Genomic DNA, 56,949 nt, shown 5'->3' on the forward strand with positions numbered 1-56,949 from the left:
TCGGAGATGTGTATAAAGAGACAGCTGTAGCTATATGAAGTTGGGTCGTTCGGGTTGTATCCACCATTGTATTCTGCAGCGTCTGCATCTTGACCGTGTGCTAAAGTGAAAGCAGCGACACCTGCTGTAGCGATTGTAGTCGTAGCGATTAATTTTTTCATGTTAAAAAATCCTCCTGAAAAATGTTTAAGATTATAAGTTAAATTCACTAAGTGTGAAGTGTAAGTTTAATAATTTGTAAATCCCATTGGCGTTTGCTTAACAACGATATTTACTGTAACAGAAAATAAAACGCTTGTGTAGCGCTTATTTAATTTGTAATGTTTAAGAAAACATGAGAATCTGATTGTAATAAAGACAAACGCCAAGAACCTTGTCACTAAAGGGTTTTGGACACCCTTAACAAATACTTAACAAATTTCATAAATGTTCTGTCATAAAACTGTAATATGATTACAAAAGTATTGCGATATAAACGTTTTTTAAGTAGTGAACAAGGATAATATTTAGTAAAAATCTACACATTTGAAATTTGAGCCTATATTTAGATCGATGAATTAAAAAAAGGAACGCTAATGACAGTGTAAATATCATTTTAAAAAGTGCACACATAAAAATTGAAAATAAGCAGTTAGAAAACCGACATAAAAAAAATTGAATTTAAAAATTTAACAAAATATCCAAAAACTTCCTATTATATTGTTTGTATTAAAATGAATTGTTAACTTATTACTCATTTATCTCATTATCACGTTAGCGAGGTACACACCAACCGAAATAATTGCCTCTGTAAGTTCCTATATAGATAGTGAATTAATCAGCATACGTTATTTAACTTTTGTGCTTATTTTGAGACCTTTGATAAGGTTTAAAGGAAGAGAAAATCATAGTTGTTGACAATAATAAAAGACTAAGCTATGATACTAGTATAAATTTTATACTTGAAAGGTGGTGCCTGTATTGAAAATAGAATTAGGATTAACGTCATTTGCTGATAACCAAGAAATGCATACAGAAAATGGTGTCATTCCGGCAATTTCAAATGCAGAGCGTATACGAAATATTGTCGAAGAAATCAAATTGGCAGATGAGGTAGGCTTGGATGTATATGGTCTAGGAGAACATCATCGACCTGATTATGCGGTATCAAGTCCAACAACAGTTTTGGCTGCCGCTGCACCGCTTACGAAAAAAATCAAACTAGCTTCCGCTGTGACAGTCTTATCGTCAGATGATCCTGTAAGAGTATATCAACAATTTGCGACACTTGATGGATTATCTAATGGACGTGCTGAAATCATGGCCGGTCGAGGTTCATTTATTGAATCTTTCCCATTATTTGGTTACGACCTTAAAGACTATGAAGCATTGTTTGATGAAAAATTAGATTTATTGCTCAACATTAATCGTAATGAAATTGTGCATTGGGAAGGCCATCTAAGACCAAGTATTGAAGGTTTAGGCGTCTATCCACGTGCGGTTCAAAAAGAATTACCTATTTGGTTAGCAACAGGAGGCACACCTGAATCATCACTTAAAGCGGGTGCTTTAGGTTTACCTATTACGTATGCGATAATTGGTGGTAGTCCGAGACGATTCAGACGTAATATTGTGATGTATAAAGCCATCGCTGAATCAAAAGGTTTTCCAGCATATCAACTTCAAATCTCAACACACTCATGGGGTTATGTTGCTGATACGGATGAACAGGCACAACGTGAATTTTATCCTGCTGTAGAAGCACATCATAATGTGTTAGCGAAAGAGCGGGGTTGGCCAGCATTTTCAAATGAACACTTTTTATCTGAAATTGGTCCGGATGGTGCGATGTATGTTGGAAGCCCAGAAACTGTCGCACAAAAAATTATTGATACTGTAGAGTCATTAGAATTAACAAGATTCATGTTGCATCTGCCTATAGGTTCTATGCCACATGAAAGAACGATGCATGCAATTCGACTTTTTGGGGAAAAGGTAAAACCTATCGTCGATGCATATTTTGAAAACAAATAAGGAGGAATTTGAAATGATCTTAAGATATGTTACAAATTTAAAAGCTGCGAAATCTTTATTCGATGCGGCACAACCCAAATTAAAAGGTGACGAAGGTATGAAAGAGGCGTTCAAAACGTTCAAATTACCTGAAGGAATGGTAAAAGTAATCGGAACTATAGAACTAATAGCTTCTGGTTTATTCGTCGCAAGTCTTTTCCATAAACGTATTTCACAAGCTGCGTCTTTATTATCAATCGGTGTTTTAGTAGGTGCTATTTATAAACACTTTGAAGCAGGTCAAGGAAAAGAAGGCGCGCAACATGCGATTGATGTAGCTACATTAGCTGGCTTGAGTCTTGTTGATACATTGACTTCTAAAAAGTAAGCATTTATGTATCTGATAGTAAAGTATTATTAAAAAATAATGTTATAAATCATTTCTGATTAGTTAATAACGTATTGTCTCAAATATTTATTTACTATTTATTTAACCTACAAAGTATTTTACTTTGTAGGTTATTATTTTTCTTATATTTACGTTTATTTATTTTTGACGAGTAATAAGACATTTGCACAAAACTCAAATGCTAATTATTTAAACTAGATCATTAAAAATAATTTTTTGGGAATCTATAAATCGGTCGCAATAGGCTTTTTATATCTACTTTTATTTGGTAAAGAAAATATATCAAAATTTTTTTCAGAAAGCTAACTCATAAAGTAATTGAAAAATTTACTGATTCAGTTTAAAATATAAATGTTAAAATATTAAATTTCCAAGTTAATATAGTTGTGAGTAGAATTAGACATTGTACCTATACATCTTGGATTGCATCTATAGGGGGTAAGCGAATGGAAAAATACCGTATCAAAAATATGAAAGAACTTATGGCAATTAGTTTTACGACCAAAGGAATCTATGCACAAATTAAAAAGAAGTATGCGCTAACATACGAAGAATTATTTATTCTGACGTTTATATTAGAAAATAAGCATTCTATTTATAATGTAAAAGACATCATTAAAGCTTCAAAGTTCAAACCATACTACATTACAAAGGCTATGCAAAAATTGAAAGATTATGGTTTTCTAACTAAGAAACGTAATGAGCATGATGAACGTACTGTGATCATTGAAGTGTCTGAAGAGCAGTATACAAAAATTGAAGCATTATTTAATGAAATTGAAGCATTGTTGTAAATGTAAGTTCTTTATAAATGAATCATTTTGAATGGAAGCAAAAACTTGTGGAAGTGAAAGAGAGATATTAACTTGAGATTTGAATATTTTAAACCATTTAAAATACGAAATTTCAGAGCAATATTCACGGCATCTTACTTTTAAGAGATGACGTTTGAGATGGGCGCTTCAAACTTTTTAGTAATATGTATGATTTGTGTGGATTAACATGAAAGGGACTGGAACCATAGTCAACGACAGGAAGCAAATTTAAATATTTGTTTCCTGTCGTTTTTTATATTTATACGATGTGCGATACAGAGGGATAGGCAACGAACTGGATTTATACTATAATGTTGAGTGAGTAGCTAAGAAATAAAAAGATTGAGAGGTTTTGGTTATGAAATCTGTGTTAATTCAGTCTGAAATTCAAAAAGAATGGGTAGCTAAATTAGAAGCACATCGAGAGCAATTAGAAAAGAATGCACATCGTAATGATATCGAAAGCCGCTTTCCATATGAAAATGTTCAATGGCTCGTTGATGAAGGTTATAGTCAATTGACTTTACCAGTCGCTTATGGCGGTAGAGGGGCAACATTAGAGGATATGACCGTCATTCAAACTGTTTTGGGTTCAATTGATGGCGCTACAGCTTTATCAATCGGATGGCATGTCGGCTTAATCGGAGAACTGTATGAAGGACGTCTATGGGACGATGCGATACTCGAACTTTTGGCAGAAGCGGTCAAACAAGGTGCGCTCGTTAACCGTGCAGTCAGCGAAGCAGAAACAGGGAGTCCTACTAGAGGGGGCCGTCCTGCAACATTTGCACAATTTGATGGGACCCACTATGTTTTAAATGGTGTGAAGACATTCACGTCTATGAGTCGAGCACTCAGTCATGTCGTCGTTGCCGCTTATATACCTGACCGAGAAAAAGTTGGATTTTTCTTAATAAAAAAAGATGCAGAAGGACTAGAAGTTGCAGATAATTGGAATATGGTCGGCATGCGCGCAACTGAAAGCCATGATTTAATCTTAAACGATGTAAAAGTAGAATCTAAATTTTTAGTTGAGATTAAAGGAGAAGGCCCTAAATTTCAAAACGGATGGTTGCTCCATATTCCAGCTACATATCTTGGGATTGCGCAAGCAGCGCGTGATGAAGCATTAAAATTTGCTTTAACCCACCAGCCTAATAGTATCGAAACGCCAATTTCTGAATTGCCTGTCGTTCAACAAAATATTGGGAAAATGGAAACAAAATTGTTGAGTGCGAGACACTTGTTATGGAGTACAGCAAAAGCATACACAGACTTAAGTGAGAAAGATGAAATCAGTAACGAAACCGCTGCGAGCAAAGTTGTAGTGATGAATAAAGGTTTAGAGGTCGTTGATCTTGCTATGCGGATTATAGGTGCTAAAAGTTTGGAGATGGATCGTCCGATTCAACGTTATTATCGCGATATGCGTGCAGGTTTACACAACCCGCCAATGGAAGATCTTGCTTACACTCAAATTGCTAAAAAAGCATTAAGCTTATTTCAAAGCGACTGACACTTCACATTGAATTCTAAAATATTTGAAGTTCTAGTTTTGTCGCGTTATGCCTAGAGTAATAGCTAAAAATGAATGCAGCGTGCAGACAGCGTGATACAGAGTTTAGAGACTCAGATGTTTGATGATTGAACATTCAAAGTTATGGAATGCAATTTTGATTAAACTTTAAAAAATTATGTTATAGTTTATGTTGTAATTTATTCAAACAACTACAACGGAGGTTTACAAAATGGCAGATGAAAGTAAATTTGATCAAGCAAAAGGAAACATCAAAGAAACAGTAGGAAATATCTCTGGCAATAAAGAATTAGAACAAGAAGGTAAAGAAGATAAAGCGGCTGGAAAAATTAAAGAAGTCGCTGAAAATGCGAAAGATAAAGTGAACGATCTTGTAGATAAATTTAAAAAATAAGCCACTTAGTGATAAGTCAATTGAGCCATTTCAATGAAGTTGGCTAAAATATGAATGAAAAATATATTTTTTTTGAGAGTAAGATGGATCATCTATCGTTTTTAGATGACGTCTTACTCTTTTTAAATAGTTTTAAAAGGATATGTGACATCTGAAAGTAGCATCAAAATTTAAAAGTTAGTGTATCACACTTTAATTGTCTATTGATACTTTTGCGAATACTTTATATAATATGAGGACATCAAATGGACAGAGGAGAATGCTAATATGCGATATCTTTTAGTGGGCATAGGGGGTATCTTTACATTACTTGGGTTTGCAGGGGCCGTGTTACCATTGTTACCTACAACACCTTTTTTATTAGTTGCTGTACTCTGTTTCGCAAAGAGCTCGGACCGTTTTCATGATTGGCTCATCCAAACGACCATTTATAAAGCGTATATCGAGGATTTTCGTCGCTATCGTGGCTACACAATGAAAAAGAAAATTCAATTGTTAGTGAGTTTATATATTGTTGTCGGTTTTTCAATATGGACGATGGATATGCCAATGATTCGGTTGGGGTTAATGGTGATGGTCATTCTTCAAACAATCGTACTTTTTACTTTTGTTAAGACATTGCCAAAGCAGCATGAAGTAGAGCGTAATCGTACGCTTAACGTAAATGAGATAGATTAATATGAATATGTCAAAAATAGAGTGAGTTAGAAATCTTGTGAGGCAAAGTGAGATTTTTAGCTTACTCTTTTTATTGATGTGGTTATTATATAGTGCGCACGCTTTTTAGAAACTTTACATTTTAAAATCGGTAATTTTTATTAAGTTAAAAAATATTTTAAAAAAAGATTGCCTTAAAAATGTATCCACTATATAATAATGATAATCGTTATCAATTGGAGGGCGAATAAATGAAAAAATTATGGTTACCATTATTGGCAATCTTGCTTGTTTTATCTGCTTGTGGCCAAAATGGAGGACAAAATAGCAAAAATGATACAAAATCTTTTGCATTAAAAACAGCAAAAGGTGAAGATAAAGTGGATATTCCTAAAAATCCAAAACGCATCGTTGTACTTGCGCCGACTTATGCAGGCGGTTTGAAGTATTTGGGAGGAAAGATTGTAGGGGTTTCTGATCAAATAACACAAAGTCCTGTGCTGTCAAAAGAATTCAAAGATGTGGACAAAGTAGGCGCGGAAGATGTGGAAAAAGTTGCGACTTTGAAACCTGATTTAATCATCACATACAACACTGATAAAAATACAGACAAATTGAAAAAGATTGCACCAACACTTGCTTTTGATTACGGGCAATACGATTATTTAGAGCAACAAAAAGCAATGGGTGAAATTTTAGGTAAATCAGCTGAAGCGGAAAAATGGATTAAAGATTGGAAAGCTCAAACTGAAAAAGATGGTAAAGAAATTAAAAAACAATTAGGTGACAACACATCAGTTTCTATTGTCGAAGATTTTGATAAAAAACTTTATGCATATGGTAAAAACTGGGGAAGAGGCAGTGAAGTAATTTATCAAGCATTTGGTTTGAAAATGCCTGAGGCTTTAGAAAAAGCAACTGAAAAAGAAGGTTGGAAAGAGATTTCTAAAGAAGAAATTGACAAATACGCCGGTGACTATGTGATTACTGCAAAAGTAAAAGATGCTGCAAAACCAGAATTCCAAAATACGTCAATTTGGAATAACTTGCCAGCAGTTAAACAACATCATGCATTCGATGTAGATTCACAAGTCTATTGGTATAATGATCCTTATTCATTAGATGTAATTCGAAAAGACTTAAAGAAACAATTATTAGCACATCAATAGAGCGAAGTTAAACTTAGAGCGTTAAAAGACGATGAAATTCATCATAAAATAATAAGCACTAAGATGATTGGAAGAACAATAATCATCTTAGTGCTTTTTCATATTTTGAGCATTTATCACCGTATTAAATCATTATTTTACTTTTCTTTCGTATGTGATTGCACCATTTTTATCGAAAATCGTAAGACCAGAAATGTCTTTATTTGGCGCAGGAATTATAAGACTGGCGATATAAGCAGTCACAAAGGCTGTAATAAAAGCAATAATCGATACATAAAATGGGGAACCTGCACCGCCAACACCTTGTAAGAAGTAGCTGACAATGACAGCGATGATGATGCCAATAATTACACCAACGCCATGTGTACGTTTAGTGAAAATACCTACGGCAAAAATACCAGCAATTGGTACCCCGAAGAGACCAGTAATCAATAAGAATAAATCCCATACATCATTAGAGTTTGCGGCAATAAGGTATAAAGAAATCAACATGCCAAGCAGACCGACTACAATAGTGGCAAGTCGTGCAAAACGTACTTCTGCTTCCTCGCTTTTTTTACCAAAGAACCGTTGTTTAATATCGACTGATAAACAAGCAGCCATAGAATTTAAGCTCGATGAAATCGTTGATTGTGCAGCAGCGAAGATAGCAGCAATCATTAATCCAGCTACAAAAGGTGGCATTTCAGTTAAGATAAAATAAGGCACGATAGAAGAGGTATTAAAATCTTTTGGGAGCGTCGTATGATGCGTATAAAAAACAAATAAGACAGTCCCCATGCCATAAAATAACGGTGCTGAGATCATAGCTAGAAGGCCATTTGTCCATAAAGAATGTGAAGTTTCTTTAAGTGATTCAGAGGCCTGATAACGTTGTACCACGTCTTGACTTGCTGTATATTGTTGTAAATTATTAAAAATACTTCCTAAAAAGATGATTGGAATGGCTGCTGATGCGGCGGTGAATTTCCAATTGTCTGCGCTGATGAGTTTTTGTTTGTCAACAGCCTCATTGACTACAGTGCCCCAGCCACCATCGATATGAACGATACCAATAATGATAATGACCAGTGCACCGCCTAGTAAAATTACACCTTGAATAAAGTCACTCCAAACGACGCCTTCAAAACCACCTAAAAATGTATAAACAATACAAAGCACGCCGACTAAACTCGCAACGAGATATGGATTAATATCGGATACAGCTGTAATTGCGAGTGTTGGCAAATAGATAACGATTGCGACACGTCCTAAATGGAAAAGTACAAATAATAAAGAACCTAAAACACGAACCGCTGGATTAAAACGTGCTTCTAAATATTCATAAGCAGATGTAATCTTTAACTTTTTGAAAAAAGGAATATAAAAATAGATTAACAATGGAATAATTGCAACGATTGCAACATTACCTGCAATATAAGACCAATCAGTTAAATAAGATTTTTCGGGTGTAGACATAAAAGTAATGGCACTTAGTGTTGTCGCATAAATAGAGACCCCTACGACCCAAGAAGGCAGTCGACCACTTGCGGTAAAAAAGCTATTTGTATCTTTACCCGCTCGCTTAGTAAAGAATGCTCCAATACCTAACATTAACAATAAATAACAAAGTAATGCTACCCAATTCCAAAATCCAAATCCGATTGTATGCATATTAATGACACCTCTCATTTTGTTTTAAAATAAATTAAATAATTAGTAAGCGCTTACAAATAACTGTAAAAAAGAGAGTGAGTATGTAACATACATAGAGACACGACATGACTCACTCCGGTTTTTCATACATAGGGTACATTACCTATGAATTAAAGTTGATAACGTTGAATCAATTGTTGTAGTGTTTCACGATTTGTTTCATTAAATGGATGGAAAGGTGCTTTAGGTACACCCGTATCCAAGCCTTTCTCAGCTAAAATGGCTTTAAGTGTTGGATAAAGACCTAATTTTAATACAGTTTCGATAATGTCATTCGTTTCATGTTGAATTCGATAGGCACTTTCGATCCGTCCTTGTTGTGCATTTTCAAAAATTTGACGTGTACGTATGCCATTGACATTGAAAGTCGAACCAATTGCCCCATCTACCCCTGAAATAGCCGCTTGGACCAGCATTTCATCAAAACCAGAATAGATCAATTTATCTGGAAATGCTTTTCTTAAACGTTCAAGTAAGAAAAAGTCAGGTGCAGTATATTTCACGCCAATGATATGGTCGTTTTGGAATAATTCTTCAAATTGTTGTATTGAGATATTGACACCAGTAAGTCCTGGAATAGAGTAAACAATCATTTTGTTGCCTGTTGCTTCAATGATTTTGAAGTAATAATCTCGAATTTCTTCGAATGTAAAAGGGTAGTAAAAAGGCGTAACTGCGGATAATGCATCATAACCAAGTTCTGTCGCATATTGCCCTAATTCAATGGCTTCGTTTAAATCAAGTGCACCGACTTGTGCGATTAGCCGAATGGCATCTTTTGCTTCATCTTTAGCAATACGAAAAACTTCTTTCTTTTGAGCTGTGTTCATCAAGAAATTTTCTCCTGAGCTACCATTGACATACAAACCATCAAGTTTTTGCGTATCAATCGCATTTCGTACAATCTGACGTAAACCCGCTTCTTTGATTTCGCCTTTTTCATTAAATGGAACAAGTAAAGCTGCGTATAAGCCTTTGAGATGATCCTCCATCTTTTTAAAACCTCCCAAAATAGATTTGTAATATTGGTCAGACCAATTTATAATTCAATTGTAAGCGTTATTATAAATGGGGTCAATATTAATTTTTATTTGAGAATGTTCAGATTGTGGTAAAATATAACAAATTAATAACAAGGAGATTGCTGTTGGATGGGCAAAGAAGTAGGACAATCAGGCACCAATTTAAAACAAATTGTAGTAAAAAAAATAAAAGATTATATTTTAGCTGAATCACTTCAAGCGGGAGATAAACTTCCGACAGAACGCAAGCTCGCTGAAACGTATCAAGTGAGTCGTTCTGTTGTACGTGAAGCATTGAGTTATTTGGAAAATACAGGGGTGACTGAGAGTGTTCAAGGTCGTGGGACTTTAGTGAAAGCACAAGATATTACCCCATTAATAGAGGGGTTTTTATTTAGTTTTCAAGTTTCACAAGGGAATTTAAAAGACTTGATGATGTTGAGACTGACATTTGAACTCGCTGCGATTGATATCATTGAACGAAAAAATGTGCCACTCACGGCAATCAAGGAAGCATTAGTTGATAATGTAGAGGATTTCAATGTTGAGGCAGACCAAGCTTTTCATGAAAGTTTATTAGCTGCTGTAGATTCATCATTATTTAAGCAAATGAGTGCAGTCGTACAGGCGTATTTTTATCAAATGGCGATTGAAACAACACAAACTGAAAATGAACGGAGTTTGTCGGAACATCGAAAAATATACGAAGCTTTAATGAATGAAAATTATGTATTGGCAAAAGAACTTTTGACGCAACATCTGATGAGAGGGGCGGAGTTTTATGAATAAATTTGCTTTTGATATTGGGGGCACCTATATCAAATCAGCTGTTATCACTGAAGAGAATCAATTGATAGATTATGAAAAAGTTAAAACACCCATCAATGAAAATGAAGCGATTCTAAATGTTGTGGCGCAACGCCTAAAACAATATATTGAACGTTATCGTACTTCAAAAGTATTGGTAGGGATTTCTACAGCAGGGGCGGTCAATCGTGAAACAGCGTCTATTGCTTATGCAAATCCTAATATTAAAGATTACACAGGCACACAATTTGGGAAAAGGCTGGCACCATTTGTAAATGATCTGTGTATTTATAACGATGTTGATGCCGCTTTGTTAGGGGAGCTGAGTTTTAGAAATGAGACTTATCACAGCGCATTTTGCCTAACGTTAGGGACAGGAATAGGCGGTAGTTATTATCATCATGATATGGGGTTACTGACTGGACAACGGCATCGTCCAAATCAAATCGGTCACCTGCTTTATGATCCAGTCACACAAACCAATTATGAACAACGCGGTTCAACTCAAGCACTAAAAAAACAAATTCAAGCCACATACCCTGAGTGTAATGTTCGACAATTATTTGAAGATGCTCAAGGTGGCGATGTCATAGCAAGACAATATCTTCAAAAATGGGCTTATGAAATCGCACGAGGGATAGCTGAAATCCAAGTGATTTATGATCCAGAAATTATCATTATCGGTGGCGGTGTGTCAGCGCAAGGTGAACAGCTGTTGCAATATATACAACCGCAGATCACGCAATTTCTTCCTGAAGGCTATGGGCATGCACGAATTGAAGTTGCCGTGTTGCAAAATAATGCCGCGCTTATCGGGGCGGTTTCTGAATTGTAAACTGATATAGAATTTTCGTTTACATTAATGCTATAATACTGTAATGAAGTGGTCATACTTCGAGTGACTTCAGTATTGAGGAGGAAATGAAGTGAATACAAAATTTCTAGTTTATACAGCGTTAATGACAGCGATTATCGCGATTATGGGATTTGTTCCTGCGATTCCATTACCGTTTTTCCCGGTGCCGATTGTTTTACAAAATGTAGGTATCTTTTTAGCAGGAATCTTGTTAGGACGTAAATATGGTGCATTAAGTGTCATCGTGTTTTTATTACTCGTATTACTAGGTGCGCCATTATTATCTGGCGGACGTGGGGGATATGGTGTTTTCTTTGGACCGAGCGCAGGATTTCTTATTATGTATCCGGTAGTTGCCTTTTTAATCGGTTGGGCAAGAGACCGTCAATTTGAGCAACTCGACTTTAAACGTATTTTTCTTATATTATTGTTGATTGGTGTTATTTTATTAGATGTTGTCGGTGCGATTGTAATGGGCTTGATTATACATATGCCTATTCCTAAAGCATTATGGTTGTCACTATCATTTGTACCGGGTGATTTGATAAAAGCGATTGTTGCTACACTCATTGCGGTAGCATTGTTAAAAAATCCAATCGTTTCCCGTGTGATGCGCCAAATGGCACGTTAAAAATTTGTCCAAGGGGTTGAGGAAGACGATGGAAATTCAAATGAAAAGTATTTATACAGAAGGTGAAATCATTGAATCAAATGAGCGATATACGATTTATGCTAAGCCTTCGCGTCCGCTCGCTTATGACGCAAATAAATGGGTTTACCATCAAATGCCTGATCAACTTACATTGAAAGGGGATATGTTGCAACAGCAAGTGATGCATCAAAAAATAGGGGCGGCTCACTTACAGTTTGAGTTTCCTGAGAATGTAAAACCAAAGCCTTCAATGATGCAGTTTCTTCGTGCGCAAGGTTTTCAATTAGGATGTTTGGAACTCTATGTGATTGAAGCAAATATGTTGCGACAATTAAAAGAGAAACCAATTCGAATGATACGTGTTACAACGAATCATGTGGAAGATTTTCTGCAAGTGGCTACACCGTTAAACCTTCCTTATGGAGATGATTATGCTGCAGAGTTTAGTGATGCTGTAAGAAAGCATGTTGAATTAGGAGAGCGCACATTGGATTATTACGTTGCTTATTTGGATGACCGACCCGTTGGTATTTTGAACCTGATTGAGAAAGAAAGTACGGTTGAAATTGATGGGTTTGCTATTGTAGAGAAGTATCGCGGTCAAGGGATAGGTTCGAGTATGCAAGCTAAAGTAGGTAAAATTGCAGGAAAACGACCTGTTATTTTAGTTGCGGACGCAGAGGATACAGCGAAAGAGATGTATATCAAGCAAGGATACACTTATGTAAGTTTTCAATACAGTGCGCTCAAAGAACACATTGACACGCATCCATCCGAATCTGCCAGTCTACATATTTAGTCTAAAGATAGCGTTAAATTATTTGATCAAGCTATTTTGGAAAGTGGTATGGAGTAAAGATTGAAGGTTGTATACCTATAAAAAAGCAATTGCATATCAAATGAATCGAGCGCTAAGCTGATAGTTATTAAACATCAACTTAGCGCTTTTTATTATGGTTTTTCATTTAAAGATTTTGAATGCGTTCTGGATGACTGTATATGTTAAAGTGACCGTCTCGAACAAAGCCAATGGCCGTGATATTCAAGTCTTCAGCGAGTTGAACCGCAAGTGTCGTAGGGGCAGATTTAGAAATAATCATACCTACACCTATTTTAGCTGCTTTAATTAAGATTTCGGATGAGATACGACCGCTAAAAATAAGAATTTTATCTCGCACACTAATATGGCGTTCGATACAATAACCATAAAGCTTGTCCAATGCATTATGCCGTCCGATATCCTGACGGTGAATGTAAAATTGAGCGCCATCGCTAATAGCAGCATTATGTAGCCCACCAGTAGCGTGGAAGACTTCACTTTGTTCTTGTAGCTCAGCCATCATCGTTAACACTTGTTCGGGTGTGACTTGGATGGTTGTCATTGCTGTTTTAGCAATAGCAGCATCGTTTTGAAAATAAAATTCGCGACTTTTACCACAACACGAAGCGACTAAACGTTTGGTTGATAGTTGGATTCGGTAATGAAGCGGGACTGTCGTTTCGACATGTGCATAACCCCTTTGATCATCAATGTCTATAGATTTAAGTTCATCTCTTTTAAGTATCACGCCTTCAGATGCAAGAAAGCCTAATACCAATTCTTCAATATAGTTTGGACTACATATGACGGTCGCAAACTCTTCTTGATTCACCATTATCGTGAGTGGGAATTCCGTGACGTAATCATCTGTCGTTGCATATAATTTCCCATTCTCATAACGTATAATGGACTGATTTAAACGAATATCTGAGTCCAATCGTCTGTCGCCCCTTTCAATGTGAAAATTGTTAAATTTGTTTGACACAGAATTGACAGATTATATAGTTTTTATTTTAAGTGTTAATGCTGTCTTTTAAAAGTAATATTACTAGTATGGTGATTGAAAACAGTATTTAAAATTAGTAAAATGTAGTAAACAAACTAAGGAAGTGTGAATTACGATGGCAAGTATAAGAGAAATAGCGAAAGAGGCGGGCGTAAGTCCGGGAACGGTTTCTCGTGTTTTGAACGAAGACCCTTCATTATCCGTTGCAACCGCAACGAGGGAACGCATTGTTGAAATTGCAAATAGATTACGTTACACAAAGCAAAAACGGTTGACACGGCAAATCCAAATTGTGACACATGCATCAAAAGAAAAGGAAATGATCGATCCTTATTATAGAGAGCTTCGTTTGGCAATCGAAAAGGAAGTTCAACATTTAAACCTTACTTTGAAAAAGACGATACGCACACATGAAATAACGCATCATAAAATGCTTGAGCGTATTCAAAAGGCAGGTTCAGTCATCGTCATCGGTCCTTTTAAGCAATCTTTTATCGAACAGCTTTATCAATATAATGAGCGGCTCATTTTAATCAATCAGCTTGATGCTCCAGGTGATATTGATGCCATTTCTTCTGATTTGTATCAAAGTATGAAAGTGTTGTTAAGTGATATCCAAAAACGTCAAATGGAATCGATTGTTTATGTGGGCGGCGAAACTAAGATACGAGGCATAGGTTCAGATTATAGCCTTCAATTGGATGCAAGACAACGTGCCTATTTGGATTGGTGCGACTTAAATCAGAAGGCGCCTGTTGTTTACCCGTCTGGCTGGGATCGGGAAAGTGGCTTAGAAATAGGACAGAAAATAGCGCAACAGTCGACATTACCTGAATTGATTATTACTGGCAATGATATGCTTGCGGTGGGTGTCATCCAAGGATTACAACAGTATGGCGTTCATATTCCAAAGGATACACAAATTGTGAGTTTTAATGATTCAGAAATTAGCCAATATACCGTACCTATGATATCAAGTGTTCATATTCCGATAGAGGAATTTGGGCGTCAGGCTGTGCGTTTGGCTCAAGATTTAATGAAAGGACAACGTGAAGTCGCCATTCATATGCAGCTTAATACAGAATTGCAATACCGAAGTAGTTTTCCTAAGCACTAACCTCTATTGACAGCCCTTTCACTAAACAGTAAAATGTAGTTGATGTTTACTATAAATTTAACTTTGAGGTGTGACCTATGCAAAAACTAACGCAAAAATTTACTGATATTTTTCATGAAGCACCCACATTGACAGCTTTTGCACCAGGACGGATTAATTTAATTGGTGAGCATACGGATTATAATGGGGGATTTGTTTTCCCAGCCGCAATTGAATTAGGCACGTATGGTGCGATTTCTAAGAGATCCGACAGACTAATTCAACTATACTCTACAAATTTTGAAGAAGTAGGTGTGATTTCATTTGATTTAGACCATTTGCAATACAAGCCTTCAGACCAATGGGGCAATTACCCTAAAGGCATCATTCACTTTCTTGTTGAACGATATCCTCAAATTGAAACAGGCTTCAATATCATTTATGAAGGTAATATTCCGAACGGAGCGAGTTTATCTTCATCTGCTTCAATTGAGTTGCTTACTGGCCATTTAATTACATCTTTATTTCACATTAACATGGATCGACTAGAGCTCGTTAAAATGGGGCAGCGCGTTGAAAATGATTTTATTGGTGTGAATTCTGGAATTATGGATCAATTTATTATTGGGTTTGGTAAAAAGGATCATGCAATATTGTTAGATACAAATACTTTGGAATACCATTATGTCCCTACGGAATTTGGCACGTACAAAATTTCAATTATGAATACAAATAAGCGACGCGAATTGGCAGAGTCTAAATATAATGAGCGTCGCGCTGAATGTGAACAAGCGCTAGCACAATTGCAGCAACATCTTGATGTACAGTCGCTTGGAGAAATAACGATGGCGCAATTTGAAGATTATGCACATGTCATTAGAGATGAAAAATTGCGTCGCCGCGCCAAACATGCCATTTCTGAAAATGAGCGTACGAAGCAAGCCTATGAAGCATTAAAGGCACATGACTTTGATACGTTTGGACAGTTATTAAATGCTTCTCATGCTTCATTGAAAGATGATTATGAAGTGACAGGGATTGAGTTGGATACATTAGCGGAATGCGCACAAAAAGTAGAGGGTGTGTTAGGTGCGCGAATGACGGGGGCTGGCTTTGCAGGTTGTGCCATTGCGCTTGTTCACCAAGATAAGATTAAAGATTTAGAGCGCATTGTGACAGAAGAATATACACGCACAGTCGGTTATGCACCTTCGTTTTATCATGTTGATATTGCCAATGGCGTACGTACTTTAGAGGAAGATTAAAGGAGTGGATAAAACATGTCATTACTTGTCTTAGGAGGCGCCGGTTATATAGGAAGTCACTGTGTTAATCAGTTAGTGGAAGCGGGACATGAAGTTGTCGTTGTTGATAATTTAGTGAAAGGGCATCGCCAAGCTGTACATGAAACAGCAAAATTTTATGAAGGAGACATACGTGACGCAGCTTTTCTCAATCAAGTATTTGAGCAAGAACAAATAGAGGGCGTTTTTCACTTTTGTGCCTTTTCGTTAGTTGGGGAATCTGTAACCATGCCGCTCGAATACTTTAATAACAATGTGTACGGCTTACAAGTGCTACTCGAAGTGATGCGTGCACACGATGTACAATATATTATCTTTAGTTCGACAGCAGCGGTATACGGTGAACCAGAAGTTATTCCAATCGAAGAAACTGCTAAAAAAGTGCCTACGAGTCCTTATGGTGAAAGTAAGTTAATGATGGAGAAAATGATGCGATGGTGTCACGAGGCGTACGGTATTCGTTATGCTGCTTTACGTTACTTTAATGTGGCAGGTGCAAAAGCGGATGGTTCCATTGGCGAAGACCATCATCCAGAAACGCATTTGATTCCTGTTGTTCTTCAAGTGGCTTTAGGTCAACGAGATGCTTTAAAGATGTTTGGCGATGATTATGATACACCAGATGGAACACCGATTAGAGACTATTTACATGTGACGGATTTGATTGCTGCACACATACTTGCTTTCAATTATTTAAAAGAAGGTGGGGAGAGTGGTGCGTTTAACTTAGGAACAAACCACGGCTACTCTGTTAAAGAAATTTTAAATGCTGCACGTGAAGTGACAGGTTGTGAAATTCCAGCAGTTGTTGCACCGAGACGCGCAGGTGATCCGAGTAAACTGGTTGCTTCTAGTGAGAAAGCAATGCAGCGATTAGGTTGGACACCTCAACATGACGATATTCATGAAATTATCGCAACGGCATGGCAGTGGCATCAAAGTCATCCGAATGGTTATGAAAACGTTTAGAGGAGGCGCATTATGGCAAATGCATCACATGTTTATCAATTCGCGGATGCTGTTATTAAACAAGGCGATTTTGAAATAGAAGACCGAATTTATGTTGTGAACCAAATTTTAGCGCGTCTGAAAGCAAACGATGTTGCGCTACTGGATAATCAATTTGATGTGCAACCTCAGACACCGATTGACATTGTAAATGTTCTTATTGAAGATGCGATTCAGCGTGGTGTATGCGATGATATTTTGGCTGAACGCGAACAGTTAGAAGCGAGTTTAATGGATTTGCTTACCCCAAAACCCTCTACTGTGAATCGAATGTTTTACCAAAAATACCAACAATCACCCCAAGCGGCTACAGATTACTTTTATGAATTAAGCCATCTTAATCACTACATTAAGCAAGAAGCAGTCGCCAAAAACATTGTGTATGATGTATCGACTGAATATGGCAAACTCGAGATTACAATTAATTTATCGAAACCTGAAAAAGATGCACGTCAGATTGAGAAAGAAAAGCTTGCACCTGCGTCAAAATATCCGCAGTGCGCGATTTGTATAGAGAACGAAGGGTTCTATGGCAGTATGACCCAAGCCGCGCGTTCAAATCACAGAATAGTCCGGTTGAACATTAATGGGGAAACTTGGGGGTTCCAATACTCGCCTTATGTTTATTTTAATGAACACAGCATTTTATTATCTGAAGCCCATACACCAATGATAATTAACCAACGCACATTTGAAAACTTGCTCGATTTTGTAAGGCAGTTTCCACATTATACAATTGGTTCTAATGCGGACATTCCAGTCGTAGGGGGCTCCATATTATCCCACAACCATTATCAAGCAGGACGACATGAATTTCCAATGGCGCTCGCTAAAGTAGAACGGACCTTTACTTTACAGTCATATCCAGAAGTGACAGCAGGTGTCGTTCAATGGCCAATGAGTGTGATTCGTCTCATTTCAAAAGATACCAAACAACTGATTGCAGCAAGTGAATGGATCAGAAAAAGATGGGAAGACTATAGTGATCCTACAGTGCAAATTAAGGCTAGAAGTAACTCTGGAGAACGGCATCATACGGTAACACCGATTGCGAGGTATCGAAATCAATGTTATGAAATGGACTTGGTCTTACGTGATAATCAACGGACCGAAGCCTATCCAGATGGCCTATTTCATCCACATCAAGATGTCCAACATATCAAAAAGGAAAATATAGGTTTAATCGAAGTCATGGGCACCGCCATTTTACCCGGACGGTTAAAAGATGAGCTCCAAAATGTGATTGCCTATTTAGAAGGCGACAAAAATGTTTCATTAGGTGTACACGAAAAATGGGCACATGAGATGAAACGTCAATATGATTTTCAGCAATTAGATGCTTCTAAAATTGTCCGAAAAGAAGTAGGTTATAAATTTGAAAGAGTGTTACATGATGCAGGCGTGTTTAAAAGAAACCCAAAAGGTCAAACTGCTTTTAATCGCTTTATCATCACATTAAATGAATCGTGACACATCAAAACGTTCGAAATTTGATATACTGATTTCGAACGTTTTTTATTATAGATAGCATTGACAAAAAGGAGTGGTTTAGGTGAAAAAGTTATTTGGATTACTTGTATTAAGTTGCTTATTGTTAATGTCAGCCTGCGGACAGTCTTCATCCAATTCAAAAGAAGACCAGTCGAAAACGTTAACTGTGTCAGCGGCTGCAAGTTTGACAGATGTGACAAAAGATTTGGAGCAAGCTTTTCATAAAGAACATCCTAATGTTAAGGTGAACTTCAACTACGGAGGATCAGGCGCTTTACGTCAACAAATTGATAAAGGGGCACCTGCAGATGTATTGATGTCGGCAAATACGAAAGATGTAGATTTACTCAATCAAAAAGGAAAAGTTAAAGAGACGTATGATTATGCACGCAATACACTCGTATTAATTCACAAAAAAGGAAGCCCTATCAAAAGCGTGAATCAATTAGTCGATGAAGATCATCTTGCAATGGGTGAAGTTGAATCTGTACCGGCTGGAAAATATGCGAAAACTTATCTCGAAAGCCAAAAATTGTGGTCAAAAGTAGAACCTCAAGTCGTTTATGCAAAAGATGTGCGTGAAGTATTAAATTATGTTGATAAAGGGAACGCGCAATTAGGATTTGTTTATAACACAGATTTATACGTCGGAAAGCAACAACGTAACGGTGTCGAAAAAGTAGCTGAAGCGCCACTTAAAAAGCCTATTGTTTATCGTATGGGTAGAGTTACAGATACAAAAGAAGCAAAAGCTTGGTACAACTTTATGAAGAGTCACAAAGCACAACGAATTATGAAAGATTATCATTTTAAGAATTAGGTGAGTTGATATGCACGATTTAACGCCGCTTTGGATTTCAATACGTGTAGCAGTGGTAAGCACCATCATCGTTTTTATTTTGAGTATTTTACTCGCAAAGTCGATGTATCATCGAAAACAAAAGTGGACGCATATGATCGAAAGCATTGTATTACTTCCTATTGTTTTACCTCCAACAGTTCTTGGTTTTTTGTTACTGATGCTCTTTTCAGTGAATGGAGGTTTCGGTCATTTTTTAACGGATGTACTTGGTGTTAAAGTAGTTTTTACATGGATAGGGGCAACGGTTGCTTCAGTGATTGTGAGCTTTCCGTTAATGTATCAACACGTCGTCCAAGGATTTAGAAATATTAATCCTAAAATGTTAAATACCGCACGTACGATGGGGGCATCTGAGCTGAAAATCTTTTTTAAAATTATTTTGCCGTTATCTAAGCGGGCGTTAATCACCGGAACGATGTTAGCTTTTGCACGTGCCATTGGTGAATTTGGCGCAACATTGATGGTGGCAGGCTATATTCCGGGGAAAACGAATACATTGCCTTTAGAGATTTACTTTTTAGTCCAACAAGGTCGAGAGAGCCAAGCTTGGCTATGGGTACTTGTACTCGTCGCTTTTGCCATATCGGTCATCGGTACAATGAACATGTTAAACCGTGATCGTTATCAGGAGGTGGAGTAATTGTTCGAGATAAATATTCAAACAGAGATTAACCATCGCATGATTCATATTCATATTCAAAATGATCAGCCATGTATCTATGCGATACAAGGTAATTCTGGTATTGGTAAAACGACATTACTAAATATGATTGCTGGCATTCGTATACCAGATAAAGGATTTATTCGCATACATCATCGGACATTGACTGATACGTCACAACGTGTACATATACCCATTCACCATAGACGTATAGGCTATCTGTTTCAAGATTATCAGTTATTTCCACACATGACAGTATTTAAAAATATTACCTTTATGGCACAAAATAATGCGCACATTGAACGTTTAATTGACCAATTAAACATAAAGCACTTATTAACGTCATATCCAGAGCGTTGTTCTGGTGGAGAAAAACAGCGTATTGCGTTAGCGCGTGCATTAAGTATGAAACCAGATTTAATACTGTTAGATGAACCATTTTCAAGTTTAGACGATGAGACAAAGCAACAAGGGATTGATTTAATCAAAGAAATATATCAACAATGGCAAATACCTATTATTTTTGTTACGCACTCGAAATGGGAAGCCAATGCATTAGCGGATGAAACTATCGTGCTTCAATGAAGACATCTATGAGTTTTAAAGTACCTATTCATCTTAATAGTGTAATGAGTGAGGCTATTATTGAGCTTCAAACGTGTCATTAAAATGTAGGGAATCTACTGAGAGAATAATACGGTTTTACCTAATTGTGAAAAAATTAGAATTAAGTTTTAATCAATTGAGTAGATAAAATAGAGGCCGTATAATAAATAAAAAGAATCAATGGAAAGGCGTTTTAATATGGCAAAGGATCGCTATTCTAGACAAATACGATATAAAGGCATCGGTGAAAGTGGCCAAGAAAAAATAAATCAAAAGACAGTGTTGATTGTAGGAATGGGTGCGCTTGGGACCCACGTTGCTGAGGGCTTAGTGCGTGCAGGTATCCGAAAACTAATGATTGTCGACCGAGATTATATTGAACATTCAAATTTGCAAAGACAAACATTGTTTACAGAGCAAGATGCTGATGAAAGTGTACCTAAAGTGATTGCAGCGCAACAAATGTTGCATGCGATACGACGTGATGTAGAAATCGAAACGTTTATCGAACATGTCGACAGTCCTTTTTTAGAACGAATTGTACCAGAAGTAGACTTAATTATGGATGCAACAGATAACTTTGAAACACGTCTACTGATTAACGATGCCGCTTATTTATATCACACACCATGGATTTATGGGGGTGTGGTACAAAGTACTTATGTGGAAGCGCCATTTATTCCGGGTGAAACGCCTTGCTTTCAATGTCTCGTGCCACAAATTCCATCAATGAATTTGACGTGTGACACAGTGGGGGTGATTCAGCCTGCTGTGACGATGACCACAAGTCTACAATTAGCTGATGCTTTGAAAATTTTGACTGAAACGCCAGTAGAAGCAAAACTCACATACGGTGACATTTGGGAGGGGACACATTATCGATTTGGCATGCAACGCCTATATCGTTCAGATTGTCCAACATGTGGGACGGCACCGACTTACCCTTATATGAATGCACATGCAACACACTTTGCGGCATTGTGCGGAAGGGATACTGTACAATATCAACATCCTTCGTTGACACATGAAGCGCTCATTATATTTTTACAAGAACGTCATATCCCTTATCAATCGAATGGTTATTTAATTCGCTTCAACTTTGAAACTTATCGTATTGTGGCTTTTCAAGATGGCCGCTTACTCATACATGGGTTAAAAGATTTACATCAAGCACAAGTTTTAGTACATAAATTGTTTGGTTAGTCATAAAAGGAGGTTATTCAATGCATACGAATGTAAAGCTCAATCGTGAAATACGTTGTGCTGTACTTACAGTTTCTGATACAAGAACTGTTGATACAGATAAAGGGGGGCAACTCGTTCAAACGTTGTTACAAACAACGAATTGTGTGGTTCAGCCCGAACACTATCAAATTGTTAAAGATGACCGCTCTGCAATTGAATCACAACTTAAGCGATGGTTAACAGAGCCGCTCGATGTCATTATAACGACAGGTGGGACAGGAATTGCACCTAGGGATGTCACTATCGAAGCGGTACGACCGTTACTGACGAAAGAAATCGAAGGCTTTGGTGAACTCTTCCGTTATTTAAGCTTTGTAGAAGACGTCGGTACACGGGCTTTATTATCAAGAGCTATAGGCGGTACGGCAGGTCAAACATTAATTTTTAGTTTGCCGGGTTCGACAGGCGCAGTTAAGTTGGGAATGAATCGATTGATCTTACCTGAAATCAATCATCTCGTTCATGAAATGAATCGTTAGCATTAACGGAGAGTAAAAAGAAGAGTGTTTTGAAGAGAAAATGTGGTTTTCAGACAGTTTAGTGATTTACTGTGCACATATTGCAATTTAATCAAGCGGGCAACGCATAAAGTAAGAAATAGGAATGACTTGAGTGGCCCACTTGATTGAATAAGACCATTATCTACATTTGGTAATAGAGCTAGTGACGACTAAAATCTGATTTTCCGCCTGTTTTTTTGATTAAGTAAGTTTCGCCAATAATCATCCCTTTGTCGACAGCTTTACACATGTCGTAAATCGTTAGTGCTGCGACAGAGGCGGCAGTCAGTGCTTCCATTTCAACACCTGTTTTTCCAGTCGTTGAAACAGTGGCGTCGATATGAAGTCGGTATTCAGCGTCCTTCATTTCCCAGTCAAAAGCAATATCAATACCAGTCAGTGCGAGTGGATGACACATAGGAATAATGTTTGACGTGTTTTTAGCTGCCATGATTCCTGCAATTTGTGCAGTATTCAAGACATTTCCTTTTTTATTAGAATTATGAATGATTTGTTCATAAATTGTCGCATTTACTTGGATGCTTGCGTGAGCAATGGCAGTACGTTGGGTCGTATTTTTATCAGAAACATCGACCATTTTGGCGTTACCTTGTTCGTTTAGATGTGTAAATTCAGACATGCTATTCCTCCTTAATGATGCAAGGTTAGTATAGCATGAATCTTTTAATTTGTTAGGAGTGTATGCGGAATGCCAATAGAAAAGAGACACCCCATTCCAGTGATGGAGGCTATTGAACGTGTTGTGAAACAAAATATTTTGTTGTCTGCCAAAAAGGTCAACATATATGAAAGTGAAGGCTATATTTTAGCAGAAGATATTGTTGCCACTTATGCAATTCCACGCTTTGATAAATCGCCCTATGATGGATTTGCATTGCGCAGTGAAGATACACAAGGTGCGAGTCATGACCATCGCAAAGCATTTAAAGTGGTTGATCATATCGGCGCAGGTGCGGTCTCAACTCAAAAATTACAAAAAGGGGAAGCTGTCCGTATTATGACTGGTGCAGAAATTCCACAAGGTGCCGATGCGGTCGTTATGCTAGAACAAACTGTTGAAAGCGAATCAGGTTTTACTATTCGCAAACCTTTCAATAAAAATGAGAATATCTCCATGATGGGTGAAGAGACACGTGAAGGGGATGTTGTACTGACAAAAGGTCAACGCATTAATGCTGGTGTGGTGGCCGTATTAGCTACATTCGGTTATGTCGACGTTCCTGTCTTTCAAAAGCCAAGTGTCGCTATCATCGCCACTGGCAGTGAGCTGCTCGATATTGACGCACCGTTAGAGCCTGGAAAGATTAGAAATTCGAATGGACCTATGATTCATGCACTGTTGCGTAAAGAAGGAATTGAAGGCACGTTATATGGGATTCAAGAAGATGATTTTGACAGCAGTTTAGCTGTTGTCAAAGAAGCGCATCAGAAACATGACATCGTGATAACTACTGGGGGCGTCTCGGTCGGTGATTATGATTATTTACCTGACATCTATCGCGCTTTAAACGCAGAGGTCCTGTTTAATAAGGTTGCAATGAGACCTGGAAGTGTAACAACTGTCGCTGTTGCGAACGAAAAATATTTGTTCGGCTTATCGGGCAATCCATCTGCATGTTATTCAGGGTTTGAGCTTTTCGTTAAACCAGCCATTTATCATATGATGCATGCACAACGCTATTATCCAGCAGTCATCCGTGCTACATTAATGGAAGACTTTAAAAAGGCCAACCCATTTACAAGATTTGTACGTGCCAATGTTGTTTTGACAGGGCGTGAAGCCACTGTTTCACCATCAGGTTTTAACAAATCTGGTGCCGTAGTATCTATTGCGCATAGTAATGCGATGATGGTATTGCCTGGCGGAACAAGAGGGTTCCAGAAGGGGCATCAAGTAAGTGTCGTGCTCACATCATCTGAAGCCTATCAACAGGAACTGTTTTTATGATTTTACAAGTGGTCGGCTATAAAGATGTAGGTAAAACAACAATTGTATCTCGAATCGTAAAACATTTTAAAAGATTAGGCTATCCTGTCGTTACGATTAAGCATCATGGCCATGCACATGAAGAGATTACACTACCACATGAGCATGTAGATCACATGCGACATTTTAATGCGGGCGCAGATCAAAGTATTGTTCAAGGTCATCAATATATAGAATCAATACAACGCTATGATGAAATGAGTTTACAGACTTTGATCGGTGAATGTGTTACCATTGATGACAGTATTATTCTAGTTGAAGGGTATAAGGATGCTGATTATGATAAAGTGGTTTTATATCGTAATCAAGCGGAATTTGAACAGTTAAATAGATTGAGTAATGTAAAATATGCACTGCATAGAGATAAAGTTGTCGATGAATTTGGTCAATTTGAAAGATGGCTTGATACGTGGGTGCAAAATAATAAAGGATGAAGAGATTGAAACAGTTTGAAGTTACAACGGAACCACTCAATCCTGAACAATATCGCATGTACACTTTGAATGAAAAGCAAGGGGCGATTGTTGTCTTTACAGGACATGTACGTGAGTGGACCAAAGGCATACGGACACAATATCTTGAATACGAAGCTTATGTTCCGATGGCTGAAAATAAATTGAAGCAAATTGGTGATGAGATTGCTGAGCGTTGGCCAGGCACAATAACTGCAATTGGTCACCGTATTGGTGCGTTAGAAATCTCGGACATTGCGGTTTGTATTAGTGTGTCATCGCCGCATCGAAAAGATGCATACCAAGCGAATGAGTACGCGATAGAACGTATAAAAGAAATGGTTCCAATATGGAAAAAAGAAATATGGGAAGATGGTGCTGAATGGCAAGGACACCAAAAAGGGTACCATGAAGATGCAATTCAAAAGGGAGGACAGCAGTCGTGAAAGTATTATACTTTGCCGAAATCAAAGAATTATTAGGTCAATCTGAAGAAACATTCCACTTTGATCATCCGATTGCGGTCACAGCTTTGAAACAACATTTATATCAAAATTATCCTGCCATTCAAGGGAAAAAATTCCAAGTGGCAATCAACGAAGATTTTGCTCAAGTGGATGATGTGATACAGCCGAACGATGTGGTTGCGCTCATACCACCAGTCAGTGGAGGTTAAAAACAAATCATGAAAGCTATCATCTTAGCAGGTGGTCACTCCGAAAGGTTTGGTTCACCCAAAGCATTTGCAGAAATTAAAGGCACACCCTTTTATCATAAGTTAATCGATACGCTACAAGAAACAAATATGTTCAGTGATATTATTATTAGTACGAATGAAAGTTTGGCTATGCAATTCGAAGCGCAAAAAGCACAAGTGGTCATTGATGATGCAAATCATCGCGGTAAGGGACCTCTTGCAGGTATTTATAGTGCGATGGTTCAAGATGAAATGGAAGATGTTTACTTCGTTATTTCGGTGGATACGCCGATGGTTACTAAAAAAGCGATTAGCCAGCTTTATCAATTTATGGTCTCTAATCTTATAGAAGAACATTTAGATATTGCAGGGTTTGCAAATGAAGGGGCACCAATACCTACGATTGCCTTTTATCATAAACGTGTATTTACGGTTATTGAACAAGTGCTTCAATCGGATGATTTAAGTATGAAGCATGTTTATGAACAAGTTTCTACCGATTGGTTGGATGCAGATTCAATTAACGGCCCAAGTTATTGGTTTAAAAATATTAACTACCAAGATGATTTGGCAACTTTAGAAGCAGAAATGATAGAGTAATGGAAAAAAAGGGGGGCGCAAAATGGCTGAACAAATATTAGATAAGTTGGGAAGACCCATTCGTGATTTGCGCATTTCCGTCACAGATCGATGTAATTTTCGATGCGATTACTGTATGCCAAAAGAAATTTTCGGGGATGATTATGTCTTTTTACCTAAAGATCAATTATTGAGTTTTGAAGAGATTACGAGAATTACACGACTTTATGCACAATTAGGTGTGAAAAAGGTAAGAATCACCGGTGGAGAACCATTACTGCGCCGTGATTTGCATCGATTAATCGCTCAAATTAATGCGATAGAAGGAATAGAAGATATCGGCGTGACAACCAATGGCTTGTTACTTAAAAAGCATGGACAAAAGTTGTATGATGCTGGATTAAGAAGAATCAATGTCAGTTTAGATGCTATTGAAGATCCGGTATTTCAGTCGATTAACAATCGTGGTATTAAAGCTTCAACAATACTTGAACAAATTGATTATGCAGTCGCTATTGGTTTACAAGTTAAAGTCAATGTCGTTATCCAAAAAGGGATTAATGATAATCAAATTATTCCAATGCTCCATTATTTTAAAGATAAAGATGTTACAATACGTTTTATTGAATTCATGGATGTAGGTAATGATAACGGATGGGATTTTAGTAAAGTTGTGACAAAAGATGAAATGTTAGAAATGATTCATAAGGAATTTGAGGTAGAAGCAGAGCCACCTAAATACTTTGGAGAAGTTGCAAAGTATTATCGATACGTAGGCGCTCAGTCCAAATTCGGCTTGATTACAAGCGTTTCTGACTCATTTTGTTCAACGTGTACACGTGCACGACTCTCATCCGATGGTAAATTTTATGGCTGTCTGTTTAGCAGTGTCAATGGATTCGATGTGCGACAACTTTTAAGAAGCCAGATGACAGATGAGGAGATCATAGCACAACTTAAACAGTTATGGCATGTCCGTGATGACCGTTACTCTGATGAACGTACAGCACAAACTGTTGCGCGTCGCCGTAAGAATAAAATAAATATGAACTACATCGGGGGTTAATCGACAGCGCAGATAGACTGAGATGTCAAGATTGCCTCATAATCAAATAAAACCCTTCAAGGTCTCATCTTTCATGTGACTTTTGAAGGGTTTTTAAAGTTGTAGCATTATTTTTTATGTTGCTTCTTAATATATTTTGATAAGTCGATTTGCGCAAGTAATGGGTCATGGTCACTCGCACGGCCAGACATTTCAGTGAAATCACTATTAACATGAATCATATCAAGACATGTTTGGGGTGCCAAATGTTTAGACACTAAAACATGGTCTAATGTTTGTGTATTACCTTGATATACGTAAGAATATCTTGCTTTCTTAGGCACTGTATTGACCATATTTTTAAGGCCATAACTTTCAAATGTTTTCAACGAAGGTGTCCATTGAAAATCGTTATAATCTCCAACAGAAATCACATGCGCTTGAGGATTTTGTTGTTGAACTTGTGCGACAAATGCACCTACACGTTTTGCAATTTCAATACGTTGAGGTTCAGTGCGAACGTTGACAGGTTGGTGACGTCCGAATAAACCATCATCACCGCGTTTAGATTTCCAATGGTTTGCGATGGCAATGACTTGTTGGCCTTTGAATTCAAATTGTGCAGCTAAAGATTTTCGAACCTCTTTGAAGGCTGGATCCTGTGGTGAAATACGTCCAGGGTTATGTGTTAGTTGGTTATTTCGATATGCGACGGCTGTATCAGCATCACCAGGTTTGATTTGATCATCAAATTTAACACGATCTGGATTGTATAGGAAGCCGACACGAATATTAGCGTCCGGTTGACCACCATCGACATTCATTTTAGGATCAATGTTCACGTAGCGATAGGTTGGACCACCAGCCGCTTCTATTGCTTTAATGAGACGCTCATATGAAGCTTGGGCTTCGGGGCCGCCTTTGCCAGGTCCATCGTTATCTTGCACTTCTGTAACACCGATAATATCAGGTTTTTTCATATCGGTAACAATGCCTCTAGCTAATTTTTGAGCTTTATCTTGACTTGACGTTTTCACATCATTTGAAAAGTTTTCAAGATTATATGATGCAACAGACAATTTATTTTCAGAAGGTTTAAGGTAAGTGCCTTGTTGTTGTGCTTTACCCTTTCGGTATGCGACTTCCATCTCTTTTGAGTCAATATTGATTTTATAGTTTTGGAAACTATAATTGACATAACCGATGAGAGGCCCTTTGAAGTAGTCCCCCGTATTGACATTAAATTGATGAGCACGATTTTTGCTATCATTCATTTTAAAAGCGATACGTTGCCCATTTTGATTGTCTTCTTTTAATAACACGCCACCATTTTTAGTTTCTTGGCGATTGCGATTTAAAACAGTAAAAACTTCTCCGTGAGATTGTGGGCCTACACTTCGAACATTTCCTATTTGCACACGCATACCTTCTAACGATTCCCAATAATCTATCGCGTATTTTTTAGGATTATATACTGAGAAATGTTGATCAGATGCGATGGTTTTAGGTATTTTTTTTATTTTAATCGGTTTTGGTAAAGGTTGATCATGTTTTAATGTTTTAATATTTCCATTTTTAGAAGTACGTGCATCAATTTCTGTGACCGGCAGATCTGTTTGTTGCTTTGTATCATAACCTTCGATTGCATACTCATCAACCATACCTGAAACTTGCACAAGGTCACCTACTTTGACGGACGGTGCAGAGTGGCCTGCATAAACTATAATCCCCTCTGACGTATTAGGGTCTTTGTCTTTATATTTGTCAGGTGTTTGTAAATGAAAATAATGATTCCCCTTTACTTGATATTGGTATGTAACGATGCCTTCAACATTGTGAACATGCTGTCCTTTCAAAGGTGAGAAGTGTCCTGCACCTTGAACATCATGAATTTGAATAGAATGTGTTGATTGTGCTTGTCCTTGTGCATTAGCGAACGTATTTTGCGCGTGAAAAACAGGGGGCGCCAGCAATAAGCTTAAAACAACAGTTTTACCAATTAACTTCTTTTTCAATAGATTGCCTCCTAAAATATATATTTCATATTTAGTATATCAAAAGAGGAATATAAAGAATGTAAAAATTGAGTAAAATATAGAGATGAAGTAGGGTAATTTCTCACTACAAATAAGTTGATGATGCTAAAAGCGTTAAATTGCTATATTTGTGAAGAGATATCGTCTATATGAGTCTCGTTTTGTGACTCGTATGACTTTAAGTTATTATTTTTTATTTTCTTCATTGTGTTCTAAATGTTTAAGGAGGATATGGTAAATTTGATCAATCAGTTTGGTTGCTGCTAAAACTTCTTGATCTGATAAATAAAGTTCGTTTAAGAGTGACATTTGTAGCTCAGTAATGCGCTGCGCTAAAGTATCGTGTAATAATCGACCTGATGAAGAGAGATTTAACAATTTTTCTCTTTTGTCTTCGCCAGTTTGGATAGTCAACCAGTTCTTTTCATTGAGTACTTTCAATATTTTTCGTGTCGTCGGCTTCTCAATTGAACGACGCTTTGAAATTTGGACGAGTGTTGTGTTGGGATGGGCAGCGATATCTTTTAATACAAGCCATTGTGCAGAGTGTAAATCATATTCATTCAATAAAGGTTGGACATATTTAATATATGGACGATGAAGTTTCATCAAATCATCAAACAATACTGAAGGTTTCATAAGGATTTCCTTTCTGTTGCGTAATAGCTTGATTATATCATGTCATCTAAATAGACGAAAAAGCAGAGCGTTTACTATATCTTTATATATGAATCGTATCTATTTGATTTAACATAGATTGTTCAAGCATAGTTTCAAAGATTTTAAATGGATGCATGATGAATGGGGTAGCAATATAATAGGTATCAAACGTATCGTGCTAAATTAAGTGTATATCGAGATTTCATGAATGATATTTGTTAAAATGAAGCAAAGGCTTGCGAAGTGGGAGGTAAGTAAATGATAGATATAGAATTGGATCATATCATTCATTATATACATGGTTTAAAGCGTTTTGAATTTCCTGGGAAATATTTAGAAATTCAATATGGCGGCCAACATGAATCGCTAGGAACATTCAATCGCTTAGTTCAGATTGATTTATCCTATATTGAGTTGTTAGATATTTATAATCAAGGGAAAATGAAGCAACAATCAAAAACGCAAAATGGTAAATATTCATTTGCGAAGGCCATTATGGAAAGTGATTATAAGCAAGGTTTTAAAAAGCTCTGCTTTAGAACGCATGATATTGTCAAACTTAAGAAAGCGTTCGAAGCGCGTGGATTGGAAACAGTGGGTCCTATTACAATGACACGTGAAAATAAAAAGGGGCATTCGGTTCAATGGCAACTTTTATACGTCAATAACCATCATTTTGATATGATGATGCCATTTTTTATCCAGTGGCAAAAAACAGATGAAGAAAGAGAAGCTGAATTGGAAGAAAACTTTCAAACTAACTTTAAAATCGACATGGTTACGTTCTTGTCTCATCAACGCCAAACAATGGTAGAAAACTGGAAGCAATGGTTTGATATGGAAACGGTAGAAACTGCTGATCGCTATACAATATTACATAGTCCAGCAAAAAAGGTGAAATTTAAAATTGTAGAGGGTAAAGATGATGCGATCGATACGGTACAGTTTGTCGATCAAACCATTGATTCTCCAGTCTCAATTCGGACACGGGGTGCAAATTATCAATTCGTACCACCTCAAGAATAAATCGCCTGAAACACGATACGTATGATAAGCAATATATGAATAAGCGAGATGAAAACGGCTATAAGCGCAATAATAAGTTGCTTCGATGTTCGATAAAGTAAAATCATATAGACACTCGTAACTAATGAAAAAGCAACAAAAATAATGCGCAAACTTAAGTAATCTATTCCGGTATTAAAGCTAAGTGTGATTTCTATAATGATTAAGTTTACAATAGATAAAAAAATAAGTATGATATTGCGCATTTAAGTACCTCCAGTGATTGTATTAGATGATTGCTTGTTACTTGCAATCCCTTTTAAATGAGAGAAAGTGTGTCATAACAATTTTGAACTTGAATCTGCTCCGTTTGGATGACAAGTAGGCTTCCTCATTTTAAAATTGAAATGTCTATCTCATTGATAATTCAATGATACGTATGATTGATTATACTAAAAAATAAATAAAGACCATAATTTAAAGGAGTATTAATGTCAAAATGAAATTAATGAATATTACTGATCAAGCACATGACGCCTTTGTTAAAAGTCATCCGAATGGCGATTTATTACAATTGACAAAATGGGGAGAAACTAAAAAGCTGACAGGTTGGTATGCGAAGCGAATTGCAGTCGGAGAAAATGGTGAAATTAAAGGAGTTGCCCAATTACTATTTAAAAAAATACCGAAACTTCCGTATACACTATGCTACGCTTCACGAGGCTTTGTCGTTGATTATTCAGATCAACGGGCACTCAAGACTTTACTGGTCGAGGCTATCAAAGTCGCGAAAGATGAAAAAGCTTACACAATTAAAATTGATCCCGATGTTGAAGTTGAGCAAGGGATGACTGTAGTGCAAGATTTATTAGATTTAGGATTTAAGCATAAAGGGTTTAAAGAAGGCCTCGCAAAAGACTATATTCAACCGCGAATGACCATGGTGACGCCTATCGATAAAAGTGATGATGCGCTTATCCAAAGCTTTGAGAACCGCAATCGTTCAAAAGTAAGACTTGCACTTAAACGCGGAACGAAAGTAGAGCGCAAAGGACGCAAAGATTTAAAAATATTTGCTAATTTAATGAAAGAAACGGGTGAAAGAGATGGTTTCTTAACACGTGATGTTTCATATTTTGAAACGATTTATGATGCGCTACATCCAGATGGTGACGCAGAACTTTTCTTAGTTAAACTTGAGCCTAAGCCTGTATTAAAAGACTTGCGTGATGAGCAAGAAAAATTAGAACAAGAGATTCAGGGGCTATCGGAAAAAGATCAAGCCAATAAAAAAGTGCGTAATAAATTAAAAGATGCACAACAAAAGCGTGATAAGAATAGTGCATTGATTAAAGACATGGAATCGCTAGAACGTACGCATCCTGATGGAATATACCTTTCAGGCGCGCTATTGATGTTTGCCGGTCAGAAATCTTATTACTTATATGGTGCATCTTCTAATCATTATCGTGATTTTTTACCAAATCACCATATGCAATTTAGAATGATGCAATATGCACGTGAAAAAGGTGCAACGACTTATGATTTTGGTGGTACAGACAATCAACCCGATAAAGATTCAAGTCACTATGGCTTGTGGGCATTTAAAAAAGCATGGGGTACACACTTAAGTGAAAAAATAGGGGAGTTTGATTATGTGTTAAACCCAATCGTTTATAAAGCGGTTGAGCAATTTAAACCACAACTCACACATTTAAAAATCAAACTGGTTCGCCGGATTAAAGCGTTTCGAAATAAAGAAAACTAAATTAAAGCAAGACACTGTTCACTTTAACAATGATAATACGCCGTACGGTTATCATTGCTTATGTTTGAGCAGTATTTTTGCGTTACATAAGACAATTGCGAAATAAACTTTTAAAAAATGATGGATAAACGCTACTTAAGAATGAATGCGGGAGAAAGGGCGCGTTAAACTTGGTCAAAAAATTGATAGATTTTTCATTGTCAAATAAATTTGCAATCATGTTAATGGTGATACTCATCGTATTGGGTGGGGCCTATGCGAGTTTTAAAATGAAGTTAGAACTTTTACCAGATACTGAACCTCCAACAATGACGTTAACTACAACAATGCCAGGTGCAACACCAGAAACGGTTATGAAAGAAGTCAGTAACCCTATTGACGAAGAAATACGTGGCATGGCAGGTGTGACAAGTGTAAAAACGGAATCACTCTCCAATGCTTCAATGGTAACTGTAAATTTTGATGAAAAAACGAATCTTGATAAAGCAGAACAAGATATCGAAAAAGCTTTGAAGAAAATCGATTTTCCAGATGGTGTGCAAGAACCAGAAATCCGAAGAAGTACAGTTAATGCTTTTCCTGTTGTCGCATACTCTATTTTGCATGATCACGATGTTAAAGTGAGCACGAAAGAAGTAGAATCGCAATTAATTCCTAAGCTTCAAACAATTGATGGCGTGCAACGAGCAACTGTCAACGGACAAACGGAACGTAAAGTGACTGTTAAATTTGATGAACAAAAGTTACAAAAGGCAGGGCTTAATGCACAACAAGTTTCAGATTATATTGAAGGAGCGACCAAAAAATCACCGTTAGGATTATTTCAATTTGGTGATACAGAAAAATCGATTGTCATTGACGGTCAATATACCTCTGTCGATGCACTGAAAAATATGGAGATTCCTTTAGCCATCGCTTCTCAATCATCAAGTCGTCCTGAACAGCAGGGTGATGATAAAAAAGAGAATCAGGCATTGCAGTCAACACAATCGTCGTCAGCACAGCCTGCGTCAGGACAATCTGCAAATGCAGCGGACGCAACTCAATCTGTGCCGTTAAAAAAACTCGCAGATGTGAAACTAGCAGACGAAAGAGAGTCAATTTCAAGAACGAATGGTAAAGATGCTGTCGATGTACAAATTATTAAAGCACAAGATGCAAACACTGTAGCTGTCGCAAATGAAGTTGAAAAAACGGTGAAGGATTTTATTAAACAGCACAAAGATTTAAAATCCGTACAAATTATGGATACTGCAAAACCGATTAAAGACGCTTTAAATACCATGATTGAAAAAGCATTACTCGGCGCAATTGTGGCTATCATCGTTATTTTACTGTTCCTTAGAAATGTAAGAATGACGGCTATATCTGTAGTTTCGATTCCATTGTCAATTCTCATTGCTATAGTGGCATTAAAACTGACTGACGTCTCTTTAAATATTTTGACGCTAGGTGCTTTAACTGTTGCAGTGGGTCGTGTCATTGATGACTCAATTGTTGTTATTGAAAATATTTACCGGAGACTCACAAGGAAAGAGGAGTCGCTTTCTGGTGATCATTTAATTATTTCTGCAACGAAAGAGGTCTTTATTCCGATTATGTCTTCAACGCTTGTAACGATTGTCGTTTTTGCACCTTTAGCTTTCGTTACAGGCTCTGTTGGACAAATGTTTAGACCGTTTGCCTATGCTGTCACATTTAGTTTACTTGCGTCCTTATTAGTTTCTATTACGATTGTTCCAGTACTGGGATCTGTATTCTTTAAGAATGGGATTAAGCGTCAACCGAAGTCAGAGCTCGGTGTCATCAGTCGCTACTATAAAAAGGTATTAAGCTGGAGCTTAGATCATAAATGGATTGTCATTATTTTAAGCACACTGTTATTAGTGGGAAGTGTGGTCTTAGGTACGATGAAAGTAGGAACAAGTTTCATATCTACTGGGGAAGATAAATTTATGGCACTGACATATTCACCAAAACCAGGTGAAACGGAGCAAGGTGTTTTACATCATGCCGAACAAGTCGAAAAATATTTGTCTAAGCAGAAACATGTTCAACATGTACAATATTCAGTTGGAGGCGCGTCGCCAATCGATCCAACAGGTTCAACGAATAGTATGGCAATGATGGTGAAATATGATACACATACGCCTAATTTTAAAGAGGAGCCTGACCGTGTCTTGAATCATATTAAGACCTATCATCACCCGGGAGATTGGAAAAACCTTGATATGGGCACAGGAGGCAAATCCAATACTTTAGAAGTCCAAGTTACAGGTCCTTCTACAGAAGAAATTGAAGGCACTGTCAAAGCGGTCGAAAAGAAAATGGACAAAGTATCTGGTTTAACGAATGTCAAATCAGATTTAACAGAAACATATGACCAATATGAAGTTCAAGTCGATCCGAATAAAGCAGGTAAAACAGGTATCACATCAGCGCAACTCGCAATGATGCTCAATCAAAATATTCCTGACATGACCATTTCAAAAGTGAAAGAGAAAAATCATACGTACAATGTTGTCGTTAAACGTGATAAACAAACGAATTGGACAAAAGATAAATTAGAACAAACGCCATTACCATCCCCAACAGGTGAGAACTTGAAATTGAGTGATGTTGCAACGTTAAAAACATCATCAACACCGAATAAACTCGTTAAAGAAGGCGGAGATTACACAAGTACCGTTTCTGCTACGATTTCTGGGAAAGATGTCGGTTCTATTGCGCAAGAGGTTAACAAACAAGTGAACAAAGTTAAAACACCAAGTGATGTGCATACTTCTGTAGGTGGTACAAATAAAGACATCGAAGAAGCATTTTCACAACTCGCATTTGCGATGCTTGCTGCCATTATTATTGTTTATTTAGTGCTTGTCCTTACATTTAAAGGCGGGCTCGCACCATTTACAATTTTGTTTGCGCTACCATATACCGTGATTGGTGTTGTCCTTGCGCTTATCTTAACAGGAGAAACACTTTCTGTACCTAGTATGATCGGTTTATTGATGTTAATTGGTATTGTTGTGACAAATGCAATTGTACTAATTGATAGAGTGATTAATAATGAAAAGTCAGGTATGTCGATGAAAGAGTCGTTACTTGAAGCGGGGGGCACAAGGATTCGTCCGATTTTGATGACTGCGATAGCTACGATTGGTGCACTTATTCCATTATTGTTTGGTCAAGACAATTCAATTTTGATTTCAAAAGGACTTGCTGCCACAGTAATCGGTGGACTTTTATCATCAACAATATTGACACTTGTTGTGGTCCCTGTTATTTATGAAATCTTATTCACTCTTAGAAATAAATTAATGCGACGTCAGCATCGTTCATAAGTCGTTGACGTTCAGTAAGAGCTTTTGTAATATAGAATCATTATCAATTCTCTAAACATTGGATAGAGTCATCATGTTGAAGCCTGAAATGACGGCGAGTGATGAAGAGCATTCCGAATTGAAGTCGCTACAAGTATTGAGCATTTCAATTCGGTTATCTCTACTTAGACGTTTAAAAAGAACTAAGCGTAATTTCGATTAGCCATAACAATAAGGGGGACGATAGGATGGCGTACACGACAATACTCAGTGAGATTCCAGATAGTTATTTTGGTAAAACAATGGGAAAGAAGGTTGAACACGGCCCCTTACCCTTAATTAATTTAGCAGTAGGAATACCTGATGCTGATACACCAGATGTGATTATTAAAGCTTTACAAGAGGCTATTGTGAAGCCGGAAAATCAGAAATATTTAGCATTCCAAGGTAAAGCGACCTTTAAGCAAGCTATTGTTGATTTTTATCAACGTCAGTTTAGTGTCACTTTAGACCCAGAAAAGGAAGTTTGTCTGTTCTATGGTACGAAGAACGGTTTAGTGGCCTTGCCGACATGTGTTATTGAACCAGGGGATGAAGTGCTATTGCCAGATCCCGGGTATACGGATTACCTTGCGGGTGTGTTATTAGCAAAAGGACAGCCTAAACCATTGAAACTGTCTAGAGCACGTCATTACTTACCCGATTGGAATGTGGTAGACACGACAAATACACGCCTTATTTATTTGACGTATCCAAATAATCCAACAGGTTCGGTAGCTACAAAAGCCTTTTTCCAAGACACAATTGATCGTTTTAAAGAAACGAAGACGAAAATTGTTCATGATTTTGCGTATCAAGCCTTTGGATTTGACCAACCCAATCCGAGTATTCTACAGGCTGAAGGTGCAAAGTCTTGTGCTGTTGAAGTGTTTTCTTTTTCTAAAGGCTATAATATGTCTGGCTATCGCGTTGGATTCGCCGTCGGAAACGCTGAAATGATTGAAAATTTACAAAAATATCATACCCATACACAAGCCGGTATGTATGGTGCATTACAAGATGCTTGTACAGTGGCATTAAACGAATGCGATGATGTATTAAATGAGCAGAGTCGTGTGTTTGGCCATCGTCGTGATTTAATCGAAAAAACATTAAATGAAGCAGAGATTCCACATGAACCTATCAAAGGGGGCATTTTCCTCTGGTTACAATGTCCAAATGGATTTACTAGCGATGCGTTCATAGACTATTTGTTACAAGAAAAGTCAATACTTGCGGCGCCTGGTCACCCTTTTGGTGAAGAAGGGGAGGGCTACGTTCGAATTTCTTTTGCTATCGACGAAGCGCAATTAAATACCGCATTAGAAAGATTAATTTCTTTGAAAGCTTTATATCAAAACGATTCTGCAAAATAAGAGGTTAAATTGATTGTTTTTTGACGAATAAAAAGAATGGCGCGTTACAGAAACCGGAACTTACGAAAAAGTTTGAAATAAATAAAGTGTTTTATCATAAAAAGAAGCGCTAAGACGATTTTCTATTAAAGATCATCTTAGCGCTATTTATTTTGGGATTGAAGTCCCAGCCTCTTTCTGAATACTTGTAATAAAAGCTAAAATAGGTTGAGATGTGGTCATATCTCAACATAGACGTGCTGTGCTTATTGGTTTGATGGTTAGACGTTATATCATCTAATGATAATTATGCATGGATTTATACAAAAATAAAAGCGACGATGATATAAATAACGAGTATAAAAAGGGTCATCATATTTAAAATTTGAACCCCTTTTTCGTCTCCTTTAGAATGTTTGAAGGCTGTTATTTCAACATTACCAATCAGTAGTAAGAGTACGACAAATAACCACCAAGTTTGTGCAGGGTAGTAAATGAGAGAAGTCGCAACAACGATAATTAATAAAATTCCCATAATCGCGCGTAATATTTTAGGCATCGCGATTTGTAATTTAAAGATACTGATATATCCTACGATTAAGTACATCAGTGGAAGTAAGATAAGATAAGCTAACATGAAGTACATCCTTTCTGTATCGTCCTATTAAGGCATTGTGGGACATTACTGCTGTTGTAGTTCAGCGCGAATGTCAGCAATTTGATGTTCGATGTGCTCAAGTTGTCTAACGAGTGGATCTACTTGCTGTGAAGTTGATTCGCGTTTCTCTATATCTCCTTGTATACGAATGTAATCCAGCTTAAGTTCTTGTAACTGATTTTCTAAATCCATAAGTTTCCTCCTTGAATGAATCTCTACTATTATAGCATGTTCACATTGCTTTATTAAAACGTTTTACAGTAACATAGAATTAAGTAATTTTTGAAAGGTATTTTCTAGGGGGTGTAGCATGACAGAGAATTTCTTAATGATTTTACTTCTCATTGCTGTAGGCTACGTACTTAAGCGAATCGGGTTTATTCAGGGACATGAGAGTCACGTTCTTTCTGTACTTGTTTTAAATGTGACACTTCCCGCAGTGGTCATTGTAAACTTAAATCATGTGACTTTAAATCCGTCACTCACCATACTTCCAATCATGATGTTGGTATACGGTATCATCACTAAAATACTTATCGTTATTCTCTTTATTAAATATAATAACGAAATCAGAGGTACGGTAGCAATGATGATGGCGGCTTTAAATATTGGTATTTTTGCCTATCCACTCGTTCAGCAAATTTGGCCAGAAAAGGGCTTGCTTTATTTTGGTATGGCAGATATTGGTGGAGCCATTGTCATGTTTGGTTTGACTTATTTTGCAGCGAGTTATTTTAAGCAAGTGGGTGGCGGATTTAATCCTAAACAAGTCGGACTCAATATGCTCAAGTCAGTCCCACTAATGACGTATATCTTGATGTTGACGCTTAATCTTTTGCAATTACACTTACCGAGTTTTGCAATTCACTTTTTCGAGATTTTAGGACACGCAAATTTACCATTGTCAATGATTTTATTAGGTGTTTTAATGGACTTTAAAATCGAACGTCAATTTTTACCATTGACTCTAAAATATCTCGTCATACATTATGGTTTCGGTATTTTGTTTGGTACGCTTGTGTATTATTTTCTACCTGTCCAAGATGAGATGGTTAAAACGACATTACAATTGACTTGGTTATTGCCTGTAGGTGTTGCAGCACTTTCGTATGCGGTTCAATTTAAATATAAAACGCTACCCGTCATTGCTATGGCCAGTAATGTAACCATTGTAATAAGTATTGTTATTTTGTACGTCTATCAATATCTGTTTGTCTGATTGGGGAAGGATAAGTTAAACTCGAACATTAATTAAAAACGCGAGATTGAATAGGTATATAAAAGAAGCGTTGGCAAGTCAAGTTGCCTACGCTTCTTTTATAAATGCTTGCAAGTCGATCGAATCGTCTAAGATGGGCTATTTACACTTTTATTGATATATCTTGAACTTTTGATATTCTGAAGTAATATTAAAGCCGAGTTCATGAAAACGAGTAACTAAGCGATGATTTTTACTGCGTATTTTAAAATACACACGGTCTATTTGAGGACGAGATAAAGCACGATGTATTGCATGTTGGATTAAATCAAAAGCGATGCCTTTTAAACGATAGTCTGAATGACTAGAAAAATATTTAATTTCAGCATGGTGTTGTTCTTCGTCATAGATTAAATATAAGTAACCTTTTAAAAGGCCCTCTGCCATATAAAGGACGAGTTCATGTTGATCATCTAGTGATGCGATAATTTCTTTTGCTGTCATCGCATGATGTGTAAACGTATCTTCATGTAATTTTTGGAAATAGCGATGATACGCTTTAGCATATGGAACAATGTGACGTAAGTTGTCGGTTTCGCCCAAATCTTGACTCGTTTCTAAATGATAATCTGTAAACGTATAAGATGCGCCAATGTTTTTCATGTAGTCTTTGATTAATTCATGATGAACTGAAAATGCAAAATAATAGGTAGAAGGTTGCGTATGTTGTGCTGTCATTTGATCAAATAACTGCTTAAATACTTCTCCAGAAGATGTATAATTTTTCTGTTTAATAGGACCGATTACTTTATAACGGTTTTCCGCGTAGCTCATGCACAGTAAAACCATTTTAATGTCTGAGGCTTCTTCAACGACAAATATACTGATTTCACCATCAGCTGTTTCTGAAAAATGTTCTAAAGCATCAATATGATTAAGTGGCAGTTTATTTGTATACGATTGTTTTTCAGTGGCATAATTTTGTATAAATGACGCAATTTCTCGACTGGGAGTGACTTGACTAATCTTCATCGTGCGCCTCCTTAGTATGATACTTTATCTTATTATAAGTTTTTTTCGATTTGAAATGAAAGGCGTATGTCCACTGAAATAAACGTGTAAGAAGAATAGACTTCGATATGTTTGTAGGTGATGAATTCAGTGATTCAGTGCTTAACACGTGAGTATCGAGGTTTAATAGTTATGAAGGATGAATGTGAGACATTTGAAACGAGCTCAACCTTTTCTATAAATTTTGATAGGGCGTGTTACAATAAAAATGAAGAAGTGTTTTTGATGGAGGAATGAACAATTAATGAAGTCACTCATTTTAGCAGAAAAGCCCTCAGTAGGGCGCGACATTGCACAAGCGCTAGGTGTTAACTCAAAGAAAGAAGGTTACTTTGAAAATCAACGTTATATTGTGACCTGGGCATTAGGTCACCTTGTGACAAATGCAACACCAGAGCAATATGATAAAAAATATGAACGCTGGCAATTGAATGATTTACCTATTATACCGAAGCATATGAAAACTGTTGTCATTGGTAAAACGAGAAAACAATTCAACACGGTTCAACATTTGATGAAAAGAAATGATGTCAATGAAATAATTATTGCCACAGATGCTGGACGCGAAGGGGAGTTAGTTGCACGCTTAATTATTGAAAAAGCTCATGTTAAAAAACCAATCAAGCGTTTATGGATCAGTTCAGTAACAACCAAAGCAATCAAAGAAGGCTTTAAAAAATTGAAAGATGGTCGAGCATACAGTGACCTTTATCAAGCGGCATTAGCAAGAAGTGAAGCTGACTGGATTGTCGGAATTAATGCAACACGTGCATTAACAACGAAGTATGATGCCCAACTCTCACTAGGCCGTGTTCAGACGCCTACTATTCAGTTAGTAGCAATGAGACAAGAAGAGATAAAGCATTTTAAGTCGCAACATTATTATACGCTTGAAATCAATGTGAAAGGGGCAACGTTTGTCTATCAGCATGAGAAGCGGATATATGAACGTGCACAATTAGAAAAACTAGCTCAAAAAGTGAATCATGCGCAAGCGCTCGTGAAAAAAGTCGTGACGAAAGAGAAGAAAACATATCCGGCGCCATTGTTTAATTTAACAGATTTACAACAAGCCGCTTATCAACGCTATCGTTTAGGCGCAAAACAGACATTGAACACACTACAACAACTTTATGAACGGCATAAACTTGTCACATATCCGCGTACAGATTCAAGTTACTTAACAACAGACATGGTAGATACTTTAAAAGAGCGTATTCAGGCGACAATGGGAACAGAATATCAACCGCATGCACGCGGACTGATGAATCAACGTTACACGAAACAATCGTCTTTTGTAAATAATCAAAAAGTATCTGATCACCACGCCATTATACCTACAGAAGTACGCGCAAACATGGCAGATTTATCAACACAAGAAAAGAAAATTTATCTATTGATTGTTCAGCGCTTTTTGGAAGCTTTATCTGCTCCTTATCGCTATAGAGAAACACAAGTCGAAATAGAACTCATGGGCAAAACGTTTCTGTATAAATCCAAAGAAACGATAGACATGGGCTTTAAGGCTTTACAAGAAAATGTAGATACGAGCCATCCGCTAATTCAGTTTGAGCAAGGTGAACAGTTAACCGTGAATGAATATGTTATTAAAACGCATGAAACATCAGCGCCACCTTATTTTAATGAAGGCTCTCTATTAAAAGCGATGGAACGACCAGATAAATACTTTGATTTAAAAGATAAAAAATCAGCACAAACACTTAAAGTGACTGGCGGTATCGGTACAGTGGCAACACGTGCGGATATTATAGATAAACTTTTTCATATGAACGCAATTGAAAGTCAAGACGGAAAAATTAAGGTCACCTCTAAAGGAAAGCAAATATTAGATTTAGCGCCTGAATCACTTACATCGCCACGCTTAACGGCGCAATGGGAAGATAAACTGCTTCAAATTGAAAAGGGGCAGTATCAACGCAAACAGTTTATTCAAGAAATGAAAGCTTTTACAAATGAAATCATTCATACGATTAAATCGAGTGAACAAAAATATAAGCATGATAATTTAACATCTGCAGAATGTCCGACATGTGGAAAGTTTATGTTAAAAGTAAAAACGAAAAACGGCTCAATGCTCGTCTGTCAAGATCCATCATGTAAAACTAAAAAAGATGTTAAAACTCAAACCAAAGCGCGTTGCCCGCAATGTAAAAAACGTTTGACTAAATTTGGTACAGGTAAACAAGCAACGTATCGTTGTTCGTGTGGCTATACTGAATCGCAAGTGCAAATGGATAAAAGATTTAAAAATAAAGGCAAAGATAAAGTAAATAGAAAAGATATGAAAAAGTATATGAAAGAGGATACGTTGGAAAACAATCCATTCAAAGATGCATTGAAAGGTTTAAACTTATAAGTAAGCTAAAAATCGAACAAAAATCTAATTTTATCAATTAAAGTTCGTTTCTCATATTGAAATTCGTGAGTAATCGTATTAAAATGTTAAAGTATTTCATTAAAAGGAGAAATTTAAAGTGAGAAATTATTTCCGTTTTGACGAGAATCAAACGAATTATAAACGAGAGATTCTAGGTGGCTTGACGACTTTCTTATCAATGGCATACATCTTAGCTGTTAATCCACAAGTTTTAAGTTTAGCAGGGGTGGATGGTGTTCCAGCTGATCAAAAAATGGATCAAGGTGCGGTATTTGTTGCGACTGCATTAGCAGCATTTGTAGGCTGTTTATTTATGGGACTCATTGCAAAATATCCTATTGCACTTGCCCCGGGCATGGGATTGAACGCCTTTTTTGCCTTTACTGTCGTGTTAACAATGGGGATTCCATGGCAAACAGGTTTAACAGGTGTGTTCTTCTCTGGATTTATTTTTGCGATTCTAACAGCAACTGGATTGCGAGAAACCATTATTAATGCCATCCCATATGAAATGAAGATGGCAGTGTCAGCAGGGATTGGTCTTTTTATTACCTTTGTAGGATTACAAAGTTCAGGAATTATTAAAAATCAAGATGCGACACTTGTAACACTAGGAAAAATCACTGACCCTAACGTTTTACTTGCTATCGTGGGGATTATCGTTACCGTTGTACTTTATGCAAAGAAAGTACCAGGCGCAATATTTATTGGTATGGTAGTCACAGCGATTGCTGGTTTAGTGACACAACAAATCGCACCACCACATGCGGTCTTAGGTAAGGTACCTAGCATTGCGCCTACATTTGGTGCTGCTTTTGAATCATTTCAAGATCCATCACAATTATTTACAATCCAGTTTTTAATTGTCATCCTAACATTTTTATTTATTGATTTCTTTGATACTGCGGGAACGATTGTTGCCGTCGCTTCACAAGCAGGTATCATGAAAGATAACAAGTTACCTCGTGCAGGGAGAGCGTTGTTTTCAGACTCACTTGCGACGATGACAGGTGCTATTTTTGGTACAACAACGACGACTTCTTATATTGAATCGACATCAGGTGTAGCAGTAGGGGCTCGAACAGGTTTTGCAAGTATTGTTACAGGCTTTTGTTTCCTTCTTGCGTTGTTCTTTAATCCGCTAATGGCTGTAGTCACACCAGCAGTAACGACACCTGCACTCGTTGTTGTAGGGGTATTGATGGCTTCTAGTCTAGCGGAAATTAGTTGGAAACGATTTGAAGTTGCAGTGCCAGCTTTCGTCACAATTATTATGATGCCTTTATCTTATTCTATTGCGACAGGGATTGCGTGTGGCTTCATTTTCTATCCTATTACAATGTTATTAACGAAACGTCATAAAGAAGTCCATCCTATTATGTACGGTTTATTGGTTATCTTTATTCTATATTTTGTATTTGTTCACGGATAAACTCATTAGATTGTTATATAAGTATATATAAAAAAGAAGTTAGAACGAACAGGCTTGACTTGTTCATGTATCTAACTTCTTTTTTTAGGTTTTAAATTTAAAGTATATATCTAATCATTGACAATTATAAGTATGCTTACATACTTCAAATAATGACTTAGATTACTTATTGTGTTGTGTTTTATTTTGATCTTCATCTGTGTAAATCACAGTAGCTTTAGCGTTACGAATATACACTGGAGAGACTAATACGATCATAAAGAAAAAGATAAGCAAAATTAACATAATCCAGTGTAAAACCATGCCGATGACAGGGATAATAGCGATACCATTCGCTACGATACCAAATGCTGGAATTAAAAGCATAGGACGTATCGTATTTTGTTGACCAAAGATAAAGATTAAAACCATCACCAAATAAATAAAAGCATTAAAAGCTAATGGCTGCCATCCTAAAGCTAATACATACCAGCCTCCAAAAAATGGGAAACCAGCAATAAATTCAGAAACTAAGGCAATTAGCGCAAGAATAATTAAGGCTGTTTTAGAATTTTTAGTCACTCGATTCACCTCCTATCTTTAAAAAGAAGTGACAAATCTGGCTCACTCATTAAATAAAAAACTTTAAGTTTAAGCATTTTACATACACCGCACGAGTGATTCACCAGAAATAATAACTACACTTAAAAATGATGATCTATCAGTGAAGATCATTTTCTTCTATTATAAACTGTAATCCAATGACTCACAAAAACTATCTCTATGATAACGAAAAAAATTCTTTGAAACTATTGAACTTAAGCCGTATTTCAAGTAAAATAACATGGTATGTGAATTAGACATAAAAAACTTTAGGGAAATGGTTGCCAAGTCAACGGTTTTCATGTATCATGTCTAATGTTGGACTTTAAATGCGATGAAGCGAAAGGTTACTGACACACCCGGCCGCTTTGCCATGGCGTTGTGTGAGATAGTTTTCGTGGAGAAGTCTATCACTTTAATGAAGACGTATAAGGAGGGTAAATTATGGCAAAACAAAAAATCAGAATTAGATTAAAAGCTTATGATCACCGTGTGATTGATCAATCAGCTGAGAAAATTGTTGAAACTGCAAAACGTTCTGGAGCGGATGTTTCTGGTCCAATTCCATTACCAACAGAAAAATCAGTTTACACAATTATTCGTGCGGTTCATAAGTACAAAGATTCTCGTGAACAATTCGAACAACGTACACATAAACGTTTAATCGATATTGTTAATCCTACGCCAAAAACAGTTGACGCGCTTATGGGCTTAAACTTACCATCAGGTGTAGACATCGAAATTAAATTATAATAGAAAATTTTAGGAGGTGGACTTTCGATGACCAAAGGAATCTTAGGAAGAAAAATTGGGATGACTCAAGTATTCGGTGAAAACGGCGACTTAATCCCAGTAACTGTAGTAGAAGCAAAAGAAAATGTAGTATTACAAAAGAAAACGGTTGAGGTTGACGGTTACAACGCAATCCAAATCGGTTTTGAAAACAAAGAAGCATACAAAAAAGATAGAAAAACAAACAAATATGCGAATAAACCAGCTGAAGGTCACGCTAAAAAAGCTGACACAGCACCTAAGCGCTTCATTCGTGAATTCAGAAACGTTAATGTTGACGAATACGAAGTAGGTCAAGAAGTCTCAGTAGATACATTTGAAGTTGGAGACATCATTGATGTAACAGGAACTTCAAAAGGTAAAGGTTTCCAAGGTGCAATCAAACGCCATAATCAAGCTCGCGGACCAATGTCTCACGGTTCACACTTCCATAGAGCGCCAGGTTCTATCGGTATGGCTTCAGACGCATCACGTGTATTTAAAGGGCAAAAATTACCAGGCCGCATGGGTGGTAATACAGTAACTGTTCAAAACTTAGAAGTTGTTCAAGTCGATACGGAAAACAACGTAATTTTAGTTAAAGGTAACGTACCTGGTCCTAAAAAAGGTTTTGTTCAAATCCAATCAGCAATTAAAGCTAACAAATAAATCGTAGCGAAAGGAGGAAATGCATAATGGCAAATTATGATGTATTCAAAGTTGATGGTTCAAAAGCAGGTTCAGTAGAACTTAGCGATGCAGTATTTGCAATCGAACCTAATAATGAAGTTTTATTTGAAGCAATTAACTTACAACGTGCTTCATTACGTCAAGGTACACATGCGGTAAAAAACCGTTCAGCAGTACGTGGCGGTGGACGTAAACCATGGAGACAAAAAGGTACAGGACGTGCGCGTCAAGGTACAATTCGTGCTCCTCAATGGCGTGGTGGTGGTGTCGTATTCGGTCCAACACCAAGAAGCTACGCATACAAAATGCCTAAGAAAATGCGTCGTTTAGCATTACGTTCTGCAATTTCTTACAAAGTTAAAGAAAATGAATTCAAAATTGTGGACAGCTTTAACTTAGAAGCACCAAAAACAAAAGAATTCAAAACAACTTTAACAAATTTAGAGCTACCTAAAAAAGTGTTGGTTGTAACAGTTGGAGAAGATGTAAATGTTGAATTATCAGCACGTAACATTCCTGGCGTACAAATCACAACACCAGAAGGTTTAAATGTTTTAGATTTAACACACGCTGATAGCGTATTAATCACTCAAGAAGCAGCTAAAAAAGTTGAGGAGGTGCTCGGATAATGGAAGCTAGAGATATTCTAAAGCGCCCCGTAATCACTGAGAAATCATCTGCAGCAATGGCTGAAGATAAATATACTTTTGATGTAGATGTTCGTGCGAACAAAACTCAAGTTAAAAAAGCAGTAGAAGAAATCTTTGAAGTTAAAGTTGCAAATGTTAACATCATCAACTATAAACCAAAGAAAAAACGTATGGGCCGTTACCAAGGCTATACAAACAAACGCCGTAAAGCGATTGTGACACTTAAAGAAGGTCAAATCGATTTATTCAACTAAAAACATACCAATAAGGAGGTAAGCGACAATGGCTCTTAAACATTATAAGCCAATTACTAATGGTCGTCGTAATATGACTACATTAGATTTTGCTGAGATCACAAAATCTGAACCTGAAAAGTCATTATTACAACCGCTACCGAAAAAAGCGGGTCGTAACAACCAAGGTAAATTGACAGTACGTCACCATGGTGGCGGTCACAAACGTCAATACCGTGTTATTGATTTCAAACGTAACAAAGATGGAATCCCAGGTAAAGTGGATTCAATCCAATATGATCCAAACAGATCAGCAAACATTGCTTTAATCGTCTATGCAGATGGTGAAAAACGCTACATTATCGCACCTAAAGGCTTAGAAGTAGGTCAAGTCATTGAAAGTGGTTCAGAAGCTGACATCAAAGTTGGTAACGCACTTCAATTAAAAGACATTCCAGTCGGTACAGTAATTCATAACATCGAATTAAAACCAGGACGTGGCGGTCAACTTGCTCGTTCAGCAGGTGCAAGCGCACAAGTACTTGGTAAAGAAGGTAAATATGTACTTGTAAGACTTCGCTCTGGTGAAGTACGTATGATTCTTTCAACTTGCCGTGCAACAATCGGTCAAGTTGGTAACTTACAACACGAACTTGTTAACGTTGGTAAAGCTGGTAAATCTAGATGGTTAGGTAAACGCCCAACAGTTCGTGGTTCTGTAATGAACCCTAACGATCACCCACACGGTGGTGGTGAAGGTCGCGCACCAATCGGTCGTCCATCACCAATGTCACCATGGGGTAAACCTACGCTTGGTAAGAAAACTCGTCGTGGTAAAAAACGTTCTGATAAACTTATCGTACGTGGACGTAAGAGAAAATAAAAATAGCTTATTTGGGTGTGCGGCGTAATCGCTGCACGCACATAATAAGAAAGGAGGCGCCACTATGGCTCGTAGTATTAAAAAGGGACCTTTCGTCGATGATCACTTAATGAAAAAAGTGGAAGCTCAAGGCGATAGCGAGAAAAAGCAAGTAATTAAAACATGGTCACGTCGTTCAACAATTTTCCCAAACTTTATTGGGCACACATTTGCTGTATACGATGGACGTAAACATGTACCTGTATATGTAACTGAAGATATGGTTGGACACAAATTAGGTGAATTTGCTCCAACACGTACATTCAAAGGACATGCTGCAGACGATAAGAAAACAAGAAGATAAACAATCTTTAATCAGTAGAGGAGGAAAAACGAATGGAAGCAAAAGCGGTTGCTAGAACGATCAGAATCGCACCTCGTAAAGTAAGATTAGTATTAGACCTAATCCGAGGAAAAGATGTTAGAGAAGCAGTAGCGATTTTAAAATTAACAAACAAAGCTTCTTCTCCAGTAGTAGAAAAATTATTAATGTCCGCTTTAGCTAATGCAGAGCACAACTATGGCATGAACACAGATGAATTAGTTGTTAAAGAAGCATATGCTAACGAAGGACCAACATTAAAACGTTTCCGTCCACGTGCGCAAGGACGTGCAAGCGCAATTAACAAAAGAACAAGCCACATCACAATCGTAGTGAGTGATGGTAAAGAGGAAGCTCAAGAAGCTTAATCAAATATTAAGGAGGGAATACCGTGGGTCAAAAAATTAATCCAATCGGTCTTCGTGTTGGTATTATCCGTGACTGGGAAGCGAAATGGTTCGCAGAGAAAGATTTCGCATCACTTTTACATGAAGATTTAAAAATTCGTAAATTTATTGATAACGCATTAAAAGACGCTTCAGTATCTCACGTTGAGATTGAGCGTGCTGCTAACCGCATCAACATTGCAATTCATACTGGTAAACCAGGTATGGTTATCGGTAAAGGCGGTTCTGAAATCGAAAAACTTCGTAACAAATTAAATCAATTAACTGATAAAAAAGTTCACATCAATGTTATTGAAATCAAGAAAGTTGATCTTGATGCACGTTTAGTTGCTGAAAACATTGCACGTCAATTAGAAAACCGTGCTTCATTCCGTCGTGTTCAAAAACAAGCTATCGGAAGAGCAATGAAATTAGGTGCTAAAGGTATCAAAACTCAAGTTTCAGGTCGTTTAGGCGGTGCAGACATCGCACGTGCTGAACAATACTCAGAAGGAACTGTACCACTTCATACTTTACGTGCAGACATCGATTATGCACATGCAGAGGCTGACACAACTTATGGTAAGTTAGGTGTTAAAGTATGGATTTATCGTGGTGAAGTTCTTCCTACTAAGAAAAATAGTGAAGGAGGAAAATAATTATGTTACTACCAAAGCGTGTAAAATATCGTCGTCAACATCGTCCTGACACTAAGGGTCGTTCAAAAGGCGGTAACTTTGTAACATTCGGTGAGTTTGGTCTTCAAGCAACAACAACTTCATGGATCACATCTCGTCAAATCGAATCAGCTCGTATTGCTATGACACGTTACATGAAACGTGGCGGGAAAGTTTGGATTAAAATCTTCCCTCACACTCCATATACACAAAAACCTTTAGAAGTACGTATGGGTGCTGGTAAAGGTGCGGTTGAAGGCTGGATTGCAGTAGTAAAACCAGGTAGAATTTTATTTGAAGTTGCAGGCGTATCTGAAGAAGTTGCGCGTGAAGCATTACGTTTAGCGAGTCACAAACTTCCAGTTAAAACGAAGTTTGTAAAACGTGAAGAATTGGGTGGTGAAACAAATGAAAGCTAAGGAAATTAGAGACTTAACCACTTCAGAAATCGAAGAGCAAATCAAATCTTCAAAAGAAGAGCTTTTTAACCTACGCTTTCAATTAGCTACAGGTCAATTAGAAGAGACGGCACGCATTAAAACAGTAAGAAAAACAATTGCACGTCTAAAAACTGTTGCACGTGAAAGAGAATTAGAACAAGGTAAAGCAAACCAATAATGATTGAAAGAGGAGGTTACTAAAGTGAGCGAAAGAAATGATCGTAAAGTTTACGTTGGTAAAGTTGTTTCAGATAAAATGGACAAAACAATCACTGTTTTAGTTGAAACATATAAAACACACAAACTATATGGTAAACGTGTAAAATACTCTAAAAAATATAAAACACATGACGAAAACAATACAGCTAAAATCGGAGATATCGTTAGAATCCAAGAAACTCGTCCTTTATCAGCGACAAAACGTTTCCGTTTAGTAGAAATCGTCGAAGAATCAGTAATTATTTAATGACTATTTAAAAGATAAGGGAGGTTTAATCATGATACAACAAGAAACACGCTTAAAAGTAGCAGACAACTCTGGTGCTCGTGAAGTACTTACAATCAAAGTATTAGGTGGATCTGGCCGTAAAACTGCTAACATCGGTGACGTTATTGTAGCTACTGTTAAAAATGCTACACCTGGAGGCGTTGTTAAGAAAGGCGATGTTGTTAAAGCTGTTGTCGTACGTACTAAATCAGGTGTACGTCGTAAAGACGGTTCATACATCAAATTTGATGAAAATGCATGTGTTGTAATTCGTGATGACAAAGGACCACGTGGTACACGTATCTTTGGTCCAGTAGCACGTGAATTACGTGAAGGAAACTTTATGAAAATCGTTTCCCTTGCACCAGAAGTACTATAATTAATCGTAAATAATAATCATAAATCTTAAGGAGGTGCCCACATGCATATCAAAAAAGGTGACAACGTAATCGTTATCGCAGGTAAAGACAAAGGTAAAACTGGTAAAGTTGTAGCAACTGAACCTAAAAAAGACCGTGTCGTTGTGGAAGGTGTAAACATCGTTAAAAAACACCAAAAACCAACTCAATTTAATCCTGAAGGTGGAATCTTAGAAACTGAAGCAGCAATTCACGTTTCTAATGTACAAATATTAGACCCTAAAACAAACGAACCAACTCGTGTTGGATACAAATTTGTCGATGGTAAAAAAGTAAGAATCGCTAAAAAATCTGGCGAAGAAATCAAGTCTAATTCATAATAGTTGAAAGGAGGATCCACTTTGAACCGTTTAAAAGAAAAATTTAACTCAGAAGTTACTGAAAACTTAGTTAAGAAATTTAACTACAGTTCAGTAATGGAAGTACCAAAAATCGAAAAGATCGTTGTGAACATGGGTGTTGGTGACGCAGTACAAAACTCAAAAGTTTTAGATAACGCTGTTGAGGAATTAACTGCAATCACTGGTCAAAAACCATTAATCACTAAAGCGAAAAAATCAGTTGCAACATTCCGTTTACGTGAAGGTATGCCAATCGGTGCAAAAGTAACTTTACGTGGCGAAAGAATGTATGAATTCCTAGATAAATTAATCTCAGTATCACTTCCACGTGTACGTGACTTCCGTGGTGTTTCTAAAAACGCATTTGACGGTCTCGGTAACTACACTTTAGGTGTTAAAGAACAATTAATCTTCCCTGAGATTGACTACGATAAAGTATCAAAAGTACGTGGTATGGATATCGTTATTGTTACTACTGCTAATACAGACGAAGAAGCGCGCGAATTATTAACTCAATTCGGTATGCCGTTTCAAAAATAATTTCTGAAGGAGGCGAATTAAATGGCTAAAAAATCAATGGTTGCTAAACAACAACGTGAACAAAAGTTCCAAGTTCGTGAATATACACGTTGTGAACAATGTGGTCGCCCACATTCTGTATTTCGTAAATTTAAACTTTGCCGTATTTGTTTCCGTGAATTAGCTTACAAAGGTCAAATTCCTGGCGTACGTAAAGCTAGCTGGTAAAAATTTAACTCTTGAAAGGAGGCAACAAACTATGACATTGTCAGATCCAATTGCAGATATGCTTACTCGTGTAAGAAACGCAAACATGGTGCGTCACGAAAAATTAGAATTACCTGCATCAAATATTAAAAAAGAAATTGCTGAAATCCTTAAAAACGAAGGTTTCATCAAAAATGTAGAATATATCGAAGATGATAAACAAGGTGTTATCCGTTTATTCTTAAAATATGGTTCAAACAACGAGCGTGTTATTACAGGCTTAAAACGTATTTCTAAACCTGGTTTACGTGTATATGCGAAAGCAAACGAAGTACCTAAAGTATTAAATGGTTTAGGTATCGCATTAGTTTCTACTTCTGAAGGTGTAATCACTGATAAAGAAGCAAGAAAACGTAATGTTGGTGGAGAAGTATTAGCATACATTTGGTAAGATATAATAAATAAGGAGGTGCCATAGCATGAGCCGTGTTGGTAAAAAAATTATCGAAATCCCTAGCGACGTTACTGTAACTATCGAAGGTAATACAGTTTCAGTTAAAGGGCCTAAAGGTGAATTATCACGAACTTTAAATGAAGAAATGACTTACAAACAAGAAGAAAACACACTTGAAGTTGTTAGACCATCAGATTCTAAAGAACACAGAACTGTTCATGGTACAACTCGTGCGTTAATCAATAACATGGTACAAGGTGTATCTAAAGGATACGAAAAATCACTTGAACTTATCGGTGTAGGTTACCGTGCTCAAGTACAAGGTAAAAATCTTGTATTAAACGTTGGTTACTCTCACCCAGTTGAAATCGAAGCTGCTGAAGGCATTACTTTCTCAGTAGATAAAAATACAACTGTTAAGGTTGAAGGTATCGATAAAGAATTAGTAGGTGCAACAGCATCTAAAATTCGTGACGTTCGTCCACCAGAACCTTATAAAGGTAAAGGTATTCGTTACCAAGGCGAATATGTTCGTCGTAAAGAAGGTAAAACTGGTAAATAATAAATAAACTCTACAGAAAGGAGTATTGACATGATCAGCAAAATTGATAAAAACAAAGTACGTTTAAAAAGACATGCACGCGTTCGTACGAAATTGTCAGGTACTAGCGAAAAGCCACGTCTAAACGTATATCGTTCAAACAAACACATCTATGCACAAATCATTGATGATACTAAAGGCGTAACTCTAGCACAAGCTTCTACTAAAGACGTTGATGCAGACGCTTCAGCTACAAAAGTTGAATTAGCATCTAAAGTCGGTGAAGCAATTGCTAAAAAAGCAAGCGAAAAAGGAATCGAAGCAGTTGTATTTGATCGTGGAGGATACTTATTCCACGGCCGTGTGAAAGCATTAGCAGATGCAGCTCGTGAAAATGGACTTCAATTTTAATTTAAAAGGAGGGACAATATATAATGGCTCGTAGAGAAGAAGTTAAAGAATTTGAAGAACGCGTAGTTACGATTAACCGTGTTGCTAAAGTAGTAAAAGGTGGTCGTCGTTTCCGTTTTACTGCACTTGTAGTAGTAGGTGACAAAAATGGTCGCGTTGGATTCGGTACTGGTAAAGCACAAGAGGTACCTGAAGCAATCAAAAAAGCAGTTGAAGCAGCGAAGAAAAATCTTATCACTGTAACACGTGTTGATGGTACAACACCACACACAATTACTGGACGTTTTGGTTCAGGAAGTGTTTTAATGAAACCAGCAGCACCTGGTACTGGTGTTATCGCAGGTGGCCCAGTTCGTGCCGTATTAGAACTTGCAGGTATTACTGACATTTTAAGTAAATCTTTAGGTTCAAACACACCAATCAACATGGTGCGCGCAACAATTGATGGTTTACAAAACTTAAAAAATGCTGAAGATGTTGCCCGTTTACGTGGTAAATCAGTAGAAGAACTTTATAATTAAGGAGGGAAACATTTAAATGGCTAAAATACAAATCACCCTCACTCGAAGCGTTATCGGGCGTCCAGAAACACAACGTAAAACAGTTAAAGCTTTAGGTCTTAACAAGATCCATTCTTCTGTTATCGTTGAGGACAACCCAGCAATTCGTGGACAAATCAACAAAGTAAGTCACTTAGTATCAGTAGAAGAAAAATAATTAAGGAGGTGCCAAAATGAAATTACATGAATTAAAACCATCAGAAGGCTCACGTAAAGTACGTAACCGTGTAGGTCGTGGTGCGGCTACAGGTAACGGTAAAACTAGTGGTCGTGGTCAAAAAGGTCAAAAAGCACGTTCAGGTGGTGGCGTAAGACCAGGTTTCGAAGGTGGTCAATTACCATTATTCCGTCGTATTCCTAAACGTGGTTTCACAAACATTAATCGTAAAGAATATGCTATCGTTAACTTAGACCAACTTAACAAATTTGAAGATGGTACTGAGGTAACACCTGAATTATTAATCGAAACAGGCGTAGTTAAAAGTGAAAAATCTGGCATTAAAGTTTTAGGTAATGGTTCATTAGAAAAGAAATTATCTGTCAAAGCGCATAAATTCTCAGCATCAGCTAAGGACGCTATTGAAGCGAAAGGCGGAGCACACGAGGTGATCTAATGTTTCACACGCTTGTGAACTTTTTCAAAACAAAAGAAGTTCGTAACAAGATACTTTTTACTCTTGCAATGTTAGTCATTTTCAAAATAGGTACGTACATCCCAGCACCTGGTGTTAATCCAGAAGCTTTTGATAATCGACAAGGTTCTCAAGGCGTCACTGACTTGTTAAACACGTTTGGTGGCGGAGCCTTGAAGAACTTTTCCATTTTCGCAATGGGAATCATGCCCTACATCACTGCTTCTATCGTAGTACAATTGTTGCAGATGGACATTGTACCGAAATTTACTGAATGGGCAAAACAAGGTGAAACAGGACGTAAAAAGTTAACTAACTTTACGCGTTATTTTACAATTGTTTTAGCATTTATTCAGTCCATTGGTATGGCGTTTCAGTTCAATAACTATTTGAACGGAACTCTTATTAAAGAGCAAAGTGTAATGTCTTATTTGCTTATTGCAGTAGTGCTTACAGCAGGAACTGCGTTTTTAATGTGGTTGGGTGAACAAATCACACAATATGGTGTGGGTAATGGTATTTCTATCATTATCTTTGCAGGTATTTTATCTACACTTCCATCTGCCTTGATCCAATTCTATCAACAAGAATTTATCGGTCAAGATGATGTGACACTTGCTTGGTTAAAAGTAGGCGGTCTCGTATTAGGTATGATTTTACTTACTGTTGGGGCTGTATATGTTTTACAAGCCATTCGTAAAATACCGATTCAATATGCAAAAAAACAATCCAACATGCGACTTGGTTCACAAGCAACGTACTTACCGTTAAAAGTGAACTCTGCAGGGGTTATTCCAGTTATCTTTTCTATGGCATTCTTCTTATTGCCAAGAACGTTAACATTGATTTTCCCAAAAGCAGATTGGGCACAAAAAGTGGGGAACTATGCAGACCCATCTAATAATATGGGTATGGTTGTCTATGTGATCTTGATCATTGCATTTACTTATTTTTATGCATTTGTCCAAGTTAACCCAGAAAAAATGGCAGAAAATCTTAAGAAGCAAGGCAGTTATGTTCCAGGAATTCGTCCTGGTGAACAAACTAAAAAATATATTACGAAAGTCCTTTATCGCTTAACTTTTGTAGGTTCAATTTTCTTAGCAGTCATTGCAATCTTGCCAATTATTGCGACTAAAGTAATGAACTTACCTCAAGCCATTCAGTTAGGTGGGACAAGCTTACTCATCGTTATCGGTGTAGCGATTGAGACAATGAAAAGCTTAGAAGCACAAGTGAATGAAAAAGAATATAAAGGCTTTGGTAGACGATAATATGTAGGAGGGCACTCATGAACATTATCTTAATGGGATTACCTGGTGCTGGTAAAGGGACTCAAGCGACTGAGATTACCAAAAAGTACCCTATTCCTCATATTTCAACGGGGGATATGTTTAGAAAAGCGATTAAAGATGAAACTGAGCTTGGTAAAGAGGCAAAATCATTTATGGATCGTGGGGAACTCGTACCAGATGAAGTAACAGTAGGTATTGTCAAAGAACGTATCTCTGAAGACGATGCGAAAAAAGGTTTCTTATTAGATGGATTTCCTCGTACGATTGAGCAAGCAGAAGCTTTAAATTCTATTCTAGAAGAACTTGGTAGAACAATTGATGCAGTTGTGAATATCGAAGTGCCAGAAGAGGAATTAATGAATCGTCTTACAGGTCGTCGTATTTGCGAGATTTGTGGCACAACGTATCATCTTGTTTTCAACCCTCCAAAAGTTGAAGGTGTTTGTGATCTTGATGGTGGTAAGCTTTATCAACGTGAAGATGACAACCCAGAAACTGTTGCTAATCGTTTGAAAGTAAACGTAAAACAATCTAAACCTATTTTAGATTTTTACAGCAAACAAGGTGTTCTGAAAAATATTGACGGTTCTAGAAATATTGATGAAGTTACAGCAGACGTCATAAATATTTTGGAATCATTAAAATAATAGCGACTTGGTTATCACTTCTTAAGTCGTTATCTTTAGTATCATAAATGTATTTGATTGTGATAAGGCTTTATAACGATATTTTGAAAGTGAAACGAGCCAAGCGATTATTGAGTTAATATTCAACATCCTTACAACAAAAAGGAGGCGTTATTCCAATGGCAAAACAAGACGTTATCGAACTTGAAGGTACAGTATTAGATACTTTACCAAACGCAATGTTTAAAGTAGAATTAGAAAATGGTCATGAAATTCTAGCACATGTGAGTGGTAAAATTCGAATGAACTATATTCGTATTCTACCTGGCGATAAAGTAACAGTAGAAATGTCTCCGTATGATTTGACACGCGGAAGAATCACATATCGTTATAAATAATTGTCACTCCAACATTGAAGGAGGTTTAAAAATGAAAGTAAGACCATCAGTAAAACCAATT

General features: G+C 37.0%; 69 protein-coding genes and 1 pseudogene (1 of these 70 only partly in view). 58 read left to right on the forward strand and 12 right to left on the reverse strand.

Features of this window, described 5'->3' with window-relative positions:
• Positions 1–161: pseudogene (locus C1H58_RS12580) on the reverse strand (hypothetical protein); the annotation flags it as partial.
• A 799-nt stretch (positions 162–960) separates the two neighbouring features.
• On the opposite strand from C1H58_RS12580, the gene C1H58_RS09585 reads away from it, so the two are divergent.
• From C1H58_RS09585 to C1H58_RS09615, 7 genes are all read left to right on the forward strand, one after another.
• On the forward strand, positions 961–2,013 hold the full coding sequence (locus C1H58_RS09585; RefSeq protein ID WP_165546062.1) for an LLM class flavin-dependent oxidoreductase: 1,053 nt from the start codon (positions 961–963) through the stop codon (positions 2,011–2,013).
• A 13-nt stretch (positions 2,014–2,026) separates the two neighbouring features.
• Complete coding sequence (locus C1H58_RS09590) at positions 2,027–2,380, forward strand: DoxX family protein (RefSeq protein WP_050330178.1); 354 nt, start codon at positions 2,027–2,029, stop codon at positions 2,378–2,380.
• 467 nt (positions 2,381–2,847) lie between these two features.
• Positions 2,848–3,195: a transcriptional regulator, SarA/Rot family gene (locus tag C1H58_RS09595; protein ID WP_050330179.1), complete on the forward strand. Its 348-nt coding sequence runs from the start codon at positions 2,848–2,850 to the stop codon at positions 3,193–3,195.
• 379 nt (positions 3,196–3,574) lie between these two features.
• Positions 3,575–4,732, forward strand: coding sequence for an acyl-CoA dehydrogenase family protein (locus C1H58_RS09600; protein WP_165546063.1), 1,158 nt, complete (start codon positions 3,575–3,577; stop codon positions 4,730–4,732).
• Between the two features lie 232 nt (positions 4,733–4,964).
• The gene (locus tag C1H58_RS09605) at positions 4,965–5,147 is read left to right on the forward strand and encodes a CsbD family protein (protein ID WP_060829518.1); all 183 of its coding nucleotides are present in this window, start codon (positions 4,965–4,967) and stop codon (positions 5,145–5,147) included.
• Positions 5,148–5,414: 267 nt separating this feature from the next.
• Positions 5,415–5,825 carry a YbaN family protein gene (locus tag C1H58_RS09610; RefSeq protein WP_060829519.1) on the forward strand — a complete coding sequence of 137 codons (411 nt, stop codon included), beginning with the start codon at positions 5,415–5,417 and terminating at the stop codon, positions 5,823–5,825.
• 230 nt (positions 5,826–6,055) lie between these two features.
• A complete protein-coding gene (locus C1H58_RS09615; protein ID WP_165546064.1) occupies positions 6,056–6,973 on the forward strand; it encodes an ABC transporter substrate-binding protein in 918 nt (305 codons plus the stop codon).
• 132 nt (positions 6,974–7,105) lie between these two features.
• Here C1H58_RS09615 and C1H58_RS09620 read toward each other — a convergent pair whose 3' ends face one another.
• Positions 7,106–8,626 (reverse strand): sodium:solute symporter family protein, encoded by a 1,521-nt coding sequence (locus C1H58_RS09620; RefSeq protein WP_165546065.1) that lies wholly within the window; start codon positions 8,624–8,626, stop codon positions 7,106–7,108.
• A 152-nt stretch (positions 8,627–8,778) separates the two neighbouring features.
• Positions 8,779–9,660 carry an N-acetylneuraminate lyase gene (locus C1H58_RS09625; RefSeq protein WP_060829522.1) on the reverse strand — a complete coding sequence of 294 codons (882 nt, stop codon included), beginning with the start codon at positions 9,658–9,660 and terminating at the stop codon, positions 8,779–8,781.
• A 159-nt stretch (positions 9,661–9,819) separates the two neighbouring features.
• Between C1H58_RS09625 and C1H58_RS09630 the strand changes: the two genes are divergently transcribed.
• The 4 genes from C1H58_RS09630 to C1H58_RS09645 all read left to right on the forward strand — a co-directional run bounded on the left by C1H58_RS09630 (position 9,820) and on the right by C1H58_RS09645 (position 12,804).
• Positions 9,820–10,479 (forward strand): FadR/GntR family transcriptional regulator, encoded by a 660-nt coding sequence (locus C1H58_RS09630; protein WP_103356287.1) that lies wholly within the window; start codon positions 9,820–9,822, stop codon positions 10,477–10,479.
• Entirely contained in the window at positions 10,472–11,332 is an 861-nt protein-coding gene (locus C1H58_RS09635) for an ROK family protein (protein ID WP_165546066.1), read from the forward strand. The genes C1H58_RS09630 and C1H58_RS09635 overlap by 8 nt, the downstream gene beginning before the upstream one ends.
• 91 nt (positions 11,333–11,423) lie before the next feature.
• A complete protein-coding gene (locus C1H58_RS09640) occupies positions 11,424–11,984 on the forward strand; it encodes a biotin transporter BioY (RefSeq protein ID WP_050330191.1) in 561 nt (186 codons plus the stop codon).
• Between the two features lie 28 nt (positions 11,985–12,012).
• Entirely contained in the window at positions 12,013–12,804 is a 792-nt protein-coding gene (locus tag C1H58_RS09645; RefSeq protein ID WP_165546067.1) for a GNAT family N-acetyltransferase, read from the forward strand.
• A 166-nt stretch (positions 12,805–12,970) separates the two neighbouring features.
• On the opposite strand, the gene fdhD is transcribed toward C1H58_RS09645, so the two are convergent.
• Positions 12,971–13,762 (reverse strand): formate dehydrogenase accessory sulfurtransferase FdhD, encoded by a 792-nt coding sequence (fdhD, locus tag C1H58_RS09650; protein ID WP_060829526.1) that lies wholly within the window; start codon positions 13,760–13,762, stop codon positions 12,971–12,973.
• 184 nt (positions 13,763–13,946) lie between these two features.
• Between fdhD and C1H58_RS09655 the strand changes: the two genes are divergently transcribed.
• The 9 genes from C1H58_RS09655 (at position 13,947) to C1H58_RS09695 (ending at position 22,583) form a co-directional block, all read left to right on the forward strand.
• Positions 13,947–14,948, forward strand: coding sequence for a LacI family DNA-binding transcriptional regulator (locus tag C1H58_RS09655; RefSeq protein WP_060829527.1), 1,002 nt, complete (start codon positions 13,947–13,949; stop codon positions 14,946–14,948).
• A gap of 77 nt (positions 14,949–15,025) precedes the next feature.
• Positions 15,026–16,192 (forward strand): galactokinase, encoded by a 1,167-nt coding sequence (locus C1H58_RS09660; RefSeq protein WP_165546068.1) that lies wholly within the window; start codon positions 15,026–15,028, stop codon positions 16,190–16,192.
• A 15-nt stretch (positions 16,193–16,207) separates the two neighbouring features.
• Positions 16,208–17,200, forward strand: coding sequence for a UDP-glucose 4-epimerase GalE (galE, locus tag C1H58_RS09665; RefSeq protein ID WP_060829529.1), 993 nt, complete (start codon positions 16,208–16,210; stop codon positions 17,198–17,200).
• A 9-nt stretch (positions 17,201–17,209) separates the two neighbouring features.
• On the forward strand, positions 17,210–18,709 hold the full coding sequence (galT, locus tag C1H58_RS09670) for a UDP-glucose--hexose-1-phosphate uridylyltransferase (RefSeq protein ID WP_481864910.1): 1,500 nt from the start codon (positions 17,210–17,212) through the stop codon (positions 18,707–18,709).
• 82 nt (positions 18,710–18,791) lie between these two features.
• On the forward strand, positions 18,792–19,550 hold the full coding sequence (modA, locus tag C1H58_RS09675) for a molybdate ABC transporter substrate-binding protein (RefSeq protein WP_082165713.1): 759 nt from the start codon (positions 18,792–18,794) through the stop codon (positions 19,548–19,550).
• Positions 19,551–19,560: 10 nt separating this feature from the next.
• Entirely contained in the window at positions 19,561–20,232 is a 672-nt protein-coding gene (gene modB / locus C1H58_RS09680) for a molybdate ABC transporter permease subunit (protein WP_165546070.1), read from the forward strand.
• The gene (locus C1H58_RS09685; RefSeq protein WP_207554686.1) at positions 20,233–20,838 is read left to right on the forward strand and encodes an ATP-binding cassette domain-containing protein; all 606 of its coding nucleotides are present in this window, start codon (positions 20,233–20,235) and stop codon (positions 20,836–20,838) included.
• A gap of 219 nt (positions 20,839–21,057) precedes the next feature.
• Positions 21,058–22,062: a ThiF family adenylyltransferase gene (locus C1H58_RS09690; protein ID WP_165546071.1), complete on the forward strand. Its 1,005-nt coding sequence runs from the start codon at positions 21,058–21,060 to the stop codon at positions 22,060–22,062.
• 20 nt (positions 22,063–22,082) lie between these two features.
• On the forward strand, positions 22,083–22,583 hold the full coding sequence (locus C1H58_RS09695; protein WP_165546072.1) for a MogA/MoaB family molybdenum cofactor biosynthesis protein: 501 nt from the start codon (positions 22,083–22,085) through the stop codon (positions 22,581–22,583).
• A gap of 181 nt (positions 22,584–22,764) precedes the next feature.
• Here C1H58_RS09695 and moaC read toward each other — a convergent pair whose 3' ends face one another.
• Entirely contained in the window at positions 22,765–23,244 is a 480-nt protein-coding gene (gene moaC / locus C1H58_RS09700; RefSeq protein ID WP_165546073.1) for a cyclic pyranopterin monophosphate synthase MoaC, read from the reverse strand.
• 69 nt (positions 23,245–23,313) lie between these two features.
• Between moaC and C1H58_RS09705 the strand changes: the two genes are divergently transcribed.
• The 6 genes from C1H58_RS09705 to moaA are packed head-to-tail and all read left to right on the forward strand — an operon-like array spanning position 23,314 to position 27,406.
• Positions 23,314–24,573: a molybdopterin molybdotransferase MoeA gene (locus C1H58_RS09705; RefSeq protein ID WP_165546074.1), complete on the forward strand. Its 1,260-nt coding sequence runs from the start codon at positions 23,314–23,316 to the stop codon at positions 24,571–24,573.
• The gene (gene mobB, locus C1H58_RS09710) at positions 24,570–25,046 is read left to right on the forward strand and encodes a molybdopterin-guanine dinucleotide biosynthesis protein B (protein ID WP_060829536.1); all 477 of its coding nucleotides are present in this window, start codon (positions 24,570–24,572) and stop codon (positions 25,044–25,046) included. Before C1H58_RS09705 ends, mobB begins: the two co-directional genes overlap by 4 nt.
• A 5-nt stretch (positions 25,047–25,051) precedes the next feature.
• The gene (locus C1H58_RS09715) at positions 25,052–25,510 is read left to right on the forward strand and encodes a molybdenum cofactor biosynthesis protein MoaE (protein ID WP_037559482.1); all 459 of its coding nucleotides are present in this window, start codon (positions 25,052–25,054) and stop codon (positions 25,508–25,510) included.
• Complete coding sequence (moaD, locus tag C1H58_RS09720; protein ID WP_050330214.1) at positions 25,507–25,740, forward strand: molybdopterin converting factor subunit 1; 234 nt, start codon at positions 25,507–25,509, stop codon at positions 25,738–25,740. Before C1H58_RS09715 ends, moaD begins: the two co-directional genes overlap by 4 nt.
• Before the next feature lie 9 nt (positions 25,741–25,749).
• A complete protein-coding gene (gene mobA, locus C1H58_RS09725; RefSeq protein ID WP_165546075.1) occupies positions 25,750–26,361 on the forward strand; it encodes a molybdenum cofactor guanylyltransferase MobA in 612 nt (203 codons plus the stop codon).
• A gap of 22 nt (positions 26,362–26,383) precedes the next feature.
• The gene (gene moaA / locus C1H58_RS09730; protein WP_050330217.1) at positions 26,384–27,406 is read left to right on the forward strand and encodes a GTP 3',8-cyclase MoaA; all 1,023 of its coding nucleotides are present in this window, start codon (positions 26,384–26,386) and stop codon (positions 27,404–27,406) included.
• Positions 27,407–27,513: 107 nt separating this feature from the next.
• Here moaA and C1H58_RS09735 read toward each other — a convergent pair whose 3' ends face one another.
• Complete coding sequence (locus tag C1H58_RS09735; protein WP_165546076.1) at positions 27,514–29,400, reverse strand: endonuclease/exonuclease/phosphatase family protein; 1,887 nt, start codon at positions 29,398–29,400, stop codon at positions 27,514–27,516.
• 207 nt (positions 29,401–29,607) lie between these two features.
• On the reverse strand, positions 29,608–30,060 hold the full coding sequence (locus C1H58_RS09740) for a MarR family winged helix-turn-helix transcriptional regulator (protein WP_165546077.1): 453 nt from the start codon (positions 30,058–30,060) through the stop codon (positions 29,608–29,610).
• Between the two features lie 279 nt (positions 30,061–30,339).
• Here C1H58_RS09740 and C1H58_RS09745 point away from each other — a divergent pair, with 279 nt between their 5' ends.
• A complete protein-coding gene (locus C1H58_RS09745; RefSeq protein ID WP_050330223.1) occupies positions 30,340–31,107 on the forward strand; it encodes a VOC family protein in 768 nt (255 codons plus the stop codon).
• On the opposite strand, the gene C1H58_RS09750 is transcribed toward C1H58_RS09745, so the two are convergent.
• Complete coding sequence (locus tag C1H58_RS09750) at positions 31,098–31,352, reverse strand: hypothetical protein (RefSeq protein WP_050330225.1); 255 nt, start codon at positions 31,350–31,352, stop codon at positions 31,098–31,100. The genes C1H58_RS09745 and C1H58_RS09750 overlap by 10 nt on opposite strands.
• 233 nt (positions 31,353–31,585) lie before the next feature.
• Here C1H58_RS09750 and C1H58_RS09755 point away from each other — a divergent pair, with 233 nt between their 5' ends.
• The 3 genes from C1H58_RS09755 (at position 31,586) to C1H58_RS09765 (ending at position 37,589) form a co-directional block, all read left to right on the forward strand.
• Positions 31,586–32,854 (forward strand): lipid II:glycine glycyltransferase FemX, encoded by a 1,269-nt coding sequence (locus tag C1H58_RS09755; protein WP_165546078.1) that lies wholly within the window; start codon positions 31,586–31,588, stop codon positions 32,852–32,854.
• Between the two features lie 170 nt (positions 32,855–33,024).
• A complete protein-coding gene (locus C1H58_RS09760; protein WP_165546079.1) occupies positions 33,025–36,195 on the forward strand; it encodes an efflux RND transporter permease subunit in 3,171 nt (1,056 codons plus the stop codon).
• Between the two features lie 227 nt (positions 36,196–36,422).
• Positions 36,423–37,589: an aminotransferase class I/II-fold pyridoxal phosphate-dependent enzyme gene (locus C1H58_RS09765; RefSeq protein WP_165546080.1), complete on the forward strand. Its 1,167-nt coding sequence runs from the start codon at positions 36,423–36,425 to the stop codon at positions 37,587–37,589.
• Positions 37,590–37,887: 298 nt separating this feature from the next.
• On the opposite strand, the gene mspA is transcribed toward C1H58_RS09765, so the two are convergent.
• Positions 37,888–38,205, reverse strand: a complete 318-nt coding sequence (gene mspA / locus C1H58_RS09770) for a membrane stabilizing protein MspA (protein ID WP_165546081.1) — start codon at positions 38,203–38,205, stop codon at positions 37,888–37,890.
• A gap of 45 nt (positions 38,206–38,250) precedes the next feature.
• On the reverse strand, positions 38,251–38,418 hold the full coding sequence (locus C1H58_RS09775; RefSeq protein ID WP_016426344.1) for an SE1832 family protein: 168 nt from the start codon (positions 38,416–38,418) through the stop codon (positions 38,251–38,253).
• Between the two features lie 118 nt (positions 38,419–38,536).
• Here C1H58_RS09775 and C1H58_RS09780 point away from each other — a divergent pair, with 118 nt between their 5' ends.
• Positions 38,537–39,445: an AEC family transporter gene (locus tag C1H58_RS09780; protein WP_050345309.1), complete on the forward strand. Its 909-nt coding sequence runs from the start codon at positions 38,537–38,539 to the stop codon at positions 39,443–39,445.
• Positions 39,446–39,595: 150 nt separating this feature from the next.
• On the opposite strand, the gene C1H58_RS09785 is transcribed toward C1H58_RS09780, so the two are convergent.
• The gene (locus C1H58_RS09785) at positions 39,596–40,456 is read right to left on the reverse strand and encodes a GNAT family N-acetyltransferase (protein ID WP_165546082.1); all 861 of its coding nucleotides are present in this window, start codon (positions 40,454–40,456) and stop codon (positions 39,596–39,598) included.
• Between the two features lie 283 nt (positions 40,457–40,739).
• Here C1H58_RS09785 and C1H58_RS09790 point away from each other — a divergent pair, with 283 nt between their 5' ends.
• A complete protein-coding gene (locus C1H58_RS09790; protein WP_165546083.1) occupies positions 40,740–42,872 on the forward strand; it encodes a DNA topoisomerase III in 2,133 nt (710 codons plus the stop codon).
• Positions 42,873–42,990: 118 nt separating this feature from the next.
• A complete protein-coding gene (locus C1H58_RS09795) occupies positions 42,991–44,325 on the forward strand; it encodes an NCS2 family permease (RefSeq protein ID WP_050330236.1) in 1,335 nt (444 codons plus the stop codon).
• 162 nt (positions 44,326–44,487) lie between these two features.
• On the opposite strand, the gene C1H58_RS09800 is transcribed toward C1H58_RS09795, so the two are convergent.
• Entirely contained in the window at positions 44,488–44,886 is a 399-nt protein-coding gene (locus C1H58_RS09800) for a hypothetical protein (protein WP_165546084.1), read from the reverse strand.
• A 465-nt stretch (positions 44,887–45,351) separates the two neighbouring features.
• Between C1H58_RS09800 and rpsJ the strand changes: the two genes are divergently transcribed.
• From rpsJ to rpmJ, 25 genes are all read left to right on the forward strand, one after another.
• Positions 45,352–45,660: a 30S ribosomal protein S10 gene (rpsJ, locus tag C1H58_RS09805; protein WP_001118667.1), complete on the forward strand. Its 309-nt coding sequence runs from the start codon at positions 45,352–45,354 to the stop codon at positions 45,658–45,660.
• A gap of 27 nt (positions 45,661–45,687) precedes the next feature.
• Positions 45,688–46,347 carry a 50S ribosomal protein L3 gene (gene rplC / locus C1H58_RS09810; protein WP_016426350.1) on the forward strand — a complete coding sequence of 220 codons (660 nt, stop codon included), beginning with the start codon at positions 45,688–45,690 and terminating at the stop codon, positions 46,345–46,347.
• 26 nt (positions 46,348–46,373) lie between these two features.
• A complete protein-coding gene (gene rplD, locus C1H58_RS09815) occupies positions 46,374–46,997 on the forward strand; it encodes a 50S ribosomal protein L4 (protein ID WP_016426351.1) in 624 nt (207 codons plus the stop codon).
• On the forward strand, positions 46,997–47,272 hold the full coding sequence (gene rplW / locus C1H58_RS09820) for a 50S ribosomal protein L23 (RefSeq protein ID WP_016426352.1): 276 nt from the start codon (positions 46,997–46,999) through the stop codon (positions 47,270–47,272). Before rplD ends, rplW begins: the two co-directional genes overlap by 1 nt.
• 28 nt (positions 47,273–47,300) lie before the next feature.
• Positions 47,301–48,134 carry a 50S ribosomal protein L2 gene (gene rplB / locus C1H58_RS09825; protein WP_016426353.1) on the forward strand — a complete coding sequence of 278 codons (834 nt, stop codon included), beginning with the start codon at positions 47,301–47,303 and terminating at the stop codon, positions 48,132–48,134.
• Positions 48,135–48,198: 64 nt separating this feature from the next.
• On the forward strand, positions 48,199–48,477 hold the full coding sequence (gene rpsS, locus C1H58_RS09830) for a 30S ribosomal protein S19 (RefSeq protein WP_014613216.1): 279 nt from the start codon (positions 48,199–48,201) through the stop codon (positions 48,475–48,477).
• A gap of 32 nt (positions 48,478–48,509) precedes the next feature.
• The gene (rplV, locus tag C1H58_RS09835) at positions 48,510–48,863 is read left to right on the forward strand and encodes a 50S ribosomal protein L22 (protein WP_016426354.1); all 354 of its coding nucleotides are present in this window, start codon (positions 48,510–48,512) and stop codon (positions 48,861–48,863) included.
• A 23-nt stretch (positions 48,864–48,886) separates the two neighbouring features.
• Positions 48,887–49,540: a 30S ribosomal protein S3 gene (gene rpsC / locus C1H58_RS09840; RefSeq protein WP_016426355.1), complete on the forward strand. Its 654-nt coding sequence runs from the start codon at positions 48,887–48,889 to the stop codon at positions 49,538–49,540.
• 2 nt (positions 49,541–49,542) lie between these two features.
• Positions 49,543–49,977: a 50S ribosomal protein L16 gene (gene rplP, locus C1H58_RS09845; protein ID WP_016426356.1), complete on the forward strand. Its 435-nt coding sequence runs from the start codon at positions 49,543–49,545 to the stop codon at positions 49,975–49,977.
• On the forward strand, positions 49,967–50,176 hold the full coding sequence (rpmC, locus tag C1H58_RS09850) for a 50S ribosomal protein L29 (protein WP_014613220.1): 210 nt from the start codon (positions 49,967–49,969) through the stop codon (positions 50,174–50,176). Before rplP ends, rpmC begins: the two co-directional genes overlap by 11 nt.
• A gap of 24 nt (positions 50,177–50,200) precedes the next feature.
• Complete coding sequence (gene rpsQ, locus C1H58_RS09855; RefSeq protein WP_016426357.1) at positions 50,201–50,464, forward strand: 30S ribosomal protein S17; 264 nt, start codon at positions 50,201–50,203, stop codon at positions 50,462–50,464.
• A 31-nt stretch (positions 50,465–50,495) separates the two neighbouring features.
• Complete coding sequence (gene rplN / locus C1H58_RS09860; RefSeq protein WP_016426358.1) at positions 50,496–50,864, forward strand: 50S ribosomal protein L14; 369 nt, start codon at positions 50,496–50,498, stop codon at positions 50,862–50,864.
• A 42-nt stretch (positions 50,865–50,906) separates the two neighbouring features.
• Positions 50,907–51,224, forward strand: a complete 318-nt coding sequence (rplX, locus tag C1H58_RS09865; protein WP_016426359.1) for a 50S ribosomal protein L24 — start codon at positions 50,907–50,909, stop codon at positions 51,222–51,224.
• Between the two features lie 21 nt (positions 51,225–51,245).
• A complete protein-coding gene (rplE, locus tag C1H58_RS09870) occupies positions 51,246–51,785 on the forward strand; it encodes a 50S ribosomal protein L5 (protein WP_165546085.1) in 540 nt (179 codons plus the stop codon).
• Positions 51,786–51,806: 21 nt separating this feature from the next.
• Positions 51,807–51,992 carry a type Z 30S ribosomal protein S14 gene (locus C1H58_RS09875; RefSeq protein ID WP_016426361.1) on the forward strand — a complete coding sequence of 62 codons (186 nt, stop codon included), beginning with the start codon at positions 51,807–51,809 and terminating at the stop codon, positions 51,990–51,992.
• Positions 51,993–52,023: 31 nt separating this feature from the next.
• On the forward strand, positions 52,024–52,422 hold the full coding sequence (gene rpsH / locus C1H58_RS09880) for a 30S ribosomal protein S8 (RefSeq protein WP_014613226.1): 399 nt from the start codon (positions 52,024–52,026) through the stop codon (positions 52,420–52,422).
• Between the two features lie 28 nt (positions 52,423–52,450).
• Entirely contained in the window at positions 52,451–52,987 is a 537-nt protein-coding gene (gene rplF / locus C1H58_RS09885; protein ID WP_016426362.1) for a 50S ribosomal protein L6, read from the forward strand.
• A gap of 30 nt (positions 52,988–53,017) precedes the next feature.
• Positions 53,018–53,377 (forward strand): 50S ribosomal protein L18, encoded by a 360-nt coding sequence (rplR, locus tag C1H58_RS09890; protein ID WP_050330246.1) that lies wholly within the window; start codon positions 53,018–53,020, stop codon positions 53,375–53,377.
• Between the two features lie 23 nt (positions 53,378–53,400).
• Complete coding sequence (rpsE, locus tag C1H58_RS09895; protein ID WP_165546086.1) at positions 53,401–53,898, forward strand: 30S ribosomal protein S5; 498 nt, start codon at positions 53,401–53,403, stop codon at positions 53,896–53,898.
• Between the two features lie 16 nt (positions 53,899–53,914).
• On the forward strand, positions 53,915–54,094 hold the full coding sequence (rpmD, locus tag C1H58_RS09900; protein ID WP_050330247.1) for a 50S ribosomal protein L30: 180 nt from the start codon (positions 53,915–53,917) through the stop codon (positions 54,092–54,094).
• A gap of 16 nt (positions 54,095–54,110) precedes the next feature.
• Positions 54,111–54,551 (forward strand): 50S ribosomal protein L15, encoded by a 441-nt coding sequence (rplO, locus tag C1H58_RS09905; protein WP_016426366.1) that lies wholly within the window; start codon positions 54,111–54,113, stop codon positions 54,549–54,551.
• Positions 54,551–55,843, forward strand: a complete 1,293-nt coding sequence (secY, locus tag C1H58_RS09910; RefSeq protein ID WP_016426367.1) for a preprotein translocase subunit SecY — start codon at positions 54,551–54,553, stop codon at positions 55,841–55,843. Before rplO ends, secY begins: the two co-directional genes overlap by 1 nt.
• A 17-nt stretch (positions 55,844–55,860) precedes the next feature.
• The gene (locus tag C1H58_RS09915; RefSeq protein WP_016426368.1) at positions 55,861–56,511 is read left to right on the forward strand and encodes an adenylate kinase; all 651 of its coding nucleotides are present in this window, start codon (positions 55,861–55,863) and stop codon (positions 56,509–56,511) included.
• Between the two features lie 158 nt (positions 56,512–56,669).
• Complete coding sequence (infA, locus tag C1H58_RS09920) at positions 56,670–56,888, forward strand: translation initiation factor IF-1 (RefSeq protein ID WP_001118443.1); 219 nt, start codon at positions 56,670–56,672, stop codon at positions 56,886–56,888.
• Positions 56,889–56,919: 31 nt separating this feature from the next.
• Positions 56,920–56,949, forward strand: partial view of a 50S ribosomal protein L36 gene (rpmJ, locus tag C1H58_RS09925; RefSeq protein ID WP_002509257.1) — the 5' portion only. Its footprint extends 84 nt past the window's final position; the window shows 30 of its 114 coding nt (coding positions 1–30); the start codon lies at positions 56,920–56,922; its stop codon lies beyond the right edge, outside the window.

Origin of the sequence: Staphylococcus sp. 191 (genome assembly GCF_011174885.1) — a bacterium.
In the GTDB taxonomy this organism is placed as follows: domain Bacteria; phylum Bacillota; class Bacilli; order Staphylococcales; family Staphylococcaceae; genus Staphylococcus; species Staphylococcus coagulans.

Excerpts from the sequence above, each read along its gene's own strand:
- C1H58_RS09590 (WP_050330178.1), top strand. The coding sequence starts at position 2,027 with ATGATCTTAAGATATGTTACAAATTTAAAAGCTGCGAAATCTTTATTC.
- C1H58_RS09595 (WP_050330179.1), top strand. The coding sequence starts at position 2,848 with ATGGAAAAATACCGTATCAAAAATATGAAAGAACTTATGGCAATTAGT.
- C1H58_RS09600 (WP_165546063.1), top strand. The coding sequence starts at position 3,575 with ATGAAATCTGTGTTAATTCAGTCTGAAATTCAAAAAGAATGGGTAGCT.
- C1H58_RS09605 (WP_060829518.1), top strand. The coding sequence starts at position 4,965 with ATGGCAGATGAAAGTAAATTTGATCAAGCAAAAGGAAACATCAAAGAA.
- C1H58_RS09610 (WP_060829519.1), top strand. The coding sequence starts at position 5,415 with ATGCGATATCTTTTAGTGGGCATAGGGGGTATCTTTACATTACTTGGG.
- C1H58_RS09615 (WP_165546064.1), top strand. The coding sequence starts at position 6,056 with ATGAAAAAATTATGGTTACCATTATTGGCAATCTTGCTTGTTTTATCT.
- C1H58_RS09620 (WP_165546065.1), bottom strand. The coding sequence starts at position 8,626 with ATGCATACAATCGGATTTGGATTTTGGAATTGGGTAGCATTACTTTGT.
- C1H58_RS09625 (WP_060829522.1), bottom strand. The coding sequence starts at position 9,660 with ATGGAGGATCATCTCAAAGGCTTATACGCAGCTTTACTTGTTCCATTT.
- C1H58_RS09630 (WP_103356287.1), top strand. The coding sequence starts at position 9,820 with ATGGGCAAAGAAGTAGGACAATCAGGCACCAATTTAAAACAAATTGTA.
- C1H58_RS09635 (WP_165546066.1), top strand. The coding sequence starts at position 10,472 with ATGAATAAATTTGCTTTTGATATTGGGGGCACCTATATCAAATCAGCT.
- C1H58_RS09645 (WP_165546067.1), top strand. The coding sequence starts at position 12,013 with ATGGAAATTCAAATGAAAAGTATTTATACAGAAGGTGAAATCATTGAA.
- C1H58_RS09655 (WP_060829527.1), top strand. The coding sequence starts at position 13,947 with ATGGCAAGTATAAGAGAAATAGCGAAAGAGGCGGGCGTAAGTCCGGGA.
- C1H58_RS09660 (WP_165546068.1), top strand. The coding sequence starts at position 15,026 with ATGCAAAAACTAACGCAAAAATTTACTGATATTTTTCATGAAGCACCC.
- galE (WP_060829529.1), top strand. The coding sequence starts at position 16,208 with ATGTCATTACTTGTCTTAGGAGGCGCCGGTTATATAGGAAGTCACTGT.
- modB (WP_165546070.1), top strand. The coding sequence starts at position 19,561 with ATGCACGATTTAACGCCGCTTTGGATTTCAATACGTGTAGCAGTGGTA.
- C1H58_RS09690 (WP_165546071.1), top strand. The coding sequence starts at position 21,058 with ATGGCAAAGGATCGCTATTCTAGACAAATACGATATAAAGGCATCGGT.
- C1H58_RS09695 (WP_165546072.1), top strand. The coding sequence starts at position 22,083 with ATGCATACGAATGTAAAGCTCAATCGTGAAATACGTTGTGCTGTACTT.
- moaC (WP_165546073.1), bottom strand. The coding sequence starts at position 23,244 with ATGTCTGAATTTACACATCTAAACGAACAAGGTAACGCCAAAATGGTC.
- C1H58_RS09705 (WP_165546074.1), top strand. The coding sequence starts at position 23,314 with ATGCCAATAGAAAAGAGACACCCCATTCCAGTGATGGAGGCTATTGAA.
- mobB (WP_060829536.1), top strand. The coding sequence starts at position 24,570 with ATGATTTTACAAGTGGTCGGCTATAAAGATGTAGGTAAAACAACAATT.
- mobA (WP_165546075.1), top strand. The coding sequence starts at position 25,750 with ATGAAAGCTATCATCTTAGCAGGTGGTCACTCCGAAAGGTTTGGTTCA.
- moaA (WP_050330217.1), top strand. The coding sequence starts at position 26,384 with ATGGCTGAACAAATATTAGATAAGTTGGGAAGACCCATTCGTGATTTG.
- C1H58_RS09740 (WP_165546077.1), bottom strand. The coding sequence starts at position 30,060 with ATGAAACCTTCAGTATTGTTTGATGATTTGATGAAACTTCATCGTCCA.
- C1H58_RS09745 (WP_050330223.1), top strand. The coding sequence starts at position 30,340 with ATGATAGATATAGAATTGGATCATATCATTCATTATATACATGGTTTA.
- C1H58_RS09750 (WP_050330225.1), bottom strand. The coding sequence starts at position 31,352 with ATGCGCAATATCATACTTATTTTTTTATCTATTGTAAACTTAATCATT.
- C1H58_RS09755 (WP_165546078.1), top strand. The coding sequence starts at position 31,586 with ATGAAATTAATGAATATTACTGATCAAGCACATGACGCCTTTGTTAAA.
- C1H58_RS09765 (WP_165546080.1), top strand. The coding sequence starts at position 36,423 with ATGGCGTACACGACAATACTCAGTGAGATTCCAGATAGTTATTTTGGT.
- mspA (WP_165546081.1), bottom strand. The coding sequence starts at position 38,205 with ATGTTAGCTTATCTTATCTTACTTCCACTGATGTACTTAATCGTAGGA.
- C1H58_RS09775 (WP_016426344.1), bottom strand. The coding sequence starts at position 38,418 with ATGGATTTAGAAAATCAGTTACAAGAACTTAAGCTGGATTACATTCGT.
- C1H58_RS09780 (WP_050345309.1), top strand. The coding sequence starts at position 38,537 with ATGACAGAGAATTTCTTAATGATTTTACTTCTCATTGCTGTAGGCTAC.
- C1H58_RS09785 (WP_165546082.1), bottom strand. The coding sequence starts at position 40,456 with ATGAAGATTAGTCAAGTCACTCCCAGTCGAGAAATTGCGTCATTTATA.
- C1H58_RS09790 (WP_165546083.1), top strand. The coding sequence starts at position 40,740 with ATGAAGTCACTCATTTTAGCAGAAAAGCCCTCAGTAGGGCGCGACATT.
- rpsJ (WP_001118667.1), top strand. The coding sequence starts at position 45,352 with ATGGCAAAACAAAAAATCAGAATTAGATTAAAAGCTTATGATCACCGT.
- rplC (WP_016426350.1), top strand. The coding sequence starts at position 45,688 with ATGACCAAAGGAATCTTAGGAAGAAAAATTGGGATGACTCAAGTATTC.
- rplD (WP_016426351.1), top strand. The coding sequence starts at position 46,374 with ATGGCAAATTATGATGTATTCAAAGTTGATGGTTCAAAAGCAGGTTCA.
- rplW (WP_016426352.1), top strand. The coding sequence starts at position 46,997 with ATGGAAGCTAGAGATATTCTAAAGCGCCCCGTAATCACTGAGAAATCA.
- rplB (WP_016426353.1), top strand. The coding sequence starts at position 47,301 with ATGGCTCTTAAACATTATAAGCCAATTACTAATGGTCGTCGTAATATG.
- rpsS (WP_014613216.1), top strand. The coding sequence starts at position 48,199 with ATGGCTCGTAGTATTAAAAAGGGACCTTTCGTCGATGATCACTTAATG.
- rplV (WP_016426354.1), top strand. The coding sequence starts at position 48,510 with ATGGAAGCAAAAGCGGTTGCTAGAACGATCAGAATCGCACCTCGTAAA.
- rplP (WP_016426356.1), top strand. The coding sequence starts at position 49,543 with ATGTTACTACCAAAGCGTGTAAAATATCGTCGTCAACATCGTCCTGAC.
- rpmC (WP_014613220.1), top strand. The coding sequence starts at position 49,967 with ATGAAAGCTAAGGAAATTAGAGACTTAACCACTTCAGAAATCGAAGAG.
- rplN (WP_016426358.1), top strand. The coding sequence starts at position 50,496 with ATGATACAACAAGAAACACGCTTAAAAGTAGCAGACAACTCTGGTGCT.
- rplX (WP_016426359.1), top strand. The coding sequence starts at position 50,907 with ATGCATATCAAAAAAGGTGACAACGTAATCGTTATCGCAGGTAAAGAC.
- C1H58_RS09875 (WP_016426361.1), top strand. The coding sequence starts at position 51,807 with ATGGCTAAAAAATCAATGGTTGCTAAACAACAACGTGAACAAAAGTTC.
- rpsH (WP_014613226.1), top strand. The coding sequence starts at position 52,024 with ATGACATTGTCAGATCCAATTGCAGATATGCTTACTCGTGTAAGAAAC.
- rplF (WP_016426362.1), top strand. The coding sequence starts at position 52,451 with ATGAGCCGTGTTGGTAAAAAAATTATCGAAATCCCTAGCGACGTTACT.
- rplR (WP_050330246.1), top strand. The coding sequence starts at position 53,018 with ATGATCAGCAAAATTGATAAAAACAAAGTACGTTTAAAAAGACATGCA.
- rpsE (WP_165546086.1), top strand. The coding sequence starts at position 53,401 with ATGGCTCGTAGAGAAGAAGTTAAAGAATTTGAAGAACGCGTAGTTACG.
- rpmD (WP_050330247.1), top strand. The coding sequence starts at position 53,915 with ATGGCTAAAATACAAATCACCCTCACTCGAAGCGTTATCGGGCGTCCA.
- rplO (WP_016426366.1), top strand. The coding sequence starts at position 54,111 with ATGAAATTACATGAATTAAAACCATCAGAAGGCTCACGTAAAGTACGT.
- secY (WP_016426367.1), top strand. The coding sequence starts at position 54,551 with ATGTTTCACACGCTTGTGAACTTTTTCAAAACAAAAGAAGTTCGTAAC.
- C1H58_RS09915 (WP_016426368.1), top strand. The coding sequence starts at position 55,861 with ATGAACATTATCTTAATGGGATTACCTGGTGCTGGTAAAGGGACTCAA.
- infA (WP_001118443.1), top strand. The coding sequence starts at position 56,670 with ATGGCAAAACAAGACGTTATCGAACTTGAAGGTACAGTATTAGATACT.